This is a genomic window from Chloroflexota bacterium, from assembly GCA_016197225.1.
In the GTDB taxonomy this organism is placed as follows: domain Bacteria; phylum Chloroflexota; class Anaerolineae; order Anaerolineales; family VGOW01; genus VGOW01.
In genome coordinates this window covers 1-57,671 of sequence record JACPWC010000014.1, presented here as the reverse complement: position 1 = coordinate 57,671, position 57,671 = coordinate 1, and the positions used below count along the sequence as shown (strand labels likewise).

General features: G+C 59.1%; 50 protein-coding genes, 1 tRNA gene, 1 pseudogene and 1 riboswitch. Of the genes and pseudogenes, 12 read left to right on the top strand and 40 right to left on the bottom strand.

Features of this window, described 5'->3' with window-relative positions; translation table 11 throughout:
• Positions 1 to 803: 803 nt before the first annotated feature.
• A complete protein-coding gene (locus HYZ49_02745) occupies positions 804 to 1,838 on the bottom strand; it encodes a YeeE/YedE family protein (GenBank protein MBI3241194.1) in 1,035 nt (344 codons plus the stop codon).
• A gap of 167 nt (positions 1,839 to 2,005) precedes the next feature.
• Between HYZ49_02745 and HYZ49_02740 the strand changes: the two genes are divergently transcribed.
• Positions 2,006 to 2,692 carry a glycosyltransferase family 2 protein gene (locus HYZ49_02740; protein ID MBI3241193.1) on the top strand — a complete coding sequence of 229 codons (687 nt, stop codon included), beginning with the start codon at positions 2,006 to 2,008 and terminating at the stop codon, positions 2,690 to 2,692.
• A gap of 13 nt (positions 2,693 to 2,705) precedes the next feature.
• On the opposite strand, the gene HYZ49_02735 is transcribed toward HYZ49_02740, so the two are convergent.
• On the bottom strand, positions 2,706 to 3,083 hold the full coding sequence (locus HYZ49_02735; GenBank protein ID MBI3241192.1) for a clan AA aspartic protease: 378 nt from the start codon (positions 3,081 to 3,083) through the stop codon (positions 2,706 to 2,708).
• Position 3,084: 1 nt separating this feature from the next.
• The gene (locus HYZ49_02730) at positions 3,085 to 3,324 is read right to left on the bottom strand and encodes a hypothetical protein (protein ID MBI3241191.1); all 240 of its coding nucleotides are present in this window, start codon (positions 3,322 to 3,324) and stop codon (positions 3,085 to 3,087) included.
• A 197-nt stretch (positions 3,325 to 3,521) separates the two neighbouring features.
• On the opposite strand from HYZ49_02730, the gene HYZ49_02725 reads away from it, so the two are divergent.
• The 9 genes from HYZ49_02725 to glnA all read left to right on the top strand — a co-directional run bounded on the left by HYZ49_02725 (position 3,522) and on the right by glnA (position 15,767).
• Positions 3,522 to 4,790 (top strand): hypothetical protein, encoded by a 1,269-nt coding sequence (locus HYZ49_02725; GenBank protein ID MBI3241190.1) that lies wholly within the window; start codon positions 3,522 to 3,524, stop codon positions 4,788 to 4,790.
• 229 nt (positions 4,791 to 5,019) lie between these two features.
• Positions 5,020 to 6,537: a glutamate--tRNA ligase gene (locus HYZ49_02720; protein ID MBI3241189.1), complete on the top strand. Its 1,518-nt coding sequence runs from the start codon at positions 5,020 to 5,022 to the stop codon at positions 6,535 to 6,537.
• A gap of 27 nt (positions 6,538 to 6,564) precedes the next feature.
• On the top strand, positions 6,565 to 7,770 hold the full coding sequence (gene rocD / locus HYZ49_02715) for an ornithine--oxo-acid transaminase (GenBank protein MBI3241188.1): 1,206 nt from the start codon (positions 6,565 to 6,567) through the stop codon (positions 7,768 to 7,770).
• A gap of 99 nt (positions 7,771 to 7,869) precedes the next feature.
• Positions 7,870 to 7,940: transfer RNA gene (locus HYZ49_02710), tRNA-Gln, on the top strand.
• Between the two features lie 168 nt (positions 7,941 to 8,108).
• Entirely contained in the window at positions 8,109 to 8,687 is a 579-nt protein-coding gene (locus HYZ49_02705; GenBank protein ID MBI3241187.1) for a sigma-70 family RNA polymerase sigma factor, read from the top strand.
• Positions 8,684 to 9,886, top strand: coding sequence for a hypothetical protein (locus HYZ49_02700; protein MBI3241186.1), 1,203 nt, complete (start codon positions 8,684 to 8,686; stop codon positions 9,884 to 9,886). Before HYZ49_02705 ends, HYZ49_02700 begins: the two co-directional genes overlap by 4 nt.
• Positions 9,887 to 9,920: 34 nt before the next feature.
• Positions 9,921 to 10,030, top strand: a riboswitch (cyclic di-GMP riboswitch).
• Between the two features lie 433 nt (positions 10,031 to 10,463).
• Positions 10,464 to 13,448: a S8 family serine peptidase gene (locus tag HYZ49_02695; GenBank protein MBI3241185.1), complete on the top strand. Its 2,985-nt coding sequence runs from the start codon at positions 10,464 to 10,466 to the stop codon at positions 13,446 to 13,448.
• Between the two features lie 249 nt (positions 13,449 to 13,697).
• The gene (locus HYZ49_02690) at positions 13,698 to 14,327 is read left to right on the top strand and encodes a LysE family transporter (GenBank protein ID MBI3241184.1); all 630 of its coding nucleotides are present in this window, start codon (positions 13,698 to 13,700) and stop codon (positions 14,325 to 14,327) included.
• A 27-nt stretch (positions 14,328 to 14,354) separates the two neighbouring features.
• On the top strand, positions 14,355 to 15,767 hold the full coding sequence (glnA, locus tag HYZ49_02685; protein ID MBI3241183.1) for a type I glutamate--ammonia ligase: 1,413 nt from the start codon (positions 14,355 to 14,357) through the stop codon (positions 15,765 to 15,767).
• Between the two features lie 12 nt (positions 15,768 to 15,779).
• Here glnA and HYZ49_02680 read toward each other — a convergent pair whose 3' ends face one another.
• The 10 genes and pseudogenes from HYZ49_02680 to HYZ49_02635 all read right to left on the bottom strand — a co-directional run bounded on the left by HYZ49_02680 (position 15,780) and on the right by HYZ49_02635 (position 25,377).
• On the bottom strand, positions 15,780 to 16,883 hold the full coding sequence (locus HYZ49_02680; protein MBI3241182.1) for a [LysW]-lysine hydrolase: 1,104 nt from the start codon (positions 16,881 to 16,883) through the stop codon (positions 15,780 to 15,782).
• 6 nt (positions 16,884 to 16,889) lie between these two features.
• Positions 16,890 to 17,459 carry an rRNA pseudouridine synthase gene (locus HYZ49_02675; GenBank protein ID MBI3241181.1) on the bottom strand — a complete coding sequence of 190 codons (570 nt, stop codon included), beginning with the start codon at positions 17,457 to 17,459 and terminating at the stop codon, positions 16,890 to 16,892.
• A gap of 106 nt (positions 17,460 to 17,565) precedes the next feature.
• Entirely contained in the window at positions 17,566 to 18,750 is a 1,185-nt protein-coding gene (locus HYZ49_02670; GenBank protein MBI3241180.1) for an aspartate aminotransferase family protein, read from the bottom strand.
• A gap of 40 nt (positions 18,751 to 18,790) precedes the next feature.
• Positions 18,791 to 19,498: a class I SAM-dependent methyltransferase gene (locus tag HYZ49_02665; protein ID MBI3241179.1), complete on the bottom strand. Its 708-nt coding sequence runs from the start codon at positions 19,496 to 19,498 to the stop codon at positions 18,791 to 18,793.
• Positions 19,498 to 20,301, bottom strand: coding sequence for a [LysW]-aminoadipate kinase (locus HYZ49_02660; GenBank protein ID MBI3241178.1), 804 nt, complete (start codon positions 20,299 to 20,301; stop codon positions 19,498 to 19,500). Before HYZ49_02660 ends, HYZ49_02665 begins: the two co-directional genes overlap by 1 nt.
• Before the next feature lie 104 nt (positions 20,302 to 20,405).
• Positions 20,406 to 21,443 (bottom strand): N-acetyl-gamma-glutamyl-phosphate reductase, encoded by a 1,038-nt coding sequence (locus HYZ49_02655; GenBank protein ID MBI3241177.1) that lies wholly within the window; start codon positions 21,441 to 21,443, stop codon positions 20,406 to 20,408.
• Between the two features lie 22 nt (positions 21,444 to 21,465).
• Positions 21,466 to 22,120 (bottom strand): annotated as a pseudogene (locus HYZ49_02650) (RimK family alpha-L-glutamate ligase).
• A 59-nt stretch (positions 22,121 to 22,179) separates the two neighbouring features.
• The gene (gene lysW / locus HYZ49_02645) at positions 22,180 to 22,344 is read right to left on the bottom strand and encodes a lysine biosynthesis protein LysW (GenBank protein MBI3241176.1); all 165 of its coding nucleotides are present in this window, start codon (positions 22,342 to 22,344) and stop codon (positions 22,180 to 22,182) included.
• Positions 22,345 to 22,619: 275 nt separating this feature from the next.
• Positions 22,620 to 24,002 carry an argininosuccinate lyase gene (gene argH / locus HYZ49_02640; protein ID MBI3241175.1) on the bottom strand — a complete coding sequence of 461 codons (1,383 nt, stop codon included), beginning with the start codon at positions 24,000 to 24,002 and terminating at the stop codon, positions 22,620 to 22,622.
• A 109-nt stretch (positions 24,003 to 24,111) separates the two neighbouring features.
• Positions 24,112 to 25,377 (bottom strand): argininosuccinate synthase, encoded by a 1,266-nt coding sequence (locus tag HYZ49_02635; GenBank protein ID MBI3241174.1) that lies wholly within the window; start codon positions 25,375 to 25,377, stop codon positions 24,112 to 24,114.
• 327 nt (positions 25,378 to 25,704) lie between these two features.
• Here HYZ49_02635 and HYZ49_02630 point away from each other — a divergent pair, with 327 nt between their 5' ends.
• Positions 25,705 to 26,340 carry a lysophospholipid acyltransferase family protein gene (locus HYZ49_02630; GenBank protein MBI3241173.1) on the top strand — a complete coding sequence of 212 codons (636 nt, stop codon included), beginning with the start codon at positions 25,705 to 25,707 and terminating at the stop codon, positions 26,338 to 26,340.
• 221 nt (positions 26,341 to 26,561) lie between these two features.
• Here the strand turns inward: HYZ49_02630 and HYZ49_02625 are convergent, their stop codons facing one another.
• From HYZ49_02625 to panB, 7 genes are all read right to left on the bottom strand, one after another.
• Positions 26,562 to 27,722, bottom strand: a complete 1,161-nt coding sequence (locus HYZ49_02625) for a CoA transferase (protein ID MBI3241172.1) — start codon at positions 27,720 to 27,722, stop codon at positions 26,562 to 26,564.
• Positions 27,722 to 28,126, bottom strand: a complete 405-nt coding sequence (locus HYZ49_02620; protein ID MBI3241171.1) for a zf-TFIIB domain-containing protein — start codon at positions 28,124 to 28,126, stop codon at positions 27,722 to 27,724. Before HYZ49_02620 ends, HYZ49_02625 begins: the two co-directional genes overlap by 1 nt.
• Positions 28,127 to 28,201: 75 nt before the next feature.
• Positions 28,202 to 29,533 carry an aminotransferase class III-fold pyridoxal phosphate-dependent enzyme gene (locus HYZ49_02615; GenBank protein MBI3241170.1) on the bottom strand — a complete coding sequence of 444 codons (1,332 nt, stop codon included), beginning with the start codon at positions 29,531 to 29,533 and terminating at the stop codon, positions 28,202 to 28,204.
• Between the two features lie 191 nt (positions 29,534 to 29,724).
• Positions 29,725 to 30,699, bottom strand: coding sequence for a P1 family peptidase (locus HYZ49_02610; protein MBI3241169.1), 975 nt, complete (start codon positions 30,697 to 30,699; stop codon positions 29,725 to 29,727).
• A gap of 42 nt (positions 30,700 to 30,741) precedes the next feature.
• On the bottom strand, positions 30,742 to 31,578 hold the full coding sequence (locus HYZ49_02605; protein ID MBI3241168.1) for a pantoate--beta-alanine ligase: 837 nt from the start codon (positions 31,576 to 31,578) through the stop codon (positions 30,742 to 30,744).
• Positions 31,575 to 32,480, bottom strand: coding sequence for a ketopantoate reductase family protein (locus HYZ49_02600; GenBank protein ID MBI3241167.1), 906 nt, complete (start codon positions 32,478 to 32,480; stop codon positions 31,575 to 31,577). Before HYZ49_02600 ends, HYZ49_02605 begins: the two co-directional genes overlap by 4 nt.
• A 12-nt stretch (positions 32,481 to 32,492) precedes the next feature.
• Positions 32,493 to 33,398, bottom strand: a complete 906-nt coding sequence (gene panB / locus HYZ49_02595; GenBank protein MBI3241166.1) for a 3-methyl-2-oxobutanoate hydroxymethyltransferase — start codon at positions 33,396 to 33,398, stop codon at positions 32,493 to 32,495.
• 331 nt (positions 33,399 to 33,729) lie between these two features.
• Between panB and HYZ49_02590 the strand changes: the two genes are divergently transcribed.
• Positions 33,730 to 34,122: a hypothetical protein gene (locus tag HYZ49_02590; GenBank protein ID MBI3241165.1), complete on the top strand. Its 393-nt coding sequence runs from the start codon at positions 33,730 to 33,732 to the stop codon at positions 34,120 to 34,122.
• 49 nt (positions 34,123 to 34,171) lie between these two features.
• On the opposite strand, the gene HYZ49_02585 is transcribed toward HYZ49_02590, so the two are convergent.
• From HYZ49_02585 to rpoD, 20 genes are all read right to left on the bottom strand, one after another.
• The gene (locus HYZ49_02585; GenBank protein ID MBI3241164.1) at positions 34,172 to 36,046 is read right to left on the bottom strand and encodes a diguanylate cyclase; all 1,875 of its coding nucleotides are present in this window, start codon (positions 36,044 to 36,046) and stop codon (positions 34,172 to 34,174) included.
• A gap of 12 nt (positions 36,047 to 36,058) precedes the next feature.
• A complete protein-coding gene (hydA, locus tag HYZ49_02580; GenBank protein ID MBI3241163.1) occupies positions 36,059 to 37,480 on the bottom strand; it encodes a dihydropyrimidinase in 1,422 nt (473 codons plus the stop codon).
• An 82-nt stretch (positions 37,481 to 37,562) separates the two neighbouring features.
• Entirely contained in the window at positions 37,563 to 37,781 is a 219-nt protein-coding gene (locus HYZ49_02575) for a hypothetical protein (GenBank protein MBI3241162.1), read from the bottom strand.
• Between the two features lie 20 nt (positions 37,782 to 37,801).
• Entirely contained in the window at positions 37,802 to 39,223 is a 1,422-nt protein-coding gene (gene hydA / locus HYZ49_02570) for a dihydropyrimidinase (GenBank protein ID MBI3241161.1), read from the bottom strand.
• Complete coding sequence (locus HYZ49_02565) at positions 39,223 to 40,110, bottom strand: DUF2877 domain-containing protein (protein ID MBI3241160.1); 888 nt, start codon at positions 40,108 to 40,110, stop codon at positions 39,223 to 39,225. The genes hydA (HYZ49_02570) and HYZ49_02565 overlap by 1 nt, the downstream gene beginning before the upstream one ends.
• Positions 40,107 to 40,973, bottom strand: a complete 867-nt coding sequence (locus tag HYZ49_02560; protein ID MBI3241159.1) for an NmrA/HSCARG family protein — start codon at positions 40,971 to 40,973, stop codon at positions 40,107 to 40,109. Before HYZ49_02560 ends, HYZ49_02565 begins: the two co-directional genes overlap by 4 nt.
• Positions 40,970 to 43,309 carry a xanthine dehydrogenase family protein molybdopterin-binding subunit gene (locus HYZ49_02555; GenBank protein MBI3241158.1) on the bottom strand — a complete coding sequence of 780 codons (2,340 nt, stop codon included), beginning with the start codon at positions 43,307 to 43,309 and terminating at the stop codon, positions 40,970 to 40,972. Before HYZ49_02555 ends, HYZ49_02560 begins: the two co-directional genes overlap by 4 nt.
• A 64-nt stretch (positions 43,310 to 43,373) precedes the next feature.
• On the bottom strand, positions 43,374 to 44,213 hold the full coding sequence (locus tag HYZ49_02550) for a cyclase family protein (protein MBI3241157.1): 840 nt from the start codon (positions 44,211 to 44,213) through the stop codon (positions 43,374 to 43,376).
• A 43-nt stretch (positions 44,214 to 44,256) separates the two neighbouring features.
• Positions 44,257 to 44,739, bottom strand: coding sequence for a four helix bundle protein (locus tag HYZ49_02545; GenBank protein ID MBI3241156.1), 483 nt, complete (start codon positions 44,737 to 44,739; stop codon positions 44,257 to 44,259).
• A gap of 18 nt (positions 44,740 to 44,757) precedes the next feature.
• Positions 44,758 to 46,008, bottom strand: a complete 1,251-nt coding sequence (locus HYZ49_02540; protein MBI3241155.1) for a DUF1116 domain-containing protein — start codon at positions 46,006 to 46,008, stop codon at positions 44,758 to 44,760.
• Positions 46,009 to 46,076: 68 nt separating this feature from the next.
• Positions 46,077 to 47,774 carry an acyl-CoA synthetase FdrA gene (gene fdrA / locus HYZ49_02535; protein ID MBI3241154.1) on the bottom strand — a complete coding sequence of 566 codons (1,698 nt, stop codon included), beginning with the start codon at positions 47,772 to 47,774 and terminating at the stop codon, positions 46,077 to 46,079.
• Positions 47,761 to 49,086 (bottom strand): amidase, encoded by a 1,326-nt coding sequence (locus HYZ49_02530; GenBank protein ID MBI3241153.1) that lies wholly within the window; start codon positions 49,084 to 49,086, stop codon positions 47,761 to 47,763. Before HYZ49_02530 ends, fdrA begins: the two co-directional genes overlap by 14 nt.
• 5 nt (positions 49,087 to 49,091) lie before the next feature.
• Entirely contained in the window at positions 49,092 to 49,589 is a 498-nt protein-coding gene (locus HYZ49_02525; GenBank protein ID MBI3241152.1) for a (2Fe-2S)-binding protein, read from the bottom strand.
• On the bottom strand, positions 49,586 to 50,437 hold the full coding sequence (locus HYZ49_02520) for a xanthine dehydrogenase family protein subunit M (protein ID MBI3241151.1): 852 nt from the start codon (positions 50,435 to 50,437) through the stop codon (positions 49,586 to 49,588). Before HYZ49_02520 ends, HYZ49_02525 begins: the two co-directional genes overlap by 4 nt.
• 73 nt (positions 50,438 to 50,510) lie before the next feature.
• Positions 50,511 to 51,641, bottom strand: a complete 1,131-nt coding sequence (locus HYZ49_02515; protein MBI3241150.1) for an ABC transporter substrate-binding protein — start codon at positions 51,639 to 51,641, stop codon at positions 50,511 to 50,513.
• Positions 51,642 to 51,727: 86 nt separating this feature from the next.
• Complete coding sequence (locus HYZ49_02510) at positions 51,728 to 52,546, bottom strand: ABC transporter permease (protein MBI3241149.1); 819 nt, start codon at positions 52,544 to 52,546, stop codon at positions 51,728 to 51,730.
• Positions 52,536 to 53,309, bottom strand: coding sequence for an ABC transporter ATP-binding protein (locus HYZ49_02505; protein ID MBI3241148.1), 774 nt, complete (start codon positions 53,307 to 53,309; stop codon positions 52,536 to 52,538). The genes HYZ49_02510 and HYZ49_02505 overlap by 11 nt, the downstream gene beginning before the upstream one ends.
• A 20-nt stretch (positions 53,310 to 53,329) precedes the next feature.
• The gene (locus HYZ49_02500; protein ID MBI3241147.1) at positions 53,330 to 54,616 is read right to left on the bottom strand and encodes an ABC transporter permease; all 1,287 of its coding nucleotides are present in this window, start codon (positions 54,614 to 54,616) and stop codon (positions 53,330 to 53,332) included.
• 18 nt (positions 54,617 to 54,634) lie between these two features.
• Positions 54,635 to 56,494 carry an aldehyde ferredoxin oxidoreductase family protein gene (locus HYZ49_02495; protein ID MBI3241146.1) on the bottom strand — a complete coding sequence of 620 codons (1,860 nt, stop codon included), beginning with the start codon at positions 56,492 to 56,494 and terminating at the stop codon, positions 54,635 to 54,637.
• Positions 56,495 to 56,623: 129 nt separating this feature from the next.
• The coding region (rpoD, locus tag HYZ49_02490; protein ID MBI3241145.1) for an RNA polymerase sigma factor RpoD at positions 56,624 to 57,671 on the bottom strand (1,048 nt) is incomplete at its 5' end.

Here is a 57,671-nt window from a genome sequence, read left to right as displayed (position 1 = left end):
CCAATGTTCGCTTCCAACCCCAGCGCGGAATCAGAATTGGGAGCAGTAAGACCGGGATGGGTTTGACGAGGGTGGCGAGGGCGAGAAGGATGGGGCTGGCGTCAAACGTCAAACGCCAAACGTGAAGCGCAAGGGCGGTCACCATCAGCATCACCATCAGCGCGTCCACATGCGCGCCGTGGGCGAACTCGACGACGACGAGGGGATTCCACAGGTAAACGAGTGCCCACGCGGGCTGGCGGCCCAACCGGCGAAGCAGGATCGTGATCAGCAGGCCGGTGATCAAATCGAAGATCATGGTCGCGATCTGAAAGGCCGCCACCGACTCGGGCGCGAGGCGAACGACGACAGCGAAGAAGACTTGCGCAACCGGCAGGTACGGCGAAGCCATTTGCGGGTTGTTGACCAGGGCGCGGTTGGGCGTGGCGAGGTCGTCGAGGGCGGGCGCGTCCACGCGATGAGCGTAAGGGTTCACGCCGGCGTTCTGCACGTTGCCATCCCAAAGGTAACGATAGACATCATCGGAGAGCGTGGGAGGCGTGGTGAGGAGCGGGAGGCGGAAGAGGATGGCGAAGAGGAAGATGAGGGCCGGGGCGCGGGGGAGCGGCGGCGAAAGGGAGAGAACGAGGAGAGCGGCGAGGTAGAGGGCGAAGGTTGCGAAGTAGCGCGGGAGGTAGTCGAGGAGCGACGGGCCGCGCAGAGGCGCTAAAGCTGGCACGCTCGCCCAAATGGCAAGGCTGGCGAGGCCGAGGAGGGCGAGAGCCGCTGTTGATCCACGAGGGGCACGAAGGAACACGAAAGGGTTATATCTTTGTATCACTTCGTGTGACTTCGTGGAGTCGAATCGGCTGTGGCCTGATAAATCGCCAATAAACTCCAACCGTTGCGCCGAGAAAAGTGAAGAGCGTGGCGACGATGGACGACAGAGCCAGCGTGGGCAGGCCGCTGAAGCCATGACCGATGTTGCACCCGCCGGCAAACGTGGCGCTCACGCCCATGATCAACCCCGCTAGAGTCATACGAACGGTGCTGGGCAAGTTTGGCACTTGCCACTTGAACTCACGATATTGCAACGCGGCGACGAGCGCGCCGAAGGGCATGGCGGCGATCATGAAGCTTCCCCAGTTCAAGACGGCCAGCCCTTTGAACAAGGCCGACACCCAGGGGCCGGTCGCCCCAACCACGCCAACGCCGTAATGCCAGCCAGTCGGCCAGGCCACGAGCCAGGCCGCTGTGCCGATCAGTCCAAGCAAGAGTCCGCCTAATCGCCAGTTCCAACCGCCAAGATAGTTTGACGTTGACGAGCGCACGCGCCACAGCCACGCGGCGGCGAGGAGCGCAAGCGGGATCACGATGAGCCAGGGCGAGAGGCCGAGGAAGTTGGGAAGGGTGGCGATTGCTCCCGAGTCGGGTTTGAGTTCCGGGCCACGAATCGCCGCCAGCGGATCCCAGGTCTCTACGATCCATTCGCCAATCGCAAAGCCGATCAACGTCACCAGCGCGCCGAGGTTGCCGTTGCCCACGCGATACCAGACTGTGCTGGAGCAACCTTCGGCGAACGTCATGGCAATACCGAAGACAAAGCCGCCGAGGATGTTGGCAACGATGAAGAACGGCACGACGTTCACGCTCACCCCGCCGAGGCCGAACTGCGCCAGCGTGTACAGGCCGACCATTTGAATGAGGATGGCGAGCAGGATCATTCGCAGAAGCGTGAAGTCTTTCTGCAAAAGCGCGGTGCGGTAGGCCGAGTTGAAGCACAGGCGGGTGCGTTGCATGACGTAGCCGAGCGGCAGGCCGATGAGGGCGCCAAGAGCGAGAAGGGCGAACGTGTTCATGAAGTTAGTTTATCATAGCGGAAGAGTGGCCGGTAAGACTTTTGTTATGACTGGGTGGTCACTGTCAACGAATAGGCAACGAATAAACGAATAGATGACCGCGATACATTCGTTTATTCGTTATGCAATTCGTTGACAGGCTGAACCAGAACCCTCAATCAACTCTTATGAACATCGCCATCATCATCCCCGCCCTCAACGAAGCCGAGAACTTGCCCAGACTGATCGCAACGATTCCGCGAGACGCCGAGGATCGGGTGGAAGTAATTGTGGCCGACAACGGCTCGACGGACAACACGGTAGCAGTTGCCGGGGAAGCCGGGGCGCGCGTGGTAAGCGAACCGCGCCGGGGTTACGGCTTCGCCTGCGCCGCCGGAGTGCGCGCTGCCGAGTCCGCTGAGGTCATCGTCTTTCTCGACGGCGATTGGAGTTCTGACCCGGCGGAATTGCCCGCCCTGCTTGCGCCTCTGCGAAACGGCTCTGCCGATCTGGTGCTAGGCTCGCGCCTGCTGGAAGGCGAGCGCGAACGCGAGGCCATGTTGCCCCACCAGCGCTTTGGCAACTGGCTGACGGCCTGGTTGATGCGCCGACTCTACGGCGTGGCCGTCACCGACTTAGGCCCCTACCGCGCCATTCGCGCCGACCTGTTGGCGAATCTGGACATGCGCGAAATGACGTTTGGCTGGCCGACGGAGATGATGGTCAAGGCCGCCCGGCGCGGGGCCAGAATCGTGGAAGTGCCGGTGAGCCACCACCCGCGCCTGGCCGGGAAGTCGAAGGTGAGCGGCACGGTGCGTGGCTCACTGCTGGCGGCGTATTTTATTTTGAGGACGACGGTGAGGTATGCGAGATGAGAAGGTGAAGCATTTACGCCTCGTCCCAACTTAATCGTGGGCCATCAAGCACAAGGCGCACGGTATTGAGAACGTTTCGGCCAAGAATGCCGATGGGTTGGTCAATCAGAAGGAATTGCCCGCGAAAGGTTCGCCGCAAAAATTGCAGTTCAGCTTGAACAGCAACGGCTGAACTCAACCCGCCATTGAAGCTCGACAATTCATAGAGACCGTCATCTGCTGTAGCGAGGCCAAGTTGCTCGGCAACCGCTCGAGGAATGAGCGTCACATCAGCGCCAGTGTCAATCAGCATCGGCACGTTCAATGCGCTGGACTGCGTTTCGGGGTTGCGTATTACCACAATCGCAATCGGCGCGGGCGGATCAAATTGCTCAGAGTCGTATTGGGCCATATCACGACTCTACAGTTACTTTCAACGCAAAATCTTTTGCCTGCTTTCGATTGGCTAATTGCGGGCTGTAAATGCGAACTGGTTTGCGGCGTTGGGCAGGAGACTCAGCAGCCTGCCGGCCTTTTGGCCGGACGATGACATACTCTGCCGTTATCTCAACTTCCACCTCAGCGGCTTCGTGCAGATACACTTTCGGAATGAGTACGCCCTCGTCAGTGACTTGAATGGGAACAACGTTCATGTTAGCCTCCAGAGCCGATAATAGCACACTTCATCTGACACCGGAAAGCGAGATTGCGTTTCCCATGTATTTGAGGTAAATTGGATGGAGCTTCGTTCGACTTAAGATTATGCGGCAGCGGCCGACCTGAGCCGGAGACGATCTCGTACACACCGCGCCGCACCAATCCTTAATGGTTATGCCACCCAAGACATCCCATGACGTTGCTTGAACGCCTACGCGAGTGCGTAGAAGATGACCGCGAGATTGAACCGATTCTCTCACTGGCTGTTGGCGCGAGCGCGCAGATACTATCCGCTAGTATGGTTGAGTACCGCACTAGTTCAGCGAACGCTGAATTGTTCGCCCGCATACGATTCAAGAGTGGCCGGATAAGCAGCATAGAGCCAGGGCCAGCATTGCAATCCGTCAAAGCGCAAGAGGCACTATTGGAGCGCGCAAGAACTGAAGCTGCCCACACTCACGGAACGCTCGTAGCTAGCCGTGTTCTGTTTTCAGAGCGTCCGCTGGCCGGCACCTATATGTGGAATGACTCAGTCCGTATTGGCCCTTGCCCAGATACAACGGTAATCGGGAAGGGACTCGACTGGTTTGACCACGGGTTGCCCAACCAATTCATGGGCGGACACTTGGGGCCACCGTTTCCGTTTTTACTTGAAGTTCGAGTTCCGCGCAGTCCGAACCCGTTCCTGGAAAGCAATCGCACGCTCCGTGCCCTCGACCGTTACCAGTATCTTTTCACACTCTTGCTTGCCGGGCATATCCGCTTCGTGCATTGGCCATCCGGGCGGGTCTGGGCACTTCTCAAACCTAGCGGCGTCCCTCAAAACCACCTCGTTCATCCAAGCTTCTCTACTACAGAAGGTGGACAGCAAGATGACTTTCCGATTCGCGAGTTTGAGCCCGCCCCAATTCTCAAGGGTGACGACTACTACGAACGACTATGGCCTAAGGACTCGGAGTTACTCATCCCAAGTTCTCTGGCCGATGACCTTGAGCTTATTCAGTCACTCAACCGCGAAAAGATGGACTCCTTTGTACGCGCTAGTTACTGGTATGCGATCGGTATTCAATTCCACTCCGAACCGTCAATCGCAGGGGTCGCATTCTCAACGGCTATCGAGTGCTTGCTGCCACAAACAAAGACCGCGATATGCAAAGCGTGCGGAAAGCCAACTGGTACAGGGCCTACACAACTCTTCAAGCGGCACGTCAAGCGGTTTGGTACAGTTATCCCGGCTCTCGAAAGTCGGCGACAGACCCTATATGACGTCCGAAGTGCACTCGTTCATGGCAGCCATGCCAGTCGTGTCGATATTGACTTCTTGTCAGCACAACGCCATGCAGAGGACCACTTGCTGCTCCTTCAAATTGTTTCGCAGCGTAGCCTTGTCAACTGGCTCAGGGACCCACGGCGGGATGTTTGGCATATTGGTGAAGATTATTCGCATCAATGCGCGGCATAATCTCCATCGAGCCAACGGCCACCAACTCGCTAGTGCCCGCGGCTCATTCCGAGATAACGATTTCGCACGCTCGTCAGCATCGACTGGAAAATCTCTGCGATCTCTGCGGTGAATATTCTTGGTGAACTGTCTGCTTGCCACTCAACCCTCTTGATATAATTCCCCAGCCGGTTCAACCACCGGCTTTTCCTTCTTTCCCACTATTTCCCGCGAACCCTGAAAGGCTTGAATGTCCGACTTGAAACCCGCCCGCGTTCGTTTTGCGCCCTCGCCTACCGGAACCCTGCACGTGGCCGGGGCGCGCACCGCCCTCTACAACTACCTGCTCGCCAAACAAACCGGCGGCCAGTTCATCCTGCGCATCGAAGACACCGACCAGACGCGCTTTGTGCCCGGCGCGATGGAAGAGCAAATGGACGGCCTGCGCTGGCTGGGCGTGCACTGGGACGAGGGGCCGGACGTGGGCGGCCCGCACGCGCCTTACATTCAGAGCCAGCGGGCCGACATTTACCGCGCCCATGCCGAGCAGTTGGTGGAAAGCGGCAAAGCCTATTACTGCTTCTGCGCCAAAGAGCGGCTGGAGACCCTGCGCCGCGAACAGCAGGCCCTCAAGCGCCAGTCGCGTTACGACGGCCACTGCCGGGACATTCCGCTCGATGAAGCCAAAGCGCGCAAGGCTGGCGGCGAGTCTGGTGTCATCCGCTTCAAGGTTCCCGAAAGCGGCAAGACCACGGTTCACGATCTGATTCGCGGCGGCATCACCGTAGACAACAGCACCCTCGACGACTTCATTATCCTCAAGTCGGACGGACTCTCGCTCTATCATCTGGCGGCGATGGTGGACGATCATTTGATGGGCATCACCCACGTGTTGCGCGGCTCCGAGTGGATACCGTCTCTGCCCAAACACGCCCTCCTCCTTCGCGCCTTCGGCTGGGACGAGCCGCAGTGGGTGCATCTCTCGGTCTTCCTCAAGCCGAGCGGCAAGGGCAAGATGAGCAAACGCGAGAGCGCCAACCTCAAGGCCGAAGAGGGCCACTCGATCTTCGTCCGCGACATGCACGAGCTGGGCTACCTGCCGGAGGCCGTGCGCAACTGGATTGCCCTGATGGGCTGGAGTCTGGACGACAAGACCGACGTGATCTCGCTGGACGAGATGATCGCCGGTTTCAGCCTGGAGCGCCTCAACCCGGCCCCCGCCGGCGTGAACTTCGACAAGCTCGACTACTTCAACGGCCTGTACATTCGCAACCTGCCCCAGGCCGAGTTGGCGGCGCGCATCAAGCCCTATTTTGATCAGGCCGGATTGAAGACCGACGAGGCCGCCCTGAGCCGGATCGTGCCCCTCATCCAGGTTCGCATCGCCACCCTGGACGAGGCGGTGGACATGGCCGGGTTCTTTTTCCGGGAGACGGTGACACCGACGACCGAGTCGTTGATTCCTAAAGGCCTCACGGCGGCGGGCGCGCTGTCCGCTCTGCAAAAGTCCGTTGCTCTGCTTCAGTCACTGCCCGTTCTCGATCACGCCACCGCCGAGCAACCGATGCGGGCGCTGGCCGAAGAACTCAACCTCAAACCCGGCCAACTGTTCGGCATTCTGCGGGCCGCCGTCACCGGCCAAACCGTCAGCCCGCCGCTGTTTGAGACCATGGCCTTGTTGAACAGAGAAGTGGTGTTCAACCGTTTAGCGCAGGCAGAAGAACTGCTTCGTCAAACGTCAGGCGATAAACGTCAAGGAGACGTTTGACGCTTGTCGCTTGATGCGATTCACGACATGACAAATTCACAAACTTACATCAATCTCGAAAACCAATATGGCGCTCACAACTACAAGCCGTTGGATGTGGTGATCCGCGAAGCACACGGCGTGTGGGTCGAGGACGTGAACGGCAAGAAGTATCTGGATTGTCTGGCCGCCTACTCGGCGGTGAACCAGGGCCACTGCCACCCCAAAATCATCGAAGCCCTCATCGAGCAGGCCGGCAAAGTGACTCTGACCTCGCGCGCCTTCCGCAACGATCAGCTTGGCCCGTTCATGAAAGAGCTATGCGAACTGACCGGCTTCGAGATGAGCCTGCCCATGAACTCGGGCGCTGAAGCGGTGGAGACGGCGCTGAAGCTGGCCCGCAAGTGGGGCCACACGGTGAAAGGCATTCCGCAGAACAGGGCCGAGATCGTCACCGTCGCCGGAAACTTTCACGGGCGCACCATCACCATCGTCTCGTTCTCCAGCGAACCCTCGTACAAAGATTCGTTTGGCCCCTTCACGCCCGGCTTCGTCACCGTTTCTTACGGCGACTCTGCCGCCGTCGAAAACGCCATCACCCCGGACACCGCCGCCGTGCTGGTCGAGCCGATCCAGGGGGAAGCCGGCGTCATCATCCCGCCTGAGGGTTACCTCAAACGCCTGCGCGAAATTTGCGACAAGCACAACGCCCTGCTGATCGCCGACGAGATTCAAACCGGCCTGGGCCGCACCGGCAAGCTCTTTGCCTTTGAACACGAAAACACCCGGCCCGACGTGGTGATTATTGGCAAGGCCCTGAGCGGCGGAGTCTACCCGGTGTCGGCAGTGTTGTCGTCGCGTGAGATCATGGGCCTGTTCAAGCCGGGCGAGCATGGCTCGACGTTTGGCGGCAACCCGCTGGCCTGCGCCGTAGGCCGGGCCGCGCTCAAAGTGATCGTCGAAGAAAAGCTGGTACAGAACTCGGCGGTGCTGGGCGAATATTTTTTGGAACAGTTGGCCGAGATTCCCAGCCCCCACGTGAAAGAAGTGCGCGGCAAGGGACTCTTCATCGGCGTGGAATTAAAGGTTGAGGCCGGCGGCGCGCGCCGCTTCTGCGAAGCCCTCAAGGAGCGCGGTATCCTGTGCAAAGAGACGCACGACAACGTCATCCGTTTTGCCCCGCCGTTGATCATTGACCGGGACACCATTGACGGGGCGCTGCCGGCGATTCGCGAGGTGTTGAATATGAAGTAGAGGTTGGAGATTGGAGATTGGAAGTTGGAGATCGAAGCCGTCATCCAACCTCCAACTTCAAACTTCCAACCTCCAAATGTGGTAAAATTTCCGGCGCACTGGGGGATAGTTTAGTGGCAGAACAGCGGATTCTGGATCCGTGAGCCGTGGTTCGACTCCACGTCCCCCAGCCTGACTTGAACAGGCGCTCGGCAAGCCCTGGCTTGCCCGCTTCGGCGAAAGCACCCAACTCAAAACGAGTTGGGTGTTTTGTTTTGCGGCAGTCACTTTCCCCCCATGACTTTCGTCATTATTTACTGACCAAAGAGTATCCAAACTCTCACCCGGCGCGGTTTATAATGCAAGGCACAAACCGGAGCCTCAAGAAGCCCCACGTGCCCACGATTGATCATTCTGAAGAGTCCACTCTCATCAGGCGCGCCCAGGAGGGCGATGCAGATGCCGCCGCCGAACTTTACAACCGGCACGTGTCGGCCATCTACCGCTATTTCTATTTCCGCGTCAACGAATCAGCGGTGGCCGAAGACCTGACCGGCGAAGTGTTTCTGAAAATGACAGAGGGCCTGCCGCGTTTCAACGACCGGGGCGTGCCGCTGGCGGCCTGGCTCTTCCGAATCGCCCACGACCGGTTGATTGACTATCGGCGCGCAACACGACGGCCAATTGAAGAACTCTCTGAAGCCATTGTGGATAACGGAGCCGACCCGGAAACGTGGGCCGGGCTTCGAATGGACTCCAACCAGTTGAGCCAGGAGATTGCCTCGCTCACCGACGAACAGAAGACCGTGATTCAGTTGCGGTTTATTGAAGGGTACAGTTTGGAAGACACAGCGCGCCTCATGGGTAAAACTGTGGGCGCTGTCAAAGCCATGCAACACCGGGCCTTGCAAACCCTGGCCCGCAAACTCGACCTATGACACCCGAAGAAGCGCTTGCTTATTGCTTGACCGAGATCGAAGCCGGGCGAAAAACGGCGGCGGAATGTCTGGCCCTCTTTCCAGACATGCCCGGCCTCAAAGCCCAGCTTCAAGCCGCCCAGGCCTTGCGGGCCTGGCGAGCGCCCGCCATCTCACCCGAAGCCGCCCGTCGCCTGGAGGCCCGGGTGCGCCAGCGCACTCGCGCCCCGCGGCCTAACAGAGCCGGCTTGTTCGGCTTGCCGCTCAAATGGGTTGTTGCCCTTGCCACCCTGATCTTCTTCTTCATCAGCGCCGGAGCTGTGACCGCCTCTGCAGACAGCTTGCCCGGCGATGCGTTGTATCCGGTTAAACGAACCGGCGAGTCGGTGCAACTGCTCCTCACTCCGGCCTCCAACAAAGCCGCGCTCCACACCCTGTTTGCCGAGCGCCGACTGAATGAACTGGCCGCCCTGGCCGAACGCGGCTTCGCCAATTCAGAAGCCATAGCTGTGTTGGCCGCCGAAATCACCGCCGAAACCGGGGCCGCTCTGGACGCCCTTCAATTCGCGCCCAAAGACAGCCAACCGGCCCTTATCCAAAACATCGTTACCGAAACCCAGCAACAGCAGGCCATCCTGGAACAGGTAAAAGCAACAGCGCCCTCGCATCTCCAGGTGGAACTTGATCGGGCCTTGCAGGAGTCGATTCAACAAGCCACCGCCGCGATTCAAAAGGACGGCGGCTTCCCCGGTGAAACCGCCTCACCCACCTCAACCCCGACTCTCACCCTCACCGCCGTCGAGGCCACCACAACGTCGGTCACAACCGAGGCGGCACAAACCTCATCCAACCCAACGGCCACTACTATCGCCATTGTGCTTCAGCCGCCTACCGGCACACTCGCGCCTCCCCAACAGCCCACAGAGCCTCAACAAGCTCATACCCCGCCCGGCCAGGCCAGGAAGATAGAAACTACGAGCGCGCAACAGGCCGGCGCCTCAACGCCTGCGCCAACTTCCCACAATGGCAATGCGGACGGCAATAATGGCAACAACGGGGCTAACCCGGCAACAGCCCCAAACTGTAACGCCAATAATCCCAACTCGCCCAACTATTGCACGCCCGCCCCCTCATCGGCCACCGCTACCCCGCCAGCCGAAAGCAACCCCGCCCCAACCGCCTGCCCCACCAACGCCAGCGGCAAACCCAAGTGTAAATAGCCGGTTGGCGTATCTTTTTTTGTTCAACTTCGGTTATATCGTAGGATGCGATGAACCGGAGACCTCATTTGGTCGCTTGCCGATGAGACAAGTTGGATCGGCGGGCCTTCGGGGAGCTTAGTAGCGAAACCGGCCGTTGAGGGCTGGCTTTTTTTGTTCATCAATCTGAGAGCGTTTGTATCGAGGGATGTCACCTATGGCGGAGCTTGCCCCTTTTCAGGGGCGTCTCTGTTGTCTTGGCGGCCCTCTCCCTTCAACTCCCGACTACCAGTAAACATTCCCCTCCTCGGCGAGGCCAGCAGCCCCACCCTCCCTGCTGGCCTCGCCATCCACCAAACCGTTTGTTGTCAGCCACCATCATTAATAACCGCACTCGGGCCTGTCCAGGGGGAACGGCTCGAACCTATTTCATCACGAAACGCATCTGTCAGTATCTCAGCCACAACTGAGTCGTTCTTAAACCCAAAACCCGGGAGGTGATGCCGCAAATCATAGGGCCTTTGACCAGACTTCTGAACGTAGCTTACCAAATCAACACCTACCTATCTTCGTCAATTTGCTATGAGGAGAAACTGAAATGAATCTGAGAGGGAAATTACTCACCGTTGTCGCTGTCCTGGCGCTCCTGCTGGCCGCCTCCACCGGCGGCTTGTTTGCCGCCGGCGATCCAGATGTAAAAGGAAATGGCAAAGGGGTCTCAAACGGCGTCTATATTGTTCAAATGCTCGAAGACCCTGTCGCCGCTTACAAGGGCGGCATTAGCGGGCTGAAGGCCACCAAACCCAACAAGGGCCAGAAGATCGATCCCAACAGCCCCGATGTCATCAACTACGTAAGCTATTTGGACAATCGCCACAACGACGTACTCAACGGCGTTGGCGGCGGACGCAAGCTCTACGACTTCCGTTACACGTTCAACGGTTTTGCCGCCGAACTGTCCGACGCGCAAGTGGCCAGCCTCAAAGCGACTGCCGGCGTGGCCGCAGTGACCAAAGACACGTTGAGCCACATGGATACTTCATCCACTCCCGCTTTCCTGGGGCTGACGGCCCCAGGCGGCCTGTGGGATCAACTCGGCGGCGTGGGGAACGCCGGCGAGGGTGTGATTGTCGGCGTGGTAGACACCGGCATCTGGCCCGAGAACCCCAGCTTCAGTGATCGCACCGGCACAAACGGCAACGGCACGCAGGATGGCAAGCTGGACTTTCACCAGATCCCCGGCTGGCACGGCAAGTGCACGCCCGGCGAAGAATTCCCCGCTTCGAACTGCAACCAAAAGATGATCGGCGCGCAATGGTTCAATGCCGGCTTCGGCGGAGACGAGGCCGTGAAAGCCTCCTTCCCGTTCGAGTACGCCTCTGCCCGCGACGCCGACGGCCACGGGTCTCACACCGCCAGCACAGCCGCCGGCAACTCCGGTGTGACGGCTATCGTTGACGGCATCAACCTGGGCGCAATCAGCGGCATGGCCCCGCGCGCGCGCATTGCGGCTTACAAAGTTTGCTGGGGCCGCGATCAGGGCGGCTGTTTCAGCTCAGACAGTGTTGCCGCCATTGATCAGGCGGTGGCCGACGGCGTAGACGTGATCAACTTCTCGATCAGCGGCTCGACCACCAGCTTCCGCGACCCGGTCGAAATCGCTTTCCTGTTCGCCGCCGACGCTGGTGTGTTTGTGGCCGCCTCGGCTGGCAATAGCGGCCCCGGAGCCAGCACCGTGGCCCACAACAGCCCGTGGCTGACCACTGTTGCCGCCGGCACGCACGACCGCCTCTACCAGGCAACCGTAACTCTGGGCAATGGCGCTACCTACACCGGCGTCGGTCTCGGAGCGGCGGTTCCATCTTCTTCGCTTATCCTTTCGACTGTGGCCGGCCTGCCCGGCGCTAACCCAACGCAGGTTCAACTGTGCTTCTCTGGCACGCTTGACCCGGCTGTTGTGACCGGCAAGATTGTCGTCTGTGATCGTGGCACCAACGCCCGCGTGGATAAGAGCCTGGCCGTTCAAATGGCCGGTGGTGTGGGCATGATTCTGACCAACACCAACGTGAACTCGCTCAACGCCGACCTGCACTTCGTGCCGACTGTGCACCTGCAAGTTACAGACCGCGCCGCCGTCCGCGTTTACGCGGCGACCGCCGGCGCCACAGCCTCATTGAGCCAGGGCCAACAAGTGGCCGGTGCAGTAGCACCTGATGTCGCCGCTTTCTCTTCTCGTGGCCCGGCTCTGGCTGGCGATGGCGACCTACTCAAGCCCGACATCATGGCTCCCGGCGTTGATGTGCTGGCGGCGGTGTCCCCGGCGGCAGGCGGCCGCAACTGGGATTTCCTGAGCGGCACGTCCATGTCCAGCCCGCACATGGCTGGTCTGGGCGCTCTGCTGAAGCAGGCTCACCCTGATTGGACGCCGGCGATGATTAAGTCGGCCTTCATGACCACAGCCAGCCAGACCCGCAACAACGGCTCCGCCATCCCCGGCAACTCCTTTGGTTACGGCGCCGGTCAGGTAGTTCCGAACAGTGCGGTGAATCCCGGCCTGGTCTACAACGCAGGCTTCCTCGACTATCTCGGCTTCATGTGCGGCACGGGCCAACTGCCGTCGGCTACCTGCGCCGCCTTTGGCGCAACCGTGATTGATCCGAGCAACTTAAACTACCCCTCCATCGCCGTTGGCGCGCTGGCGGGCGCGCAGACTGTCACCCGCACCGTGACCAACGTCAGCAACCAGAAAGAAACTTACACAGCTTCCTTCACCGGGCTGACGGGCATCACTGTGGTTCTGCCTGCTTCATTTACCGTGAACCCGGGTCAGTCCTTCACCTACAATGTCAGTTTCACGAGAACGACTGCCCCGTTGAATAGTTACACCTTCGGCGCCCTCGTGCTGACCGGCAACAAGGGCCACGTGGTGAAGAGCCAGATCGCCCTGCGCCCGGTGGCTCTGTCGGCTCCGGTTTCCATCTCCGGCAATGGCGGCCCGCTCAGCTACAACGTGACCTTCGGCTACACCGGCGCGTTCACGGCAACGGCGCGCGGCCTGATCCCGGCGACCTCATTCACCGGCAACGTGGTTGATGACCCGGCCAATGACATCAACACGGCTTTAGGGAGTGGCGTCGGCATTACGCTGCACTCGGTCGCCATCCCGGCTGGCGCCACCTATGCCCGGTTCTCGCTGTTTGACGACTTCACCGACGGCGCAGACGACATTGACCTCTACGTGTTCAACAGTGGCGGCGCGCTCGTCGGGTCAAGCGGCGGCGGCACTTCGGCAGAAGAGGTCAACCTGCTCAACCCGGCCGCGGGCAACTACACCGTAGTCGTCCACGGCTGGCAGACTGACGGGCCGGATGCGAACTACACACTGTTCACCTGGGCGCTGGGTAGCGCCGCGGCCGGTAACATGACGGTGAGCGCGCCTGCTTCTGCCACTCTTGGCAGCACTGGCGCAATCAACCTTGCCTTCAGCGGCCTGGCCCCGGCCACCAAGTATCTCGGCAGTGTGGCCTACAGCGGCTCGACAGGCATGCCTAACCCAACCATCGTCCGCGTAGACACGCCGTAGCCTGAAATCTCTTTGCAAAGTTTGGGTCTTAGAGACCCTAAGGGTTTGGCGGACGGATTCTTAGTCATCCTGCCCTATCCTTCCATCCAAATTTTTGTTATTGACGCTCATGACCTTCCCATGATATAGTTTGCGGCGTTGCCAGACACTACGCGGCAACCTAACTGTATAAATTTAGGCCACGACGCCTCCAAACACACCAAAGTGTGATGCTGGAGGCGTCTCTGTTTTAACCGACCAGGAGACAATATGCTTTCAACCGCCATTGCCGGCGCTATCATCGCCATTTCGTTTAGCGCCCCGCCCGGCCCGGTTGCCCTGGAAACTATCCGGCGCGGCCTGCGCGGCGGCTTTGGCCCGGCTCTGCGGGTGCAGCTTGGTTCCATCATTGGCGACCTGACGTGGTGCATCGCCGCCCTGATCGGCTTGGCCCCACTGGCGCAGATTGATTTCTTTCGTAATGGGCTGGGCATTGCCGGCGTGGGCCTGCTGGTGTATCTGGGCGCGATGGGGATGCGCGACGCCCTAAAACAAACAGCCATTCAGGCAACCGCCGATGCCAGGGACAGGCAGGGCGCGTTCCGAACCGGCGCGGCGATTTCAATGGCGAATCCGATGGCCGTGGGTTACTGGCTCTCGGTTGGCGGGGCGCTGGTGGCTGGCGGCGTGGTGGGCGGCAATGCCGGCCAGACAACGGCCTTTATCACCGGCTTCCTCAGCGGTGTGTTCCTGTGGGCTTTCATCATGGCCCTGGCCGTGCGCTTTGGCAAGCAAATGCTCAACCCGCTGGCGTTCCGCATCATTACCTTCGCCTGCGGCGCAACCATGATCATTTTCGGTTTCACGTTGGCGTCACAAATGTTTGGCGCTTTGCTCTAACACAACACTCAATTTGCTGGAGAAACTATGACGACTACACCCAAAGAAGTTATCGCCTTTGCCCAAGCCAACGGCCTGAAGTTCGTGGATTACAAGTTCGTGGACTTAATCGGCTTGTGGCAGCATTTTTCCTCGCCCATCGAGGAACTCGAAGAGGCCGTCTTCACCGAAGGAGTCGGCTTCGACGGATCATCCATTCGCGGCTTTCAGTCCATCCACGAATCGGATATGATCCTGATCCCCGACCCGACGACCGCCGTCGTTGATCCGGCTTGCGCCGTGCCTACCCTGTCGCTGGTGTGCAACGTCAAAGACCCGCTGACGGGCGAACCCTACACCCGCGACTCGCGCTACATTGCCCAAAAGGCCGAAGCTTATCTCAAAAGCACGGGCGTTGCCGACGAATCCTATTGGGGGCCGGAGGCCGAGTTCTTCGTCTTCGACAGCGTGAGCTATGCGCAGGATCAGCACAGCGCCCATTACGCCATTGACAGCGGCGAGGGCATCTGGAATTCCGACAAGCCGGGCCTGGGTCACATTCCGCGCTGGAAGGAAGGCTACTTCCCGGTTTCGCCGATGGACACCCTGCAGGACTTCCGCTCGGAGGTGGTGCTGGAACTGATGAAGGCCGGGGTCCCGGTGGAAGTTCACCACCACGAAGTGGCGACCGCCGGCCAGTGCGAAATTGACATGCGCTTCTCGCCGCTAGTGAAGATGGGCGATCATTTGATGATGTACAAATACGTCATCAAGAACTACGCCAAGTCCAAAGGCAAGACCGTGACCTTCATGCCCAAGCCGATCTGGGGCGACAACGGCTCCGGCATGCACGTTCACCAGAGTCTGTGGAAAGAGGGCAAGACCTTGATGGCCGACACCAAAGGCTACGCCGGACTGTCGCAGTTGTCCAGGTATTACATCGGCGGGCTACTCAAGCACGCCCCGGCTCTGCTGGCCCTCGTGGCTCCGACCGTGAACTCCTATCATCGTCTGGTGCCCGGCTTTGAAGCGCCTGTCAATCTCGTATACTCACGCCGCAACCGCTCCGCCGCTGTCCGCATTCCCATGTATTCTGAAAATCCGAAGGCCAAACGCATCGAGTTCCGTTGCCCCGACCCGGCGGCCAATCCTTACCTGGCCTTCGCCGCCATGCTTATGGCCGGCCTCGACGGCATCAAGAATCAGATCGATCCCGGCGAGCCTGCCGACTACGACCTGTTTGAATTGCACGGCGAAGAGGCCAGAAAGATCAAGCAAGTGCCCGGCTCACTGCCCGAAGCCCTGGCCGCGCTCGAAGCCGACCACGCCTTCCTGCTTGAGGGCGGCGTGTTCACTCAGGATGTGATTGATGTCTGGTTGCAGTTCAAGCGCTCGCGCGAAATAGACCCGATCCGCTTGCGCCCGCATCCGTATGAATTTTATTTGTATTACGAAGTCTAGAGCAATCTGAGGTCAGACTTCCGAAGCGCCAAACACCGGCGAGACTTCGGAAGTCTGTCGATCATCGCCCAACACTCTCGCCAGCACTCTCACCGCCCGCCGATACTCCGGAATCAAAATGTGCTCGTCCGGCGTGTGGTCAAGCGACGAGTCGCCCGGCCCGTAAGCCACTGTCGGGCAATTCCAAACAGGGGCCACAAGATTCATATCCGACGTGCCGGATTTGACGGTGAAGCCAGGCTCCCCGCCTTCCCCGCGAATGGCGGCCAGAAATGATCGCACCAGCGGCGTGTTCTTTTCTGCTCGATAGGCCGGGACGCCGTCGAGCAATTCAATTTGATCCGGTGACGCCACCTCTGAAACAATGGCCGTCAACGCCTCCACGCCCAACCCCGGCGGCAGGCGCAAACCAAGTTTCAGTTTAGCCGTCTCTACAAACCCGTCCGACTCTGACACCATCCCGCGCAACGTCGGCAAAAGCTGATCGAACATCCTGGGCTTGTCGGCATTCATCGCCGCCGCCTGCGCCGTCAGCCGGTTCCAAAAACTCACCGCCGCTTCGCAGGCGCTCTCGCTTTGCGCCGAAGTGTGCGCCAGCGTCCGCTTCGCCGTAAACTCGTACCACGCGCTCCCCTTGTAGCCCAGCGTCACCCGCTCCCAGCCGCTCGGCTCGCCGATGATGATCATCGTAGGAGCGCGCGAAGCGTGTAGCCGCGATTGCAGTAGATGTTTCGCTCCCCGCGAGTCGCCTTCCTCGCCAACCGCCCCAATCACCGTAATCCGCCGCCCGGCCACTTGACCTGCAAGCGCCCCTGCTGCCACAAAACAGGCCAGCGGCCCTTTCGCGTCCACCGCCCCCCGCCCGCGCAGAACGTCGCCGTCGCGAGCCACCTCAATGAAGCCCGGCACGGTGTCAATGTGGCCGAGCAACATGATCTCGGCTGGCCCGTCGCCCATCACTCCAATTGCATTGCCTGCCCCGTCAGCTATCGCCTCGTAGCCCAGCACCTTCATCTGCGCCACAAGGTAATTCACTGCCTCAGCCTCGTCACGGGAGGGGCTATAAATTTTCAGAAGACCTTCCAGAAAACCTATTTCATCAAAATCCGCGTTCATCTGCGTTTATCTGCGTCCTAACCTGAGCGACTTCAATAGAAGATGCTCTTCTTCAGCCGTCAACCACCGCCACTGCCCCGGTTGAAGATCGCCCAACGTCAGCGGCCCAATCGCCACTCGCACCAGCCGCAAGCACGGCAAGCCCACCGCCGCCGTCATCCGCCGCAGTTGCCGCTTCTTGCCCTCGCGCAAAACCACCTTCATCCACGTTGCAGGGTGATAATCGCGCACCGGGCGCGGCGGCACAAGCGGGTCAGTCACGATCTCGGCCTCAGCCGCCTTGGTCCTCTCGCCGCGCAAAATCACACCCTCGCGCAACCGTCGCACGGCTTCTTCCGTCGCCACGCCTTCCACTTGCGCCAGATAAGTCTTTGGGTGATCAAACTCCGGGTCGGTCAACCGATGAATGACTTCGCCATCGTCGGTCAACAGCAACAACCCTTCACTGTCGTAATCCAGCCGCCCTGCCGAATACACATTCTTCACCTCGATAAAGTCGCCGAGCGTCTTTCGCCCTTCCGGGTCGGTGAAGGCTGACATCACCTCGAACGGCTTGTAAAACAGCAGGTAGCGCATCTCGCCATTTTAGCAAGGTGACTGTCACCGGGCAATGCTATGCGGTGAAATTCAGGCATTTCTCTCCCCGGTGACAGTCACCTAACACCAGTTTAGAGACAGGTTCTTATTCTTCAACAACGCCCGCTTTGACCGGCTCTGCCAGTACTTCCCTCACCGCTTCCACCACCCGCACCAAGTCGGCCTCTTCAATCACCAGCGGCGGCAGGAACCGCAAGACGGTCAACCCGGCAGGCAGGGCCAGCACACCTTTAGCCATCAACGCCTGCAAAAACGGCGTCACCTTTTGCTTGAGTTCAATCCCCACCATCAACCCCAGCCCGCGCACTTCACGAATCAGCGGCGATTCAATTCTCTTCAATTCTCCAATCCACCAATCTCCCATCTCCGCAACTCTCTCAGGTAAACGGTTCGCCTGCAAATACTCAATCGCCGCCAGCGAGGCCGCGCACGCCAGCGGGTTGCCGCCGAACGTCGAGCCATGCACCTGCGGCGGCAGTTGCCCCACCCGTTCGCCAATCAACGCCGCGCCCATCGGCAGGCCGCCGGCGATGGACTTTGCCAGCGCCATCAAGTCCGGCTCCAGGCCGTAATGCTCGCAAGCAAACATCTTGCCCGTGCGCCCGAATCCGGTCTGCACTTCGTCAACGATTAACATCGCCCCGCGCTCGCGGCACAGCTTTTGCGCGCCGCGCAAAAATTCTAGCGTGCCGGGCCGCACCCCGCCCTCGCCCTGCACCACTTCCAGAATCACGCCCGCCGTCTGGTCGGTGACGGCGGCCTCGAGGGCGGCCAGGTCGTTGTAGGCCACGTGTTTGAAACCGGGCCACAACGGCTCGAACGGCTCGCGGTATTTCTTCTCCCACGTCGCCGAGAGCGCCCCAATCGTCCGGCCATGAAAGCCGCGCATCGTCGCCACAACTTCTTTGCGGCCCGTCGCAATCCGCGCGAACTTGAGGCACGCTTCCACGGCCTCCGTGCCGGAACTGCACAGGTAAGCGCGCTGGATGCCCTTCGGCGCAATGCCGATCAATTTCTGGATCAACTCGGCCCGACGATCGTTGTAAAACATCTCCGGGCAACTGATGAGCGTCTGGGCCTGAGCGACAATGGCCGCCGTCACTGCCGGGTTGGCGTGGCCCAGGTTGCCTGCCCCCTGCCCGCCCACGCAGTCAATGTATTCGTTCTCGTCGCTGTCCCACAAATGCGCCCCACTGCCGCGAACGATGGCGATGGGGCGTTTGGTGTACAGGCCGGAAGTGTATTGGGATTCGAGGTCTTGAATAGTCATGTGGTCAGGTAGTCGGGTAGTCAAATGGTCAGATAGCCAGTCAGACGTTGAGGCTGAGATACAGGCCACGTTCGTCTAGACCTTTAACGTCGTGGATCGCCTCTAGTCCGCAGGCGTGGAAGGCAGACAAATATTCGTCGTGTGTGAACAGGCCAAGCGCGTGATGCTCGACAAAATGCTCCACGCCGTTCGGCGTAGCAACAAGATAATGAAAGTCGAACGAAGAAACCTTGTCGGCGATTACGGTAACACTCATACGGGCGATCTTGAGGTCAGGTTGATCGACAAACACGCCGTGGACGTAGCCGGAGCGCATGTCGTCAGGCGCGAACCACGGCTCGACAACTAACAGGCCGTCAGGTTGCAAATGCCGCTTCATGGTCGCAATGGCCCTCCCAAGTCCCTCCACTGTTTTGACATAGCCGATTGAACTGAATAAGCAGGTGACTACATCGAACTGGTGGTCAAGCTGAAAATCGGCCATGTCGGCCTGATAGAAGTTCACATCTGGACAACGCTGGCGGGCAACCTTCAAGATGCTTGGGTCGAGGTCGAGGCCGGAGACGTCGTAGTGTTGCCTTAGATGAAGAATGTGGCTTCCCGTACCGCAAGCAACGTCCAACAAGCTGTTGCCGGCGGAACGTTTATGCTCTTGAATAAGCGCGTGCAAAATTTCAACTTCACGCCCGTAGTCCTTGCCGACGGCGGCGTAAATTGCATCATAGAAAGCCGCTGACTTTGAGAACATTACGAGATCACTGTTCCTTTGCCCGCCAGCGCATTCACCACCGGAGTCTCTACGCGGCCATCGGCGAACACCACCTTCGCCACGCCCAGGCCCAGCGCCTCACTCGCGCCCAGCACCTTCTTCTTCATCCGCCCCTCGGCAAATTCAAGGGATTGTTCTACCTTCGCCTTGTCAATGTGTGCGATGAGCGAACTCTCGTCGGGAAAATTGCGGAGCAGGCCCGGCACGTTGGAGAGGATGATCAACTGTTCAGCCGCCACGGCCCCGGCCACCATCGCTGCCGCCCGATCGGCGTCCACGTTCAGCGCGTCGCCTTCGGGCGAGATCGCTAGCGGCGCAATCACCGGCGTGTAACCGTTATCCAATAACATCAATAACAAATAACTATTTACTTCTTCGATCTTCCCTGTGTAATCATCCCGTAAAATCCGCTGTTTGCTGTTCTCGACGATACGAATAGCATCTTTGCGTTTTGCTACCATCAACCGCCCGTCCACGCCCGACAGACCGAAAGCGTTGACGCACAGCTTCTGCAATTTCTCTACTAGCAACGTATTTATTTTGCCCGCCGTCACCATCGCAAAAATTTCGAGCGTCGCCCGATCGGTGTAGCGTGAGGTGAAACCTGACGGCGAAGTGACAAATCGCGGCGGGTGGCCGAGTTGCTCCGAAATAGCGTTCGTCTCACCCGAACCGCCGTGCACTACTACCATCTTCTGCCCGGCGCGCACTTGCACGGCAATGTCGGCCATCACCGCTTCCACATTCACGCCGGTTGTACCGCCCATTTTCACAACAATCATCAGTGTATTGGACACAGATTTACACAGACACTTGCACCGGAACGCAAGTGCAGGTGTGAACACAGATAAAAAATCTGTGTGTATCTGCGTTTATCTGCGTCCCATTAAATCGGGTGCAGGCCCGGAAATTCCAGCCCCACCGTTTCCTCAAATCCGCACATGATGTTCATGGCCTGCACGGCACTGCCCGCCGCACCCTTCATCAGGTTGTCAATCGCCGCCAGTGCCACGCACCGCCCGGTTTCAGAATCAAGCTCAAAGCCCACGTCGGCGTAATTTGACCCGGCGAGAATTTTGGGGTCGGGCACGCGGTGGATGCCGCCCCGGTCTTTCACGATCCGCACAAACGGCTCGTTGCTGTACGCCGCCCGGTACGCCCGCCACAAATCCTTTTCAGTCACGCCTGGCTTGAGAAAGGCATGGGCCGTAGCCAACACCCCGCGCACCAAGTCCACGGCTGTCATGCTCAAATGCACATCATGCAAACCAAGTTCCTGGATAATTTCGGCGGTGTGGCGGTGGCCGATTGGGGCGTACGAACGCACCGAGTGACTCTTTTCAGGGTGATGTGAGCCGGGGTTGACCGTCGCGCCACCCTCGGACGATCCGGTTTTGACATCCACAACAATGGGTTGGGTCGGGTGGAGCAGATCAGCCTTTACTAGAGGCAGGAGGGCTAAATTGGACGCCGTCGCGTTGCACCCCACCCCACTGATGTAATTCGCCGTCTTTATGGCCTCGCGCTGAAGTTCCGGCAGGCCGTACACAAACTTTCCCAGCCAGTCGGGCGCGGCGTGCTTCTCGCCGTACCAGCGTTCGTACAGCGCCGCGTCGCGCAAGCGAAAGTCCGCCGAGAGGTCAACGATCTTCGGCGCAAACTTTGCCCAGCGCTCAATCTGCTTCTGTGACTCGCCGTGCGGCGTCGCCAGAAACAGCACATCGCACTCCTTCAGCGCATCGCGGCTGGTGAATTGTAACTGCGTTCGCTTGCGCAAATTGGGATGCTGGCTGTGGATGAACTCGCCGGCGGCGCTGTTAGAGATGGCTTGATAGACTTCCACCTGCGGGTGAAACAGCAACAGCCGCAGTAACTCGCCGCCGGTGTACCCCGACGCCCCAACTATCGAAACCCGAATCGCCATCAACCCTTTTCCCCCATTTCCTTCATTTCCTTGCCTTCCCAACTTGCACTGTGTAATCAATAATCTTGCCCGGAATGTCCACGCCAGTCGTCGGCACAGTCGTGTGGAACTCCATGGTGTGATTGACTTCGTTGACCAGCAAGCCCCGGTCGGGGTCTTCCAGCAGGTCAATGGCCAGAACCCCGCCGCCCACCGCCTCGGCGGCGGCCCGACAGATTTCATTCAACTCAGGCGTTACCGGACACACGCTCCCTTTACCGCCGCGCGCCGTGTTGGTGATCCAATGCTCCGAGGTGCGATAAATCGCCGTCATCGTTTCGTCGCCGGCCACAAAGGCCCGGATGTCTCGGCCCGGCTTGCGAATGAGTTCTTGAATATAAAAAATCTGGTGCTGATAGTTGCCCAGCACTTCACGATGCTCAAGGACGGCCTCCGCCGCCTCGCGGTCGTTGATCTTCGACACCATCCGCCCCCACGAGCCGATCACCGGTTTGAGCACCACCGCGTTCCAGCACCACGTCGTAGTTCAACCACTCGCCGGGCGCGTCCAAATTGAATTTGGCCTCGCGGTCGTCAATCCTGTCATAGCTGACCCCATCCGGCCCACGCTTGTCCAGCGCCTCAAACAACCACTTCTCTTCGACTCGCACACGCGAGTATAAAACGCCAATCTTCATAAGTTCTCAGCAATAACAAATAACCAGTAACCGATTCTCGGTTACTGGTTATTTGCTATTTATTCCCCCCAGTCTTCCGCTTCCTGGGGAGCCAGCGACAGCGAAAGGGGCGCAAGGCTGATCACTTCAAGATCAACCCCGCAATCGCCGCAGACGACGATCTCACCGCTCTGCACGTCGCCGCCGAGAGTCAAAGCGCCTTCGCATTCAGGACAAGTAGCCATTATCATAGTCTCCTTTTCAGTAGACCTGTCAGGTTTCCAACAAACCTGACAGGTCTGGAAAAATAAAAAACCCCTCAAAGTGAGGGGTCTCCGTTCGCGTGGCCTAAAACTTCAAAGTGCTTACCCAAGCCAAACTAACCGAGACCCCATTTGGGACGGCTCGGCAGACGGAACTCACGCTTGGGTAGAGCAACTGTAAACATTAGGCCAAATTTATCATGACTTGAAGCAAGGGTCATGAGCAATCCTGCATAACATCTCGCGCCTTCGTTTGTTCAAGTTGATGAGCCGGTTTCGATTAACGATTTGGCCGCCTCGAGTTGATCCCGAACCGACTCCGGGGCGGTGCCGCCGATCACGTTTCGGGCCGCCACCGCCGTGGCGGCGTTGAAGGCGGCCCGAACGTCCTCGTCGAACGCCGGGCTGATCTCACGCAAATCATCCAATTTCAATTCTCCAATCTCCAATCCTCTCTCGATCCCCATTCGCACCATCTTACCGACAACGCCGTGCGCCGCCCGAAATGGCACGCCCTTCCTGACTAAATAATCTGCCAACTCGGTCGCCAGCAGGCTCGAGTCCACCGCCGCCCGCATCCGCTCCCGGTTCACCGCCATCGTCGCCACTGTTCCGGCCACCACCGGCAGTAACACGTCCAACATATCAAAGGCGGCAAAGACCGGGGCTTTGTCCTCCTGCAAGTCTTTGTCGTAAGCCGACGGCAATCCCTTCAAAACCGAAAGCAAGCCGGTCAACAACCCGATCAACGTTCCGGCCTTGCCCCGCGCCAGTTCAAGCATATCCGGGTTCTTCTTCTGAGGCATGATGCTGGAGCCGGTTGAGTAAGCGTCGGCCATCTCCACAAACCCGAACTCTGTTGTCGAATACAAAATCAGCGCGTCGGCCAGGCGGCTAAGATGCGAGCCAATGAGGGCGCAATCGAAAAGAAACTCGGCGGCGAAGTCGCGGTCGGCCACCGCATCAAGGCTGTTCGGGGCCACGATGGCAAACCCTAAGTCGGCGGCCAACGCGGCCCGATCAATTGGAAACCCGGTCCCGGCCAGCGCCGCCGATCCGAGCGGCATCACGTCCGCTCGCCCTCGAGTCTGAGCCAGCCGCTCTTTGTCTCGCTCCAACGCCCAGAAGTGACTCAGCAACCAGTGGCTGAACAGGATTGGCTGGGCGCGTTGGGTGTGCGTGTAGCCCGGCAGAATCGTTTCGAGTTCAGCCTCGGCTTTGGCGACGAGAGTGGACTGCAAAGTGCCTACGCGATTCACCAGAACACCAATTGCCTCCATCGTCCATAATCGAAAGTCGGTCGCCACCTGATCGTTGCGACTGCGCCCGGTGTGCAGTTTGCCGGCCACCTCGCCGACGATCTCGCCCAACCGCCGTTCCACGGCTGTGTGAATGTCCTCATCGCTCGCCGCAAATGCAAACGAACCGTCGTTGAATTCGGCCCACACCGTTTGCAAACCGGCGCACAGTTTGTCGGCCTCTGCCGCTGTGATTACGCCCGCTCGCGCTAGCGCCCTCGCCCAGGCCACGCTCCCGCAAATGTCGGCATCCCACAACCGCTTGTCCACCGCCAGCGACGCATTCAACTGCATCGCCAGCGGATCGATCTTGCCTTCAAACCGCCCGCCCCAAAGAGTCATAGCCGCCTTCCGTCCTCACCCCTACCCCCGTCCCCTCCCCCTCTCCTGAGCGATGTTGCTTCGCTCAGGAGAGGGGGAGGGGTGGCCGAAGGCCGGGGAGGGGGTAAGGCTAATCCCGTTTGAACTTCGAGTAGTCCGGCTCGCGATAGCGCGTCTGCCCTTTGGCCGCAATGTCCAGCATCGCGTTCACCTTCATCTGCAAGCCGAAGAGGGTGATAAAGCCTTCGGCGTCCGACTGATCATACACGTCCTCCTTGCCGAAGGTGGCGAAGTCCTCACGGTAGAGCGAGTTCTCGCTCCAGCGCCCGGCGGTGATGATGTTGCCCTTGTACAGCTTGAGCTTCACCGTGCCGCTCACGTGCCGCTGGGTCACTTCGATGAAAGCATCAATTGCTTCACGAATGGGTGTGTACCACTGGCCGTTATAAACCAGATCGGCGTACTTGAGGCCGACCTGTTGCTTGTAATGCAAGGTTTCTTTGTCGAGGCAGATCGCCTCCAACTCGCGATGCGCGGCTACCAGCAGAGAGCCGCCCGGCGTTTCGTACACGCCGTGCGACTTGATCCCGACCAGGCGGTTCTCCACCAGATCGACCCGGCCCACGCCGTGCCTGCCGCCGACTTCGTTTAACTTGGCGATCAGTTTGTAAGCTGACAACGACTCGCCATTCACCGCCACCGGCTCGCCCTTCTCGAACGTGACCTCAACATATTCGGGCGTGTCGGGCGCATTCTCAGGGGAAACCGACCGCTGGAACATGGCCTCTTCCGGCTCATTGGCCGGGTTCTCCAACAAACCGCCCTCGTGCGAGAGATGCCACAAATTATCGTCGCGACTGTAAATGGATTTGGTCGTCGCCGTCACCGGCACGTTGTGTTTCTTGCAGTAGGCAATCGCGTCCTCCCGTGAGCGGATGTCCCACTCGCGCCAGGGGACGATGACTTTGAGACGGGGATTGAGGGCAGTGAATGTCAGTTCAAACCGCACCTGATCGTTGCCTTTGCCGGTGCAACCGTGTGAGACGGCGTCCGCCCCTTCCTCCTCAGCCACCTTCACCTGATGGGTGGCGATCAGAGGCCGGGCAATCGAAGTGCCAAGCAGATATTTATGCTCGTACACTGCGCCGGACTTGAGCAATTTGAAGAGATAGTCTTTGGCAAATTCCTCTTTCAAATCCTTCACCACACACTTGATTGCGCCCGAGGCGATGGCTTTGGCCGGCACGCCCAATAGGTCTTCATTCTGGCCGATGTCAGCGCAGAAGCACACCACTTCCGAACTGGGGTAATTCTCCTTCAGCCACGGCACAATGGTGGACGTATCCAGCCCGCCCGAATACGCCAACACTATTTTCTTGACATCCTTCTTTGACATGCTAATTGTCTCCTCTTTCCTTGCCACGAATTACACGGATTATCACGAACAAAAAATCAATTCGTGCAAATTGGCGCGAAGCGATTCGTGGCTAAAATAAAAAGCCCTCCGGGACTCGGAGGGCTTTATGCGCGAAAGAAAATCAGATTCAGCTTAAGCGCGGACAGCCGCCTGGCCCGGAACGGGGTTGCAGGAAAAACGACGGCTGGAACGACGCGAAAAACTGAACATTGGCCCAATCTTATCCGGGCCGGGGCGGGCTGTCCATTGTGGATTGTGCCTGAAAGATGGCGCAACTCTGTAGTATGATTGGCAAAACTCGACACCATGACTCTACAAAACACCAATCACAAAATATCAACATTGGGCTACGGCAGTGGCGCTCTACAACGCCTCGGCCAGTTCCTGCTCCGGCTCATCGGCTGGAAAGTGGATGCCCAACTACCAGCCGACTCGAAGGTCGTGCTCATTGTGGCCCCGCACACCTCCAACTGGGATTTGCCCATCGGCCTGATTTGCGCCTTTGCTATCGGTCTGATGCGGAACTGGCACATCGGCTATATGGTGAAAGACTCGGCGACGCGCTGGCCGGTGATCGGGCAAGTCATTCGCTGGTTCGGCGCCATCCCCATCAACCGGAGCGCGGCCCAAAACGTGGTTGACCAGATGGTGGCCGCCTTCAAGCAGTATGACCGCCTGCTGTTGGGCATTACGCCCGAGGGGACGCGAAAGAAGGTTGCTTACTGGAAATCCGGCTTCTATCAAATCGCTCTTAAGGCCCAGGTTCCGATTGCGTTGGCTTATTTGGATTACGGGCGCAAGGTTGGGGGCGTCGGCCCGACGATTGTGCCGACCGGCAACATGGAAGCTGATCTGGAGATCATCCGCCAGTTTTACGCCGGCATCGCCGGCAAGTTCCCGCACCAGTTCGGTGAAATCCAATTCAGGCCAAATGGCCTCTGAGCGCAAACTGCCCCGGCTGACAGCCGGGGCAGTTTTTTTTTACGCACCTGCTCACGAGTAGCGTCCTGAGCGGAGGGTCGGTGCAGTCCCGACCCGCAGTCGAAGGACGCGGGTTTCGCGCATGTGCCGCACGCGAAGCGTTCGACTACGGCCCACGAACAGCACGTGGGCCTCCGCTCAGGATGCTTGTCTCCCAAGGGCTACGGGCAGCTATTTTTTTGTTAACCCAGTAGCCTCCCGATCTCGCTTTCAGAGTAGCCCAGCGACTTCAGAATTTCCCGCGAGTGTTCGCCCAACCTCGGCGGCGGCAGGCGATAGCTGGGCGGTGTGCCTGCAAGCTTCATCGGGTTGGCAAGCATGGTGAGGCCGCCAAACGCGACCAGGTTTTCGCGGGCGAGATAGTGCGGGTCGTTCAACAAATCGGGGATGGCGTTGATGGGGCCGCACGGAATCTCGGCGGTGCGCAGGCGTGGAAGCCAGTAGTCGGCAGACTGAGTCGAAAGTTGAGACTGGAGAATGGGGATTAGTGATTGACGATTGGCAACGCGGGCCGGATTGTCGGCAAAGCGCGGGTCGTCACGGACTTCCGACCCCAAACTCAGGACTTCACAAAAAGCCGCCCACAGCTTGTCGGTGCCAACGGCGATGATGATCGGTTTGTCGGCGGTGTGAAAGACCTGATAAGGCACGATGCTGGGATGATCGTTGCCAATGGGTTTGGGCGGGCCGCCGGTGGCAAAGTAGTCGGCGGCCACAATCGTCGTCCACGCCGCCTGGCTTTCGAGCAGGCTCATGTCAATGAATTGGCCCTGTCCCGTCGCCTGTCTGGTAATCACCGCCGCCAGAATGGCCAGCGCCGAATACATGCCGGTTGTCATGTCGGCCAATGGAATGGGATAGCGAATGGGCGCGGACTCGGGCGTGCCGGTGATTGACATCAGGCCCGCCTCACCCTGGGCGACGAGGTCGTAGCCCCCCAGCCCGGCGTTCGGCCCGCTGTGGCCGTAACCGGAGATGGCGCAATAGATGAGCTTTGGGTAGGCGGCGCGCACGTCATCAGGATGCAGGCCGAGGCGCTTGAGGCTGTCGAGGCGCGGCACGTTGCACACCAACACGTCGGCAGTGACGAGCAGGCGGCGCATGACATCTTGCGCGGCGGGCTGTTTGAGATCGAGCGTAAGACTGCGTTTGTTGCGATTAGTGGAGCAGAAGTAGGCGCTCTCGCCGTCCGGTCGTTTCGCCCCCCACTTGCGCGATTGGTCGCCTGCGCCGGGGCGCTCGATCTTGATCACGTCTGCGCCGAGATCGCCGAGCATCATAGTGCAGTAGGGGCCGGCGAGGGCTTCGGTCAGATCAATTATTCTGAGATTAGAGATTGGCATCAGCCGCGCCCGACGAGTTTGCGGAGAAGCTGGCCGACGCGGCCTGCCAGATTGGGGTGGTCGAAAGCGTCGAGTTCGTGGGCGTCGAGAAAGACGCCGTAGCAGATCGTGCACGAGTCGGTGGTGACGTTGGCCCGCAAGTTGGTGAGCTTGATCAAGATGCCGCCACACCGGGGACACCGCCCCTTCTTGCCCGACTTGTTGAGGCCGGGGTCGGTGCTGGCGCGCTTCTGTTTGAGGGCGCTGTGGTCAATCGCCAGGATACGCTCCAGCTCGTGTTCGTCGAGCCACAGTCCGCTACATTTCGCGCAACGGTCAATGACGTAAGGCCCGACGCGAACCGACTCGAATGCGCCGCCGCAGTTGGGGCAGGAGCCAAGATTTTCGGTATCGTTTTCTGCCATTCGCACGAGTAATCAGTTATCAGTGAACAGTGATCAGTGAAGTCCCACTGATTACTGATCACTGTTCACCGACTACTACTCAGCAACCGCCTTGTCCGTAATCTCCAGCGCCTTGTTGATCACCTCAAACGCCTCACGCAGTTCGGATTCGTTAATGGAGAGCGGCGGGTTGGTGTGAAGCATGTTGCGCCAGGTGAAATTATAGATGCCGTTTTCTTTGAGATACGCGCCCAGCTTCGCCATCTCCGGGCTGGCGCCGACGTAAGGCCCCATCGGCTCTTTCGTCTTCCGGTTCTTCACCAGCTCAATCACGCCGAACAAACCAATCGAGCGCGCGTCGCCCACCGACGGATGTTCGGCCTTGAGGTCGTCGAGCATTCCAGCCATGACTTTGCCCATGCGCTTCGAGTTGCCCACGATGTCATCTTCCTTCATCACCTTCAGGTTGGCGACGGCGGCGGCTAAACTCATCGGGTGGGCGCTGTAGGTCAGGCCGCCGTAGAAGACTTTGTCTTTGTAGTAGTCGGCGATTTTTTCGTTGATGGCGATTGCCCCCAGCGGCATGTAAGCCGAAGTCAAACCTTTGGCCATGGTGATCAGGTCTGGCACAACTTTCCAATGGTCAACGGCAAACCACTCGCCGGTGCGCCCCAGGCCGCACATCACTTCGTCGCAGATCAACAGAATACCGTGCTTGTCGCAAATCTGGCGCAGGCCCTGCAAGTAGCCGTCGGGCGGGATGATGATGCCGTTGGTGCCGGTGACGGTTTCGATGAAGATGGCGGCGATGGTGTGCGGCCCTTCGTACATGATCACTTCTTCCATCTGATCCAGGCACTTGCGGGCAAAGACTTCGTCGCTGTCGCCTTCCTGATACAACTGACTGCGATATTTGTAAGGATCGAAAACGTGGATGACGCCAGGGATGCCGGGTTCGTTGGCCCAGCGGCGGTGGTCGCCGGTGAGGGTGATGGCGGCGGCGGTGGAGCCGTGATAGGAACGGTAGCGGGCGATGATCTTCTGCCGCCCGGTGAAGCCGCGCGCCATTTTGATCGCGTTCTCGTTGGCTTCCGCGCCGCCGAGGGTGAAGAAGAACTTCTTGAGGCCATCGGGAGTCACTTCGGCCAGCAGTTGGCCGATCTCGGCGCGGACGCGGGTAGCCATGCTCGGCCCGGCGTAAACCAGTTCTTCAGCCTGAGCCTTGATGGCGTCAATCACCCGCCGGTCGCCGTGGCCGATGTTGACGCACATCAACTGCGAGTTCAAGTCCAGGTAGCGCTTGCCGTAGGCATCCCAGAAATAAACGCCTTTGGCTTTTTCCATCGGAATCGGGTTGACGGCGTCCTGCGCCGACCAGGAAAAGAATGAGTGCTTTTTGGTAAGAGCAACGATTTCTTCGGGGGTCATGGGAGTCTCCTTAGTTGCCGCCAATTATACACAGGCCGCATTCCTCAACAGGCTTTGGAATAGAAAGCCCGCCAAATCATCAGAGCCTGTTTGATAAATCGAGTTTGGCCGATTTTTGTAGGGCGAATTGACAATTCGCCCTACAATTCCGAATTTCAAATTGAAGCTTGCAGGGTGGTTGAAATTGAAGATCAGCCTGCTTTGAGATCGCGCGCCGCCGGGATGTTGGCCAGGGACTCGGCGGCGTTGGCGGCTGAAATCACGGCCTTCGCCAGCACATCAGCCGCCAGCGCGCCGATCAAACTCAAGTCGGCTTGTTTGTCGCCGAGGGAAAGGGCAAAGATCGTGTCGCCATCAAACATAGTGTGTACCGGGCGGATGACACGAGCCAGACCGTCGTGAGCCATCTGGGCCATCTTTGTCGCTCCGCTTTTTGTCAACGCCACATTGGTGGCGACGACTGCCAGGGTGGTGTTCCGGCCCGGGGCGAACTTGGAAATATTTTGGCCGATCATGCTCTCGGCAAATTCCATCGAGTCGGCAAAGCCGCCGCCGATAATTTTGCGCGCTCCGGCAATTATTCGGCGAGTCTCAGGATCGTAGACATCGCCAAACGCATTCACGGCGGTCAGCGCGGCCACGGTGATGCCGCCGCTGATTTGTTTGCTGGCAGTGCCCAAACCGGCTTTTGTGGCTTGTTTGAATCCAAGCATCTTACCGACGGTTGCGCCGGTACCGGCGCCGACGTTGCCCTGCGCAACCGGCCCCTCGGTGGCGGCTTCACAGGCGGCGTAGCCGGCGGCAGAATCTGGTCGAACGTCCGACCGGCCAATGCTCAGGTCAAACAAGATGGCGGCTGGCACGATGGGCACTTTGGCAACGCCCGTGTCGTAGCCATAACCGCGCTCTTCAAGCCAGCGCATCACGCCATCGGCGGCGGCCAGCCCGAAGGCACTGCCGCCGCCCAGCACGACGGCATGAACTTTCTGGATCAGGGAAACCGGATCCAGCAGGGCCGTCTCGCGAGTGCCGGGAGCCGAGCCGCGCACATCCACTCCGGCGACTGCGCCAACGGGGCACAGCACCACCGTGCAACCCGTTGCGGCTTCGAGATTTGTCCAATGCCCAACCTTCAAACCGGGCACGTCAGTGAGAGCGTTGTGCATAAAGCGAATTCTTTTCGGAGCGTTCGGTCAGCGAGCCGCTCATTATTCCAGCAAGAAGTTATCAATCAACCGCGTTGCCCCAATCCTCACCGCCAGCGAAAGCAAAACACCGTTGTCAGGAATTCGGTCCAATTCCGTCAGTGTGCGGTGGTCAGCCACAGAAACATAATCTATCCGAGCCAGCGGCTCGCCGGCAATTGTCGAAGAAAGGATGGCGCGCAACGTATCACCTCCCCGCTCGCCTTTGTCGAAAGCATTTCTAGCGGCGGAAAGAGCGCGATATAAAACAGTGGCGGCCTTGCGCTCGTCTGGGCTAAGGTAAGCATTACGACTGCTCATTGCCAAACCGTCCGGCTCGCGCACAGTTGGGCAGGCGACAATCTCAAGTGGAAAATTGAGATCATCGGCCATGCGTTTGATGACGGCCACTTGTTGAGCGTCTTTCTGGCCGAAGTAAGCGCGATCGGGCGTGAAGACATTGAAGAGTTTGGCGACGACAGTCGCCACACCGCGAAAATGGCCGGGGCGGGCCTGCCCTTCAAGCGGCAAAGCGACTTGTTCGACGGCGACAAAGGTTTGGAAACCGGGCGGGTACACGATTTCAGGAGTCGGCGTCCACACCAGATCAGCCCCGGCTTCAGCCAGCAGGCTCAAGTCACGATCCAGATCGCGCGGATAGCGGCTAAGGTCTTCATTTGGCCCAAACTGAGCCGGGTTGACAAAGATGCTCACGCCCACATGATCGTTTTCGGCTTTGGCCCGGCGAACCAGCGAGAGGTGGCCTTCGTGGAGAGCGCCCATCGTCGGCGCCAGGCCGAGTGTGCCGGCGAGGGCAAGGCGGGCGCGACGGAGATCGGAAATCGTGGCAAAAGTATTCATGTTGAGTGTTCTTGGGCAAGGGCCGTCACCAGCCGCCATAACATTTCATTGACAGGCGTACTCACATTCAAAACATGCGCCTCACGAACCACCGCGCCATTAATCGCCTCCACTTCGGTTGGCGCGTTACGCAACACATCCTGAAGCATCGAGGAGCGGTTGTGAGCGGTCAGGCGCATCACTTCATGAGCGCGCAAGACAGGATCAGAAAAAGGCAAGGTGATGTTTTTAGCGGCGGCTACGGCGGCAACTTCGCGGGCGGCTTCGTCGGCCAGGGCTAGCGCCGAGGGCCGGTTGAGCAACTCGCCGTTTGTGACGCGAAGCAAGGCAGTGAGGGCGTTGATGGCCGCGTTGACGACGAGCTTACCCCAGATCAGCGGCGTAACGTCAGGCGCAAGATGAACTTCAAAACCGCCATCGCGAAGAAGCGCAACAACTGAGCCAAGTCGAGGGTGATCGGCCAGGTGAATTGGGCCGCGCCCGCCTTCTCGCACGCGGCCCGGGCCAAGCAAAGTTGCGCCCTGCATCGTAATACCAAGCGCTGTCCGCTCCACGCCCAGTTCTGCGCCGAGCGTCTCCAGATTACCCAGGCCGTTTTGCAACGTGAGGGCCACACCCGACGGAGCGAGAAACGAGGTGATCTGTCTGGCCGCTCGTCCTGTTTGCCATGACTTTACCAGCACGATGGCGGCTTCCGCGCCGGAACACTGATCAGGGTCAGCCGTCGCTTTTACACGAACGGTTTCCGCGCCCGACCCGGTTTCCACTACGATCCCCGTGGTGTTGATAGCCGCGACGGCTTCCGCCCAAGTGCCCAGCATCCACAGCGGGCCTGAGGTGCAGCGGGCCAGCCGCGCCGCAAACAACGAAGCGAGCGCACCCGTGCCGACGATGACGAACATGTTTGCTATCGTTTACGCCAGGTGCAGGTGATGAGGATACTCGATCGGCTCTGATTCGAGATCGGTCAACAAAGCGCGCCATTCGTCGTCGGGGATTGAGTAAGCGTGTTCTTCAGCCGGGAAAACATGAGTCGCCACGTCCTTTTTGTATTCCGCAAAGGCGCGCAACATTTCAGCATTCAGGTCGGCGTACCGCTTGACGAACTTGGGCGTGAAACGGTCGAACAGGCCAAGCAAATCGTGGGTGACGAGCACCTGTCCGTCACACCCGGCCCCGGCTCCAATGCCAATGGTAGGAATAGTGAGCTTTTGTGAGATCAACTCTGCCAGGCGGTCGGGCACCGCTTCGAACACCACCGCAAAACACCCCGAGTCTTCCAGAATGAGGGCGTCCTCAAGCAAATGACGGGCGGCGCGGGCGGTGCGGCCCTGTGCGCGGTAGCCGCCGAGTTTGTGAATGGACTGCGGTGTAAGGCCGATGTGGCCGACCACTGGAATGCCGGCGTTGATAATTGCTTCGATGGTGGACGCGACTTCGCGCCCGCCCTCCAGCTTGACGGCATCCATCCCGGCTTCGGCCAAAAAACGGCCAGCATTACGCACCGCCTCGGTTGCCGAAACCTGATACGACATGAAGGGCATGTCGCCAATGAGCAACGATTTCCTGGCGCCACGCGACACGGCTTTGGCATGATGAAGCATGTCCTCCATCGTGACCTGAAGCGTGTTCTCATAGCCCAGCACCACCATGCCCAGCGAATCGCCGACCAGCAGAGAGTCGATCCCGGCCTGGTCGGCGGCCAATGCAGTGGCGTAATCATATGCCGTCAGCATAGAGATCGCCTCGCCGTGCTCTTTGCGCTGGCGAAAGGTGAGGGTGGTTATTTTTTTGCGATCGGAGGAAGGTTGAGCGGACATTGGCTATCTCCTTTGAATAAAGTGAGACGCCCGGGGATAAGATGAGGGTTGCATTTGTTCAGCCGTCTCGTTCCGGGGATACAAGCGGCGCTCAAAGTATAGCACGATTCCCTCAGATACTAATACAAGATGTTTGATAGAATTGCCTTGCTCCAAACTCTATGACGAAAGGCTAGACTCAGTGGAAAGCAAACTCAACGTCGGCGACCGCGCGCCGGAAAGTATTGTGTTGGATGTGAACGGCCAGCCAGTGGCGCTGGCCGAAACCTGGCGTGACGGGCCGGTCCTGCTCACCTTCCTGCGGCACTTTGGCTGACTACACTGCCGCCACATGCTTGCTCAGTTGGAGCAGAACAAAGATGAAATCAGGGCCGCCGGTTTGAAAATTGTGGCGGTCGGTATTGGCAAGCCAAAACACGCCGCGAGGTACGGCGGCAAACTTGCGCCCAGCGTCACCTGCCTGGCAAATGAGACGAACGACGTTCATTTCGCCTGGGGCCTCAAGCGCCGCGGGCTGGGTCAGCTGCTGGAGCCTAAGTTATACGTTGCCAGCATTCGCGCCACTCAAGCCGGTTTCACCCAAGGCCGGGCAACCGGAGACACGGCTATGCTCGGCGGCCTGTTCGTCGTCGCTCAGACGGGCATCATTCGCTATGTTTACGTCAACGATTATGCTGGAGATTACCCGGAAATCGCCGACGTACTCAAGGCGGTGAAAACCTGAGGGCCTATTTCCAAACCCTAAAGGTCTTGAAGACTTTTAGGGTTTCAGGTCAGGCCGGCGGCTCGTAGACCTTCACCTGATTCCGGCCCGCCCGTTTGGCGGCGTACATGGCCTGGTCGGCGCGGTCGAGCAGTGTTTCCACATCGGCGCAGGTAGAGTCCATCGTTGCCACGCCCAGGCTGATGGTGACGGTGAGAGGCCCGACGTCAGTGGAAATAAACAACTGGGCAATACACCGGCTCAAGCGTTCCGCGCCGATCAGGGCGTTGTGACGATCGGTAACCGGCAACAGGACGACAAATTCTTCGCCGCCGTAGCGGCCCAGCAGGTCTGTCTCGCGCATACAACCCTGGCACTGCTCGGCAATCAGGTGCAACACCTGATCGCCGACGGCGTGACCGTAGGTGTCGTTGATGCGCTTGAAGTAATCAATATCAAACATGATGGCCGACAAAGGCTCGTGGTAGCGCCGGGAACGCTCAAACTCGCGCACAGCCAGGGCGAAAAACTGGCGGCGGTTGTAGAGGCCGGTGAGAGAATCAATGACGGCTAATCGTTGGACTTTATTGAACAGGCGGGCGTTATCAATGGCAATGGCCGCGTGATAAGCCAGTAGCTCCAACATCTCTCGATCGTCAATCGTATAAGCGTTTGTCTGGTAGCTTTGAGCCGACAACATTCCAATCGCCTGCCCTTTTAGCAACAGCGGCACGGCCAACAACGATCGGGTTTGTCCCACATCGTAATAGGCCAGTTGAATGTCCGGCATATCCAGGGCCATGTTTCCCAATTGCACTGATTTTCCGGCGGCGACAATATGGCCGCCCAAGCCGCGATTCGCCGGGTATCGAATGGAAGGCAGGCGCTCGCCCTGCTCGACAAAATAGACGTTTTCCAGTTCTGTTCGTTGTTCGTCCAACAGGGCAATGACGATGTCTTCGCCCGGCATCAGTTGAACAATGGCCTGATGGATAGCTGAATAAACCTGTTCCAAATCCAGGCTGGCGCTGATTGCCTCGGTGGCCCGATAAACAACAGCCCGGCGCTCGGCCACTCGAGCAGCGTCCTGGTAGAGTCGCAACTTCTCAATGGCAACCGCCAACTGCCCGGCAATCGTCGTCAGCAATTGCTCGTCGGCTTCGGTGAAAGCGCCCTCCTGGGCGTTGTCGGCGCCGATCACGCCCACAATCCGCTCGCCCAATTTGAGTGGCACACACAGCCGCGACAGAAGGCCCGGAAGCAGGCCAGTGTCCACTTTGCGAGTTACTCTGGATAATCGGATCGGCTGGCCGGTTGCCAACACCTTGCCAGTGAGGCCCTGGTTAAGCGGCGAGGTGCGCTTCTGATGTCCGCCCTGATAAAAGCAGTGGATGCGTAAAACATTGGCGGCTTCATCCACCAGCCCGACGCCTAAACTGCCGGAAGGATAAAGCCGCTCGCCGATCATCTGAATCGTCTGTTCGATCAACGCCTCCACGTCTGTGGCCGCCGCCCCGGCCACCGCCGCCGTGTGCAACACCTCCAGCTCGTCCAACTGGCGGCGCAACATATCCTCGGCCCGCTTGCGCCGGCTGATGTCCTGTTTGACGGCAATGAAATTGGTGATTTCGCCGTGCCCGTTCCGAACCGGGGTGATCGTTTGCTCTTCGGTATACAAGCTGCCGTCTTTGCGGCGATTGACCATTTCGCCATGCCAGGCCTGCCCGGAAAGAACTGTCTGCCACAAAGTCTGATAGAAGGTCTGATCGTGAAAACCCGATCTCAGCAAGCGTGTTGTCTGCCCCACGGCTTCTTCAGCGGTATAGCCGGTAAGGCGAGTGAAGGCTGAATTCACCCAGATAATTCGGCCCAGGCTATCGGTGATTACAATTCCGTTCGCCGCCGCTTCTAAGGCGGCGTTTTGCAGAAGATATTGGGTGTCCACGAATGAATGCGCTTATACGATCGGCGCGTGCGTTGAGCGCGGCACCCACTTGCCCGTGCCTGGCTTGCCATGCCATTTGTCGCCGTCCACCAGCAGTTCGCCGCGCCGGTAAACTTTCTCCGGCGCGCCCGTGATCTCCCATCCTTCATACAAGTTGTAGTCTGTTCGCTGGTGCGAGTTGGCGGCGCTCATCGTTCTCTTCTTATTTGGATCCCAGATCGCAACATCGGCGTCACAACCAACTGCCAATGTCCCTTTCTTTGGATACAGCCCAAAAATCTTGGCCGGGTTGGTGCTGGTCAACTCCACCAGGCGGTTCATGCTGAAGTGGCCCTGCCCCACGCCGTAGCTCCACAAAATCAACATCCGGTCTTCAATGCACGGCAGGCCATTCGGAATCTTAGAGAAGTCGCCCTTGCCCAACTCCTTGCCCGCGATCTGGAACGGCTGGCCTTCGTATTCGATCCCCTTCGTGCCATCATACAAGAACGGGCAGTGATCGGTGGAGACGACTTGCAGGGCGTTGGTCTTCACCGCGTTCCACAAGTAAGCATTGTCGGCTTTGGTGCGCACCGGCGGCGAGCACACCCACTTGGCGCCGTCCGGCTTGCGCAGGTCGTCAACCGTAAAGTGGAAATACTGGACGCACGTCTCGCCCATCACGTTGAGACCGCGCGCGCGGCCATAAGCGAGTTGATCAACCGCTTTGGCACAGGTGACGTGAACGACGTACAACGGGGCGCCGGCCACCCCGGCCAGGGCCACCGCCCGCCCCGTCGCTTCCCCTTCCACCCAGTCGGGCCGGGTGAGGGCGTGCCATTCCGGCGCGGTATGGCCTTCGGCCAGCGCCTTTTTCACCAGCACGTCAATCGCGTCGCCGTTCTCGGCGTGAACCATCACCAGCATCCCGGCCTCGGCGGCCTTCATCAGCGTCTTGAACAGAGTCGTGTCGTCAACTTGCAAGATGCCTTTGTAGGCCATGAACAGTTTGAGGGACGGAATGCCCTCCGGCCCCATCTTCGGAATTTCATTCAGCACATCGTCGGTCAGGTCGGCAATCGCCATGTGATAGCCGAAGTCCAGCACGGCCTTGTGGTCGGACTTTTTGTGCCAGCGTTCGACGGTCTGGTGTAAAGTTTCGCCTTTGGCCTGAATGGCAAAGTCAATGTGGAAGGTCGTGCCGCCGAAGGCCGCCGCCTTGTGGCCGCTGTAAAAATCGTCGGACGACACCGTGCCGCCAAAGGGCAGTTCGAGGTGCGTGTGGACATCAATCGCCCCCGGCAGAACATACTTGCCAGTTGCATCCACCACCTGAGCATCGCCAGCAGGCAAGCTCGCGCCGATAAGGGCGATCTTGCCATCGTCCATCAACAGGTCAGCCTTGAAGCTTTCGGCAGCGGTGACAAGGGTTCCATTTTTGATAAGGGTTTTCATAAGTGAGCCTCCTAAGAGCCTGCTCGCCAAACCCTTAGGGTCTTGGAGACCCTAAGGGTTTGGCGAGCTATTCAGATAGGCACTAATTGTTTATCGCCGTTGGCCCGTTCTCCGGCCAGGTCATGTGTTTGGGATCGAGCACGCGGCTTAACTCACGAAAGTAGAAGCATCGCTCTTGGTCATCGCGCCTCACACATTCTTCGCGGACAAAAAACGCGCCAACATACCACTCGTAAACTTTGCCGACTTGAAACGCATCCGGCTTCCAGGGTTTGGGGTAAATAGCGTGTTCGTCTTGCATCTGGTTCACTCCTCAATCTCTCATAGCACCAACGCGTGCGCCTTGCGCGCCAGATACGCACCCGTGCCCGCTTTGCCGTGCCACCTGTCGCCATCCACCAGCAGGCGGCCACGCGAAAACACCTTCTCCGGCCAGCCGGTCACTTCCTTGCCTTCGTACAAATTATAGTCGGTGCGCTGGTGTGATGTAGCAACCCCCATCGTCTTCCTGAGTTTCGGATCCCATACCACCAGGTCGGCATCCGAGCCAACCGCAACCGTGCCTTTGCGCGGATAGAGGCCGAAAATCTTGGCCGGTTGGGTGCAACACAGTTCCACCAGTTGGTTCACGGTGAGACGGCCAGCCCCGACACCACACGTCCACAACACGGGCATCCGGTCTTGAATCCCCGGCGCGCCATTTGGAATCTTGGTGAAGTCGTCGCGCCCCAACTCTTTGCCCGCCCGAGAGAACGGCTGGCCTTCGTAAGTCATCGGCTTGTCCCCGTCAAACGGGAAAGGGCAATGATCGGTGCCGATGGTTTGCAGTTCGCCACGCGCCAACGCCCGCCACAAATACTCGTTGTCGGTCTTGGTACGAACCGGCGGCGAGAACACCCATTTCGCGCCATCCTCCTGCCGCAAATTATCGGCGGTGAAAAAGAGATATTGCGGGCAGGTCTCGCCCATCACCTTCAGGCCGCGCTCGCGCCCGTAAGTCAACTGCTCCACCGCCGCCTGACACGTCATGTGAACCACGTACAACGGCGCTTCGGCGACGGCGGCCAGCGCAATCGCCCGCAAAGTGGCTTCGGCTTCACACCAGTGTGGGCGGGTGAGGGCGTGGTGAACAGGAGAAAGGTTGCCGCGAGCCAGCGCATCCTGGATCAACACCTCAATCGCATCGCCGTTCTCGGCATGAACCATCAGCAACATCCCGGCCTCGGCGGTTTTGATCAGCGACTTGAAGAGTCCGGTGTCGTCCACTTGCAGGCGGCCCTTGTAGGCCATGAGAATTTTGATGGTGGTGACGCCGTAGTTGACCATGCTCGGAATTTCATTCAGCGCCGCCTCGGTTGGGTCGGTAATCGTCATGTGGAAGCCGTAATCAATCACCGCCCTCTCGCGCGCTTTGGCGTGCCATGCTTCGAGCGCCTGATACAAAGTTTCGCCTTTGGACTGAATGGCAAAATCAATGTGGCTCGTCGTGCCGCCAAAGGCCGCCGCTTTGTGGCCGGTGTAAAAATCGTCCGACGAGCAAGTGCCCATCATGGGCAGATCGAGGTGGGTGTGAACGTCAATCGCCCCCGGCAGAATAAATTTTCCGGACGCGTCCACAACGACGGCTTCATCTTCAGGCAAACTCTGTCCCAGCAAGACGACGGTTTCCCCGTCAATCAACACGTCCGCTTGAATCGTGTCTGAGGCGGTGACCACTGTCCCACCTTTGAGCAATGTCTTCATTACGAAAGTTCCTTCACGCCAACAAAAAGAAATCCGGCCAACGCATCCGCGCCAGAAGTGTGGCCCACAGAAGTCAATGCTCGAAGGGCCTCACGCACAGCAGACTCATTTGAGGCCAACAACGCCGCAAAGAGATCGTGCCAGTGGATCATACACTCACCCCGCGCCGCCGCATGCAGATACGCCGCCGACAACGTCGTCGTCAACGGGGCCGCCGTCTGTGCGATGGCTTGCCCCATCTGCTCCCTGCCCTCGCTTCGCTCGCCGAAGAGTCCGGCCCACGCCGCAAGCAACACGCCGACGATGAAATCATCGCCCGCTGGAGTCAGCCCGCCACCGGCCCCGGCCAGCATTTTTGCGCCCGCAACACACTGTTCAAGTGAGCCGGCATGCAAGCCGGCGACAAGTTTGTTGGCCCCTTGCGCCGCCCGGTCAAGCATCGGCGCGCTGGCGGTTCGCCTCTCAGGACTCAGAAACAACTCAAGCAGACTACCGGCGGGAGAAACTTCCAGCGCCGTTGCCGGCAAAGCTTCAGGCAGTTCAAAGTGATCGGCAAACATCTGCCGCACTGCCGCCCAATCCGGAATCGGGTTCCACAGGCGCGGCGTATCAATCGTGATTTGCAAAGGCCCAACGCTGAAGCGCCGGCTTTCAATCCTCACTATGCTCGACTCCGTCACCGCCCGAAAAGGAAACCGCTCTTCCGAAGCCACGACCATCGCAAACGGAGTCAGGCCGCGCTCAGAGGCCACCAGGGCCAGGATGTCGTTGTTTTGATTGATGAGATTGCAGGCGCGGTCAAAAGAGTTGAGGACGCGAGCGGTCGTGGTTGCCGAGAGCCATTCGCGAGCTGAGGGCGTGAGAGAAATGGCGGCGAGAGAGATCATGCTTGCGACCGTTCACGCACCATTCTTTCCACAAAGGCCTCAAACGTCGTCGGCGGGCGGCGGAGCAACCAGCCCAGCACGTTGGAGTTACCCATCAGGCCGTGACGCTTGTAATAACGAAACATCTGGATCAGCGTTTCGCGCTGATAATCGCCCATGCCCGACGTCCGCGCCCGCTCCTCCCACGCTTCGACAGATTCGGTTTCAACGCGAACGGGGCGCCCAAGATTCCTGCTCAACACATCGGCAACTTCGATTTGAGTCAGCACCGGAGTGCCCACCAATTCATAAGTTGCCCCGGCGTGACCCGGCTCGGTCAGCATGGCGGCGGCGGCTTCGGCTACGTCTTCCAAATCCACCAAGCTCAATTTTGTTTCGACGGGATACGGAACACGAAATACGCCATCTTCGAAAATGCTCTGCCAGCCTGCCAGAATATTTTGCATGTAGGTCGTCGGCTGAAGAATGGTGAACGGCAGGCCCGACTCAAATAGCATCTCCTCGACGCGCAGTTTGTTCCAGTGATGCGGCATCGCCTCGGCCTGTGGGTGCAGAACCGAGTGATAGACGAAGTGTTCAGTCCCAGTGGCTTGGGCGACGGTAATGGCATTGCGGCCAATCGCTACTTCATCAGGGTTCACGTTTGGGCAAATGTGGTAAATCGCCCGCGCCCCTTCCATGGCTTTTCGGATCGCGCCTCCGTCATGAAAGTCGCCTACCGCCACATCGCGCACGCCCAACACTTGCACTGCTGATGCCTGCTCGCTTCGGTGAACAAACGCGCGGACAGCTTCCCCTTTGGCCGCCAATGCTTTGATAACTGCCTTTCCGGTTTTGCCGCCCGCACCTGTGATCAGAATCATGGATACCTGTTCTGGGCCAACTCCCACAACCGCTTCGGGCTGACCGGGCACTCCAAAATTTCAATACGGTTTTGCAAAGCATCTTCCACCGCCTGCACAAACAACGGCCCCACTGGAATCGCCCCGGCCTCGCCCGCGCCTTTCGTGCCCATCGGATTCAACGGGGACGGCGTCACCGTGTGACCCGACTCAATTGGCGGCACTTCCAACGCCGTCGGGAGCAGATAATCCATGAATGTGCCGTTGAGGAGTTGCCCATTCTCGTCGAAGATAAGTTGCTCATAGAAAGCGTTGCCGATGCCTTGCGCCACGCCGCCCTGCACCTGGCCTTCAAGAATAAGCGGATTGATCACTGTGCCGCAGTCGTGAACGACGACGTATTTTTTGATTTCCACGTTCATTGTCTCCGGGTCAACTTCGACGATCATCGCATGGACTCCGGCGGCGGTTGCGCCGCTGGCCGGGCCGAAGTAGTTGGTAGCCTCCAGGCCGGGGATGGTTCCCGGTTTGACCGCCCCACGCATGGGATTGGCCTTCACCGCCAACTCGCCCAGTTTGATTGTCTTCTGGGGAACGCCTTTCACTCGCACCACGCCATTCGTTAGTTCCAAATCTTCTTCGGCGCATTCAAACTGCTCAGCGGCCAGCCGCAAAATTTTCTGGCGCACATCTTTGGCCGCCTCATTGATGGCATTGCCAGCCACGACCGCGCCCCGGCTGGCGAACGTGCCCGCGCCCCAATAAAACTGATCCGTGTCGCCCGTCACCACTTCCACATCTTTCACATCCACGCCCAACTGCTCGGCAGCGACTTGAGCGAACACCGTAAAGTGCCCCTGTCCCTGCGTGCCCACGCCGGTGGCAACCGACACTTTGCCGCTGGCCTGCACCTTCACTCGCGCCCCTTCGTACGGCCCGATACCTGTTCCCTCAACGTAAGCCACCACGCCGATGCCAACGTGTTTGCCCTCAGCCCGCAGTTTGGGTTGCTCCTCTTTGATGAACTTTTCGTAGCCGATCATTTCCAGCGCCCTGTCCATGATCGGTTGATAGTTGCCACTGTCGTAAGTCAGCGGCGCGAAGTCTTGGTAGATCACTTCGTTGTTGTAGGGGAACTTATCGGGCGGGATGTAGTTGCGGCGGCGAATTTCGGTGCGATCAAGGCCCAACTGCCTGGCGGCGATGTCCAGCAGGCGCTCGATGACAAACACGCCGTGTTGCCGCCCCGCGCCGCGATACGGGGTGACGATGGGTTTGTTGGTGAACAAGGCCGTGAATTCAGAATAATAGTTGGGGATGTGATACGGCCCGAGCAGAGTACACTGGCTATTCAAAGGGACGGTCAACCCGTAGGGATCGTACGCGCCCGCGTCGTGCAGAAAGACATCGTGAACGCCAAGGATGAGGCCGTCTTTTGTCAACGCAATCTCGGCGTCATGAATCTGGTTGCGCTCCTGGGTGGTAGCATAAAAGTTTTCGGAGCGATCTTCGATCCACTTCACAGGCCGGTTGAGTTTCATCGCCGCCCAGGGGATGACGGCTTCTTCCTGATACCACATCATGATCTTCGGCCCAAAGCCGCCGCCGATGAACGGCGCGATCACCCGCACCTGATTCTCCGAAAGGCCCAACATGGCGGAGTAGAAAGCGCGCATGACAACCGGGGCCTGGGTGGTCTCCCACACGGTCAACTTTCCGGCGCGGGCCTCCCACTGGGCCACGATGCCCCGGTTCTCCATCGCCGCCGCCGCGCCGTGATCGTAATGAAAGCGGCGCTTGATGACGACGTCGGCTTTGGCTCTGGCCGTTTGATAGTCGCTCCCTTTGCGTTGGACGATGTGGGCGGCCACATTCGAATCCAAATCATCATGCACTCGCGCCGAGTCAGGTTGGGCCGCCTTTTCAAGATCAGCCACCACTGGCAGGGCTTCAAAGTCAACGTGAATGTCGGTCAGCGCATCTTCGGCAATGTAGCGGCTCTCGGCGATGACGACGGCAATCGGCTCGCCCACAAATCGCACCTTGTCTTTCGCCAGTGGGACTTGCGTCCGTTCGTGGAAGATGCGGCCCGGCACGGGCGGCGGCGACACCAACAGCGGCCCCGGCTTCCAGTAATCGCCCAGGTCGTGGGCGGTGTAAACCGCGATCACGCCCGGCCTCTGCAAGGCGGCTGAAACGTCAATCCCCTTGATTCGCGCGTGAGCATACGAGCTTCGCAGAAAGGCGGCGTGCAACATTCCCGGCAGTTGAACGTCATCCACAAACAAAGCCTGGCCGGTGAGCAGGCGGGCGTCTTCGTTGCGTTTGATCCGTTCGCCGAAATATCGAGTTGCCATGCAAATTCTCCACTTCTCTAATTCTCCAATCTCAAATTAGAGAATTGGAGAATTAGAGGATTGATCACTTGCGCTTCTTCGCCGCCGTTTTCCTGGCTGCCGGTTTAGCCGCCTTCGGCGCGTCATCCACAATGGCAAACGCCCGGCAGAACGCGGCCTCGCCGCCCTTGAACTTCCACGGCATCGCGCCCAGGGTGAGGCGGCGGTTGTGGAGAGCCGGGTTGCCCATCTCGCCGCCGAGGTTTTCGACATGGACGCAATCGTGCGGAAACAGCGCATTGTGCGTGAGTTGATAGGCCGAGTCGGGGAAGAGCTTGTCCATATTCTCTTTGCCGAATTTGGCTTCGCTCTTGGCCCGCACTTTCTGCCAGTGTTCGAGGCCACCCTTGCCCAGAAAGCGGCCAATGGGTAGGTTCATCGGGTGGTCGGTGGAGATCATGTCCACGCCCCAGACGTGAATCTTCTTCTTCAACAGCCAGTCGCAAATGCTGAAGTGCGGGCCGGGGTGGCGCTGGATGTATCGTTCTTCGTCGGCGTCGGGGCTGAAGAACGAATACCTGTGCCAGCCGGTGTGGATGAAGAGAATGTCGCGCTCGCGGATGTCGGCCCGGTCTTCCAAATCCTTTGGCGTGAAGAGCGCCAGGTCGTCACAAATGTCGCTCACGTCCACGATCACGCCCGGGCCGTACAGCCACTCGATGGGCAGTTGGTCAATCGTCTTGCCCTTTGTCACAAAGTGGCGCGGCGCGTCCAGGTGCGTGCCCATGTGATTGGAAGTCATGATGTATTGGGCATTCACCCCATGCTCGGCCTTGCGTTTGATGTACTTCACTTCAAACGGCGGGTAGAACGGCCAGAAGGAACAGTCTTGGTTTAGGTCTTGAGAGAGGTCGTAGATTTTCATGGTTGGTTTCCTTTTGGGAATAGAGAATTGGAGGATTGGAGAATTAGGATTCCAGCCAGGCCAAGTCGCTTTCGTCAAAGAGGATGTTGGGGAAATCGTCTGGCAGGCCGGAGGCGTATTCAACAGGGTTTTCGCGGAGGGTTTTGGCGACGGTGATTTCGCCGGAACGCTGGCCCTTCAGGCTGGCAATAAAGAGATTAAGCTGGCGGGCGATGTCAGTCAGTTGGCTCGCGTATTTCTGCGACTCGGTGGAGACCATCAAGTTTCGCGCGGCAACCCGATTGAGCCAGTATTTGGTCTCGAACACACTGCCGCGGGCGTAATATAGAAACTGAACTTTCTCGCCAAAGTGGAAACGGCCAAATGACTCGGCAATGTTTGCGCCAACGGAATCGGCGGCGCGGGCAATCTGCTTACCTACCACATCGCGCGCAAACTCATTCCATTGTTCCGCGCTCTTGTAAACGGAGTCGGCAATCGCCTCGGCTGATTTCAATACTTTCAAATCTTCAAAGGAAGTGGGCATCCCAAATCCTCCAATCCTCTAATTCTCCAGTCCGTACTTCTCCGCATATGCGATCAACGCCTCCTCAAAAATCGCCATCGGCGGCCTCACCAGCCCCGCGCCCACTTGCCCAATGCCCGGCAGGCGGTGGGCCACACCGGTGTTGATGCGCGGCAGGATGCTTTTCTCAATCACCTTGCGGATGTCAATGCCGGTCGGTGTGCCGCGAAAATCCAGCACGGGCATGGTGAAATGCTTGTGCTCGGCGACGGTGATTTCGTACATTTCGAGCGTGGCGTTCACGGCTTCTCTAGGTGTGCTACCCACAAAGGTGACAATGGCCGGGGCCGTCGCCATAGCGAACCCGCCGATGCCTGCCGTTTCGGTGATGGCACTGTCGCCGATGTCGGGGTTGGCGTCGGCGGCGGTGAAACCGGGGAACCATAAACCCTGCGGCACTTCGGCGGGCGCAGTGAACCAGCGGTCGCCCAGCCCGCTCACCCGGATGCCAAAGTCGGTGCCATTGCGGGCCATGGTGCTGACGAGGGTGCTACCCTCGATACCGTGCGCCGCGTCGGTCATCGCCTTGCAAGCCGCCATCACCGGGTTCAGCACGCTCAAGGCGTTGTCGCAGATAAACTTCAACACTTCACTTTCGACGTTGTTATCCTTTGCCACTTTGGCGATGAAGGGGGCCAGCCACTTGAGGAACAGCAACGACCCGGCCTTATTGCGATTGTGGCCTTCATCGCCCATGTGCAAGGCCTCGGCCAGCAAGGCGCGAATATCCAGGCCCTCGCCGCTGGCTTCAATCGCCTCGCCGACGATGGGCGCAAACGTGTCGTTGATCCACCGCAGTTTGGTGATCACCTCATCGCTGAACGCGCCCATTCGCAAAACTTTGCCGTAACCTTCATTGAAATTACAGTAAGCTTTATTGCCGTGAGTGACATTCTCGACAATGTAAACCTTCATCGAGGGCGAAGTCACGCCCGCCATCGGCCCGACAGCGCCGTGCTCGTGGTTGGGTGCAAACTCCACCGCGCCTTTCTCGGCCAGGGCAATTGCCTCGGCTTCTGTCTTCGCCATGCCCTCAAGCATCATGGCTCCGATCACCGCGCCCCGCATCGGGCCAGACATCCGTTGCCACGTAATCGGCGGCCCGGCGTGCAGAAACAGGTTGTCTTTCATGCCGGGAATCACGTCACGCGCTGTTGCCACCCCTTTCAGAATCGGTCGGGCGTCCATCATGCGCGTTACAGCAGTTAAGTTTGCGTGTTCTATGTCCATAGTTTCATCCATAGAGAATTGGAGAATTTGAGGATTGGAGAATTCTCTGACGTGAAGCGTCCAATCCTCTATTTCTTCTTCTTCATCTTCGCCAAAATCGCGGCCAGCTTTTCGTTGCCGCCCGCCGGAGGCTTCCAGTCTACTTGCACAGCCTGCGCCCCCTGCCCGACCAGACTTTCGTAAAACGACTCCAGGCCAACGTTGATGGCGGCTAAAGGTTGATTGAACGAATCGAGCGACACGGGGAGGCCGACACTGTCGGGTGGCTGACTCATGCGCCGAGCCACATACTCAATCGCCCCAGTCGCCGTGCGGAACACAATCGCCCCTGCCGCCTTCAACCGTTCCACCTGCGACTCCACGTTTTGCGGATCGGAGTCGGTGCCGATCACCATCGTCACCACTTCAATTCTCCGATTCTCTGATCTCGTAATCTCGGCAATCGCAGGCGCAAGCTCGCTCGCCGGGTCTGGGTGCGCGCCTTCGCCGAGAACAACGTCCAGCAGGATCAGGCCTGTCTCGGGGTCGGCGGCTTCTTGTTTGAGGCGGCGCAACCGGAGATCGTTGTCAATCATCGGATGCAGGCGGCCAACCATAAATACCTCGTCGCCTAAATCCACGATGGTGTGAGCCTGGCTCTTCAGCGGGTCGGGGAGAATTTGAGAATCAGAGATTGGAGAATTGGAATAAAGCGGCGAGAGAACTGCTTGCAAACCGAGCATGGTTTCGTAGGCAAGCGTGCCGCCAGAAAATAAACCCCGCAAATAGAGATCGGACGCGAAGCGTGGACGCTTCGCGTTAGAGAATTCTCTAATTCTCCAATCCTCTAATAGCTTCACCGCGATCTCCGCCGCCTCACTCAAACCCGCCGAAAAATGGAGATTGTCCAGCTTTCGGGCCGGGGGCGGGTAACCGATGAAGTCCACGACGACCGGCTTGCCGGAAGCCTGGGCGGCGGCCAGCAACTTTGTGGCCACGTTCGCGGCGGGCGGTTTTGAGATCAGCACGATGACTTTAGTTTCAGGATCGCAAGCCAGCACATCCAACGCCTGGTGCGCGGTGATCGCGCCCACTTCCGATTTGAGGTCGCGCCCGCCGGTGCCGATGGCGTGCGACACGCCCGACCCCAGATTGTGAATGCGGGCCGTCACTGCTTGAGTCCCCGTGCCAGACGCGCCCACCACGCCGATTGGCCCACGCCGAACCCGGTTGGCAAAACCGAGGCCGACGCCATTGATGATGGCCGTGCCGCAATCCGGCCCCATCACTAACAAGCCTTTCGCCTGCGCTGTTTTCTTCAAGGCAATTTCGTCTTCAAGCGAAACGTTGTCGCTGTAGAGAAAAACATGCTTGCCAAGATTGAGCGCCTCACGGGCCACGCCGGCGGCGAACCGGCCCGGAACCGACACCAGCACCCAGTTCGCTTCCGGCAATTGCTGAACCGCCGTCTCCAAACTCTTGGGGCGGAATTCTTGAGCAACTGCCGAGCGGCGTCGGGCCAACAATGAATCAACCTGTCCCAACGCCTCGGCGACGACCCCGTCCGATTCGGCCTTGACGACGATCAGCAGATCGTTGACGCCGGCTTTCTTGGCGTCGTCGGTGAGCAGGCCGCTCTGCTCTAGTAGTTCAAGGTTGGCGGGCGTGCCCATCACCGCGCCCGAGTCGAGCACGCCGGGCAGGCCGAGCAGGCCGCGTTGCAATTGCATGAGCACTGCCGAGTCGTAGTAGGCGCCGGAGCGTGTTTCACTTTTAATGAAAGGCATTTTCGTTATTCGTTATTGCCAATAGCTTTTCAAAATCTATCGCCCACTCAAACAACTCCTCATCGTCCTGCCAGCGGGCAGTCAGTTGCAGACCCAGAGGCAAGCCGTCTGAACTGCGGCCAGAGGGCAGGTTGATGGACGGCAGGCCGGCCTGACTCCAGGGCAGGTTCATCACCGGGTCGCCGGTGCTGTCGAGGCCTTTGGGTGCCGGCCCGACCGCAGAAGGTGAAATCCAGAGATCGATCTGGTGTTCGTCCATCAGGCGAGTTATTGTGTCTGAAAACTTCTCGCGTTCGCCCAGTGCCTGCGCCAGCGCCTCATCCGAAACCGCCCGCCCCGCTTCAAGCTTTTCAACTGTTTTGAAATGGTAGAGATCGCGAAAGCGCGGAAACCACTCTTGATGAACTCGCGCCGCTTCGGCATTTGTGATCAGAAAATGTCGTTCGTAGATCGCATCAAAATCCGGCATGGCATTCACTGGCCTGAGTTCGTAGCCAGCCTTAGCCAACTTGCGACAGGTGGCGCGGAAGTGTTCCAGCATTTCGGTTGAGGCGCGGTTAAGATACGGTCCTTCGGGGATGCCGAGCACAGGCTTCTTCAAATCTCTAATCTCTGCGCTTCGCGTCCAATCTCGACAAAGCAAACTGGCCGCCAACTGCGCCCCGGCCACGTCAACGGTGAAAAGGCCAATGTGATCGAGTGACGGCGAGAGAGGGATGACACCCGCTCGTGAGATTCGATCATAAGTTGGTTTGTAACCGACGACGCCACAAAAAGAAGCCGGTCGAACGATGGAGCCGATAGTTTGAGTCCCAAGCGTGAGTGGACACATGCCCGCCGCCACCGCCGCCGCCGAGCCGCTGCTGGAGCCGCCGGGAGTATGTTCAATGTTATGCGGGTTGCACGTCGGGCCGGGGCCGAAGTAGGCGAACTCCGTCGTCACCGTGTTGCCCAAGATCAACGCGCCCACTTTTTTGAGCAAGGTTACGCTTTCAGCTTCCGGGCCTTGCAGAATCTCCGGCGGCAGTTTGCTCCCGGCGCGGGTAGTGAAACCGGCGACGTGAAAAATGTCCTTGACGCCGATCGGTATCCCGAACAGAGGCGGTCGAACTTCAGGATCGGGATATTGCGCCAGCAGAGTCTCGGCCTCGCCGCGCAATCGCTCAAACCGTCCTTCTTCAGCCACGAAGGCCGACACTGAAGGCTCGCGCGCCAAGAATTGCGCTTCCAGTAGAGACAAGTATTCAGCAATCGGTAGTTCGCCGGAGCGAAGCGCGCGCGCAAGAGCAGGAAGACCAGATGACAAGTTCACACTGTTCACTGACTGCTGACCACTGTTGACTTCATTTTCTCCGCCGCCAGCTTCACCGCATCCACAATATGCTGGTAGCCGGTGCAACGGCAGAGGTTGCCGGAGATGGCCTCACGAATTTCTGCCTCAGTCGGGCTTGGGTTCTCTTGCAGGAACGGAACGAGGGTCATTAGAAAGCCCGGCGTGCAGAAGCCGCATTGCAGGCCGTGCGCTTCGTGGAATGCTTGCTGAAGCGGATGCAGTTCATTCTGGTTCTTGGCTAAACTTTCCACGGTCGCCAGTTCGTGGCCGTCCGCCTGCACGGCAAACATGATGCACGAGCGCACCGCCGCCCCGTCGAACAAAATTGTGCAAGCGCCGCATACGCCGTGCTCACAACCCACATGCGTTCCGCTCAGGCCCAGTTCGTGCCGGAGAAAATCGCTGAGCAATAAACGAGCCTCAACCTGCCGCTCGTAGGTGTTTCCGTTGATTATTACTTTGATAGGATGAAGTTCGCTCATTGGCTGGCTCGGGCGAATGCCTGCTTGAGGGCGCGTCCGGTGAGAACACGCGCCAGATGCCGTTGATAATCTGGCGAAGCGTGAATACTGCCCATCGGGTTGATTTCCTGTTCGGCGGCGAGACTGGCCGCCGCCGCAAAAACTTCGGCAGATGGTTTCTGCCCCTTCAGCAAATCGGCGGCTTGCTTTGCGTCCACCGGGCCGTCGCCGGCGTTCAAGTAAACCAGCCGCGCCTTTTCGCAAGCGCCGCTCTCGTTCAACGTTACGATAGCGGCCAGGCCCAGCATGGCGTAATCGCCGCGCCGCCGCGAAAATTCGATGAAGGCCGCGCCGGTTCGGGGTGGCAGAGGCGGCAGAACCACCTCCACCAGCATTTCGTCAGAAGCCAGATCGGTTGTAAAGAGTCCGCGAAAAAAATCGTCAACGGTGATCCAACGCTCATCACGCGCGGTTTGCGCTCTGAGACGCGCGCCAAGCGCCAGGGCAATGACCGGCAACTCCGCCGCCGGGTCGGCGTGAGCCAGGCTGCCGCCCAGCGTGCCGCGATTGCGAATTTGCGGATGGGCGACCCAGGGCATCGCCTCGTGCAACAAAGGCGCGTATTGCTTCACCAGCGGATCACGTTCCAGCCGCCTCTGCCGGGTGAGCGCGCCAAGATGCAAATCGCCGTTGGCGTCGCGGCGGATGTAATCGAGTTCTTTCAGATTGTTGACATCAATGAGGAGCGCGGTCTGGGCCAAGCGGAAGTTCATGGCCGGGATCAGGCTTTGGCCGCCGGCCAGAAATTTAGCGTCGTCGCCGTGTTCGGTTTTGAGGGCCAGCGCACCTTCCAGCGAGTCGGGGGCCATGTAATCAAACGAGGCTGGTTCAGGGTGAATTGACTCACCCTGTCACCCATTCACTTTGTCACCGTGTCACAGCTTATTCGCCGCCCGGTTTTAGTTCAACCGTAATTGGCGCGAAGTTTGCGCCCTTGGTGTCGCCCGAGATTCCTTCGAGCGCCTTCTGGGCCAGGTCGGTGCGGTACGCGCCCGCATCCGGGTCTTTGCTGAGAACCTTGCCTTCCTTGGCCACCCGAACAGTCTGATCCCACTGGGCCTTGTCCATCAGGCCAATGCCGTTTGGCGACGGCCAAATGAGTTTGTTGATTTCGTTCAACTGCCAGCGCATGTGGCTCTCGCCCAGGGTCGGGCCGGCGGCCAACACGTGATTCACGCAGGCGTCAAAATTGTCGCGGCAGAAAATCCAGCCCCGGTAAGAAGCGCGCAGGAATTTCACCGCTACGTCTTCATTTCCAGGGGTGCTGAGGTAGCTTTCCGTTGCCCAGACTGCGTCCTGCAACATCGCCGTGCCGACCTCATTGAAATTAATCACGCTCAGGTCTTCCGGCTTGTAGAGTTCGCCAGTGGCCGGGTTCACCTGCTCCAGCACCTGAGCATACTCGTTGTAGGTCATGGCTTCGGCGGAGTCAATTTCGTCGGTCAACAGCAGGGTCATGTCGAACGGCTGAATCTTGATCGTCACGTCGCCCGCGTCCTCGGGGTCAATGCCCTCGGCCCGCAAAGCGGCAAACACTTCGTGCTCATTGCCAAAGTCCCAAACGCCCACGCGCTTGCCGTCGAGATCGGCAACGCTCTTGATGCCCTTGCTGGCAAACGACACTTCCAGCGTGCCACTGCGTTGAAAGACCTGGCCGATGTTGACCAGGGGAGCGCCGCCTTCCCGCGACTCCAATGCCTTGGGCACCCACGAGAGGCAGAATTCCGCCCCGCCGTTGGCGCACACCTGCTGGGGAACAATATCCGGCGCGCCTTCGAGAATGGTCACATCCAGGCCTTCTTCCTTGTAGTACCCTTCGGCGACTGCGGCGTAGTAACCGGCGAACTGCGACTGGGCCACCCACTGCAATTGCAGGCGGACGGGGACCATCGCTGCCGGTGGTTCAGTGGCCGCCGGCGGCGCTTCGGTGGTAGCCGCCGGCCCGCCGCAGGCGGTGAGCAACAGGCCAGCGATCAGCAACAGGCTGGCGACATGCAAAACTTTGTGTTTCATCTTTCATCTCCTCCTAAAGTGTGTAAATCGTGTCAATTGTTGTACGTGGTTGGACTCGTTCTTGACTAGCCAGGCATCCCCCCCTTCTATTCACTTTTTCGAACTGACACATGCCAGGGCATGATGGCGCGCTCGGCCAGGGCAACGATCAGGTAAAAGACAATGCCGATCACGCTTACCAGCAAAATGGCGGCCCAGGTGTTTTCAAATTTGAAGCTGGCCGACTCCTGGGTGATGTATTTGCCGATCGTCGCCCGCTCGACGCCAAAGAAGTCGGCCACCACCGCGCCGATCATGCTCAACACCGTCGCCACTCGCAAGGCGCTGAACAGAAACGGCAGGGCGTTGGGAATACGCAGGGCAAACAGGGTCTTGAAATCGCTGGCGGCGTAGGAGCGCATCAACTCCAGCGCGCGCGGATCAACCTGGGTCAGGCCGCGCACCATGTTGATCATCACCGGAAAGAAAACAATCACGGCTACAATCGCCATCCACGAGAAGGGATTGCTGGGGCCGAACCAGTTGAACAGGATCGGCGAGAAAGCAACGATGGGCACCGAGTTGGCGGCGATGGCGAACGGCATCATGGCCTGGCTCAAGATCGCCCAGCGGGCGGTGATCAACGCGACCAGGATTCCGGCGATACTGCCCAGGACGAAACCGCCGACCGCGCTTCGCAAGGTGTTAAACACCTTGCCAGCCAAAATGCCGCGCTGGTCAACAAAAGCGGCCACGATGCTGGACGGCTTTGGGACGAGGAACTGCTGGATGTTGAAGACGCGGACGATCAGTTCCCAGGCCAGCAACACCGCCACGGCGGTGATAATCGTCGGCGCATAATACCGAACGCGTTCGGCCAGGCGGCGCGCGAGCGGCTGTTCCGAGGAGGCCAATTCATGCGCCATAGGCTTCTCGCAGGCTTTCACGCACTTCAGTCACGGCGGCAAAAAAACGCTCGTCCTCGCGCGTCTCAAAGGTTCGCGGGCGCGGCAGGTCAATCTCCAAGACTTTGGTGATGCGGCCCGGTCGGGACGACATGACGACCACCCGGCTCGATAAAAACACGGCTTCGGCAATGCTGTGAGTCACGAAAACTACCGTGCCGCCGGTCTGGCCCCAAATCTTGAGCAGTTCCATGTTCATGCGCTCGCGGGTAAATTCGTCCAGGGCACCGAACGGCTCGTCCATGAGCAACAGCGCCGGTTGAAAGGCCAGGGCGCGGGCAATAGCCACCCGCTGTTGCATGCCGCCCGACAACTGCCAGGGATAGTGGCGGCCAAACTTTTCCAGTTCCACCAGCTTCAGCATTTCGCCGGCCCGCTCGGCCCGCTTCTGCGGCGGGATGCCCATGATCTCCAACGGCAGTTGCACGTTCTGGCTCACGCTTCGCCACTCGTAAAGCGTCGGCGCTTGAAAGACAAAGCCGTAATCACGATCCAGCCGGGCCTGGTGAGGCGGCTTGCCGTTGACCGACACCTGCCCGGACGTGGGCGAGAGCAAATCGGCAATCAATCTCAACAACGTAGACTTGCCACAGCCTGAGGGGCCGATGAAAGACACAAATTCATTCGCGCCAATTTCCAGATTAATATCCTGAAGGGCCACAACCTGTTCACTGCTGTTAGCGCCAAATACTTTATTGACGTTCTGGACCGAAACCACGCTCATAAAATCTAGCTCCTGAGTTCTTATTCAGCAACCGGGCGGCGGCGCATTACCCAACTCTCAATCAGAGACACAGCCACAAAAAAGAGAATGCCAACCAGCGAAGCGATCACGATGGCGGCCCATAATTTCTCCGGCTCGGAGGCATAGTTGCCGCTGGCGCGCAAAATGGCGGCGGCCAAACCGTCACTGCGGCTGGAGGGCAGTTCGCCGACAATGGCTCCCACCACGCTGGCCGTGGCCGATACTTTGAGCGCCGTAAAAATATAAGGCAGGGCCGCCGGCACGCGCAGTTTCCACAACACCGCCCACTGCGGCGCCGCGTACGAACGCATCAGTTCAACTGCCGTCGGGTCAGGCGAGAGCAGGCCGCGCAAGGTGTTGACCGTCACCGGGAAAAAAGTGAGGTAAGCCGAAATGACCGCCACCGGCAACCAGCCTGCGCCCAGCCCGCTCACGATCATGGGCGCAATTGCCAGGATCGGCACCGTCTGCGAAGCAATGGCGTAAGGTAACAAAGCCCGCTCCAGCAGTTTTGAGTGCGCGAAGATCACGCCTAAAACGAACCCCAAGACACTGCCGGCCACAAAACCGGCAAACGCTTCGCGCCAGGTGAACAACGCCGCCTCGGCCAGAATGCCGACCAGCAACGTCGGCCCGTTGCGCCGCGCCGGTTGCAACAACTGCTCGGCGATGTTCTGCCAGTGCGGCATCTTCCACGGGAAATCGGTGAGCGGCAAAACGTTGCCGGTGGCATTGCCCAACGCAATATAAACTTCCCAGAACCACAGCAGGGCCGAAATCACCACCATCACCCCCAGCGCCCGCGAGACATGGCCCGGCGCTATAAACAGGGCCACCAGCGCCAGGGCAATGCCCGCCAGCATCAGGGGATATAAAGCCGACCCGAACTCGGCCGGAATGTTCAAGAGCAATAGATCAAAACCGAGCAAGGCCCACAACAGGGCCACCCGACTCTTGCCTGGGCGGCGTGTCAGAACGTAGAGGCTGAACGCAGAGAGCGCGGCGGCCAGAACGCCCATTGCCGCCAGCGCCAGCCGCGCCGCGCCCAACACCGACACCTCGTCAAGCTTGTTGCGCGCCGCGACCCAAATGGCAAGCTGGCCGGGCGTAGACTCGACCAACGTTGGGTCAGCCAGCGGCATGACAAGATGGGCCACGGTGATGATCACCCCGATCACGATCATGCCAACCGCCAGCGCCGTCGGCAACCCGCGCTGGAGGCGAACACTGCCAAATGGCCGGGAGACGGCCACCCCCGGCGGCTCAAGAGTTTCAGTTTCAAGCATATTCAGGGCTTATCAGATTCAAACCGGCATCAACGCCTCAGCCATGGGCACGCCGTTCTCGTCCCACTTGCGAAGCCGGTAATAGTCGGGCAGGATACGGTTCATATCCGGCAGAACGCCCGCCGCCGTGCCGGTGGGTCGCGCTTCGTGTTCCAGACGATACGGCAAAACGTCGTCTTTGCGGCTGACGCCAAGTTTGACATTGATCGCCCGTTTGAGGTTGAAGAGACGGGCGCCCGTCTCCAGCAAATCGGCCCCGGTCCAATTCCAGCCGATGGCCTTGTTCACCAGTTCAGCCGTCTGCGCCGGAGTGTAGCCGCCTTTGGTGATGAACTTACACAGGCCGAGCGGGTTATAAGTGGACATGAAGTTTTGGAAGTCAATTGCCACTTCGGCGGCAATCGTCGAGTCGAAACGTTTGCTGTCAATCCATTCCTGTTTGTCGCCCTCCTGCCAGCCCTTCCACTCAATGCCCACGCCGCGCCAGTAAGAAATTGCCTCGAGGTGGCACGCGCCGCGATTGGCGGTGGCGTAGTTGGCGGCCATGCTCACAAAGCCGCGCGGGTCGTGGTAAGGCATCTCCAGGCCTTTGACGTGCATGGCATACTTCTCACTGCCCTTGCCAAACTTCTGTGCGGCGGCGCGCACACCCTCAGCCAGCACATCGCCCACGTCCTGGCGCAGGGCAATCTTGTGAATCATCGCCATCACGGCTTCGTCATCGCCCCACTTGAGTTCGAGGCCGCCGGTGTCAGCCGCAGTGATCACGCCCTTTTCAAATGCTTCCCAGGCCCAGGCCAGCACGCTTGAGACCGAGATCACATCCATGCCGTAGCGATTGCACATATCATGGAAAGCGGCGATGGCCTTGACATCGTCAATCTGCAAATTCGAGCCGAAGCCGCACAGGGTTTCGTATTCCGGCCCTTCGCCCCACACGCCCGCATACTTGCCATCTTTCACTTCCACCGCCTTGCCGCAACCGATCGGACAGGCGTGACAATACGTATGCTTGGTAAAAATTGTTTTGGCAATCTCCTGGCCGGACGTTTTGATCGTTCCTTCCGTCCAGTTGCCGCCGCGCCAGTTCATAATGGCGTTGTCGCCAAACTTGTCGGTGGTCGGGTGGCCGCCTGCCGTGCCAACAAGATGCAGGGACTCGCACGCCGCCGCGTCCCCGATGAACTTATTCGATTCTTTGACGTAGGTGTGAAAGCCTTTGGCATCGGCATAGGTCGGCTTATCCTTGCCACGCACGACAATGGCCTTGAGATTCTTCGACCCCATCAACGCGCCCATGCCGCCGCGCGCCGCCATGCGCGAGTGCGAGTGGCCGCCCTGCACCACCCCGGCCAGCTTCACCAGGTTCTCGCCCGCCTGGCCAATTGTGGCCGCCCGCGCCTTCTCGTCAGTCTCGGCCAGAAGCGCATCGTAAGTATCATAGTGATCTTTGCCCCACAGATGAGAGGCGTCACGGAATTCCACCGTCTCACCCGTCACCCAAAGATAAACAGGCCTGTCGGCCCGGCCGGTGACGATGATGCCGTCCCAGCCAGAGAAGCGAAGTTCTGCGCCCCAGTGGCCGCCCAGGTTGGCCTCGTTCCAAATACCGGTGGCCGGCGAACGGCCACACCACGACGACCGGCAACCGGTGGGGCTGAAAGTGCCGGAGAGTAAGCCGTTGAGGATGATGAGAGGGTTGCGCGGATCGAGCGCGTCAACAACGCCGTTGGCTTCTATCCAATCGAGATAAATTTTGGCCGCCAGCCCACTGCCAAGAAGATAAGTATGAACTTCGGAGTCTGTGATTGGGCGAACTGAGTGCGTTCTGGCGCTGAGATCAACCTGTAGGATTTTGCCTGCGTACACGTACCGCATCGTTGTCCACCTCCCCGGCTCGATTTGTAAGACAATAGTATAACCAGAGAACGGCTTGAGTCAATTGTATGTTTTTGAAATTAAAAGGGGCGCGGCCTGACGACCGCGCCCCTCTCTGGAAAACGCAAGCTATTCTTTGAGATAGTCTCGCAATTTGCGCCGATGTGATGGATGCCGCAGGCGGCTGAGAGCCTGGGCTTCGATCTGGCGAACCCGTTCGCGAGTGACGCCCATCTTCTTGCCCACTTCCTCAAGCGTGTAACTTTCACCGTCAAGCAGGCCATAACGCAATTGCAGAATGCGAACTTCGCGCGGCGGCAACGTGCCCAACACTTCCTGAATTTGCTCGCGGAGCAAGTTGCGGGTGGCAACTTCCACCGGGGCCGGACTGTCTTCGTCCTGAATAAAGTCGCCCAACACCGAATCTTCCTCTTCGTCCGTCGGCGTTTCCAGCGAGAGCGGGCGGCGGGCGATCTGGATCATCGACTCCACTTTCTTCGGAGTGACGTTGAGGGCTTCGGCCAGTTCGTCAACCGTCGGGTCACGGCCCAGTTCCTGAGTGAGCGAATGTGAGACGCGCAGAAGCTTGTTGATCTGGTCGCCCATGTGAACCGGCACCCGGATGGTGCGGCCCTGATCGGCAATGGCGCGGGTGACGGCCTGACGGATCCACCAGGTGGCATAGGTGCTGAACTTGTGGCCGCGCTTGTAGTCGAACTTCTTAGCGGCTCTTATCAGGCCAATGTTGCCTTCCTGAATCAGATCGAGAAACGGGACGCCCCGGCCCATGTATTTTTTGGCGACGCTGATCACCAGGCGCGAGTTGGCGGTGATGAGGTGTTCGCGGGCGGCCCAACCGTCGTCAATGTCGTACTGAAGACCGGCGCGTCTGCGGGGCGTGATCTTGCCGCCCTTGGCCAGCCGCTCGCGGGCGAACTTCATCTTCTCCATGCGCTTCGCCAGCGCCACTTCCTCGGCGGCCACCAGCAGGGGCACGCGGCCAATCTCTTTCAGGTACAGGCCAATGGTGTCGTCGGCATCAATGGCCGAAAGATAGGTGTCGTCCTGAGACAAGTCGCGCAGGCTGTTCTCTTCCTCTTCAGCCTCTTCAATATCCTCGTCGGAAGGCTCGTCGTCCACCGAGGTAATATCCACCAATTCAATGCCTGCCGACTGT

Coding starts and splice junctions, on each gene's coding strand:
- HYZ49_02745 (MBI3241194.1), bottom strand. CDS start 1,838: ATGAACACGTTCGCCCTTCTCGCTCTTGGCGCCCTCATCGGCCTGCCG.
- HYZ49_02740 (MBI3241193.1), top strand. CDS start 2,006: ATGAACATCGCCATCATCATCCCCGCCCTCAACGAAGCCGAGAACTTG.
- HYZ49_02735 (MBI3241192.1), bottom strand. CDS start 3,083: ATGGCCCAATACGACTCTGAGCAATTTGATCCGCCCGCGCCGATTGCG.
- HYZ49_02730 (MBI3241191.1), bottom strand. CDS start 3,324: ATGAACGTTGTTCCCATTCAAGTCACTGACGAGGGCGTACTCATTCCG.
- HYZ49_02725 (MBI3241190.1), top strand. CDS start 3,522: ATGACGTTGCTTGAACGCCTACGCGAGTGCGTAGAAGATGACCGCGAG.
- HYZ49_02720 (MBI3241189.1), top strand. CDS start 5,020: ATGTCCGACTTGAAACCCGCCCGCGTTCGTTTTGCGCCCTCGCCTACC.
- rocD (MBI3241188.1), top strand. CDS start 6,565: ATGACAAATTCACAAACTTACATCAATCTCGAAAACCAATATGGCGCT.
- HYZ49_02705 (MBI3241187.1), top strand. CDS start 8,109: ATGCAAGGCACAAACCGGAGCCTCAAGAAGCCCCACGTGCCCACGATT.
- HYZ49_02700 (MBI3241186.1), top strand. CDS start 8,684: ATGACACCCGAAGAAGCGCTTGCTTATTGCTTGACCGAGATCGAAGCC.
- HYZ49_02695 (MBI3241185.1), top strand. CDS start 10,464: ATGAATCTGAGAGGGAAATTACTCACCGTTGTCGCTGTCCTGGCGCTC.
- HYZ49_02690 (MBI3241184.1), top strand. CDS start 13,698: ATGCTTTCAACCGCCATTGCCGGCGCTATCATCGCCATTTCGTTTAGC.
- glnA (MBI3241183.1), top strand. CDS start 14,355: ATGACGACTACACCCAAAGAAGTTATCGCCTTTGCCCAAGCCAACGGC.
- HYZ49_02680 (MBI3241182.1), bottom strand. CDS start 16,883: ATGAACGCGGATTTTGATGAAATAGGTTTTCTGGAAGGTCTTCTGAAA.
- HYZ49_02675 (MBI3241181.1), bottom strand. CDS start 17,459: ATGCGCTACCTGCTGTTTTACAAGCCGTTCGAGGTGATGTCAGCCTTC.
- HYZ49_02670 (MBI3241180.1), bottom strand. CDS start 18,750: ATGACTATTCAAGACCTCGAATCCCAATACACTTCCGGCCTGTACACC.
- HYZ49_02665 (MBI3241179.1), bottom strand. CDS start 19,498: ATGTTCTCAAAGTCAGCGGCTTTCTATGATGCAATTTACGCCGCCGTC.
- HYZ49_02660 (MBI3241178.1), bottom strand. CDS start 20,301: ATGATTGTTGTGAAAATGGGCGGTACAACCGGCGTGAATGTGGAAGCG.
- HYZ49_02655 (MBI3241177.1), bottom strand. CDS start 21,443: ATGGCGATTCGGGTTTCGATAGTTGGGGCGTCGGGGTACACCGGCGGC.
- lysW (MBI3241176.1), bottom strand. CDS start 22,344: ATGGCTACTTGTCCTGAATGCGAAGGCGCTTTGACTCTCGGCGGCGAC.
- argH (MBI3241175.1), bottom strand. CDS start 24,002: ATGACTCTTTGGGGCGGGCGGTTTGAAGGCAAGATCGATCCGCTGGCG.
- HYZ49_02635 (MBI3241174.1), bottom strand. CDS start 25,377: ATGTCAAAGAAGGATGTCAAGAAAATAGTGTTGGCGTATTCGGGCGGG.
- HYZ49_02630 (MBI3241173.1), top strand. CDS start 25,705: ATGACTCTACAAAACACCAATCACAAAATATCAACATTGGGCTACGGC.
- HYZ49_02625 (MBI3241172.1), bottom strand. CDS start 27,722: ATGCCAATCTCTAATCTCAGAATAATTGATCTGACCGAAGCCCTCGCC.
- HYZ49_02620 (MBI3241171.1), bottom strand. CDS start 28,126: ATGGCAGAAAACGATACCGAAAATCTTGGCTCCTGCCCCAACTGCGGC.
- HYZ49_02615 (MBI3241170.1), bottom strand. CDS start 29,533: ATGACCCCCGAAGAAATCGTTGCTCTTACCAAAAAGCACTCATTCTTT.
- HYZ49_02610 (MBI3241169.1), bottom strand. CDS start 30,699: ATGCACAACGCTCTCACTGACGTGCCCGGTTTGAAGGTTGGGCATTGG.
- HYZ49_02605 (MBI3241168.1), bottom strand. CDS start 31,578: ATGAATACTTTTGCCACGATTTCCGATCTCCGTCGCGCCCGCCTTGCC.
- HYZ49_02600 (MBI3241167.1), bottom strand. CDS start 32,480: ATGTTCGTCATCGTCGGCACGGGTGCGCTCGCTTCGTTGTTTGCGGCG.
- panB (MBI3241166.1), bottom strand. CDS start 33,398: ATGTCCGCTCAACCTTCCTCCGATCGCAAAAAAATAACCACCCTCACC.
- HYZ49_02590 (MBI3241165.1), top strand. CDS start 33,730: ATGCTTGCTCAGTTGGAGCAGAACAAAGATGAAATCAGGGCCGCCGGT.
- hydA (MBI3241163.1), bottom strand. CDS start 37,480: ATGAAAACCCTTATCAAAAATGGAACCCTTGTCACCGCTGCCGAAAGC.
- HYZ49_02575 (MBI3241162.1), bottom strand. CDS start 37,781: ATGCAAGACGAACACGCTATTTACCCCAAACCCTGGAAGCCGGATGCG.
- hydA (MBI3241161.1), bottom strand. CDS start 39,223: ATGAAGACATTGCTCAAAGGTGGGACAGTGGTCACCGCCTCAGACACG.
- HYZ49_02565 (MBI3241160.1), bottom strand. CDS start 40,110: ATGATCTCTCTCGCCGCCATTTCTCTCACGCCCTCAGCTCGCGAATGG.
- HYZ49_02560 (MBI3241159.1), bottom strand. CDS start 40,973: ATGATTCTGATCACAGGTGCGGGCGGCAAAACCGGAAAGGCAGTTATC.
- HYZ49_02555 (MBI3241158.1), bottom strand. CDS start 43,309: ATGGCAACTCGATATTTCGGCGAACGGATCAAACGCAACGAAGACGCC.
- HYZ49_02550 (MBI3241157.1), bottom strand. CDS start 44,213: ATGAAAATCTACGACCTCTCTCAAGACCTAAACCAAGACTGTTCCTTC.
- HYZ49_02545 (MBI3241156.1), bottom strand. CDS start 44,739: ATGCCCACTTCCTTTGAAGATTTGAAAGTATTGAAATCAGCCGAGGCG.
- HYZ49_02540 (MBI3241155.1), bottom strand. CDS start 46,008: ATGGACATAGAACACGCAAACTTAACTGCTGTAACGCGCATGATGGAC.
- fdrA (MBI3241154.1), bottom strand. CDS start 47,774: ATGCCTTTCATTAAAAGTGAAACACGCTCCGGCGCCTACTACGACTCG.
- HYZ49_02525 (MBI3241152.1), bottom strand. CDS start 49,589: ATGAGCGAACTTCATCCTATCAAAGTAATAATCAACGGAAACACCTAC.
- HYZ49_02520 (MBI3241151.1), bottom strand. CDS start 50,437: ATGGCCCCCGACTCGCTGGAAGGTGCGCTGGCCCTCAAAACCGAACAC.
- HYZ49_02515 (MBI3241150.1), bottom strand. CDS start 51,641: ATGAAACACAAAGTTTTGCATGTCGCCAGCCTGTTGCTGATCGCTGGC.
- HYZ49_02510 (MBI3241149.1), bottom strand. CDS start 52,546: ATGGCGCATGAATTGGCCTCCTCGGAACAGCCGCTCGCGCGCCGCCTG.
- HYZ49_02505 (MBI3241148.1), bottom strand. CDS start 53,309: ATGAGCGTGGTTTCGGTCCAGAACGTCAATAAAGTATTTGGCGCTAAC.
- HYZ49_02500 (MBI3241147.1), bottom strand. CDS start 54,616: ATGCTTGAAACTGAAACTCTTGAGCCGCCGGGGGTGGCCGTCTCCCGG.
- HYZ49_02495 (MBI3241146.1), bottom strand. CDS start 56,494: ATGCGGTACGTGTACGCAGGCAAAATCCTACAGGTTGATCTCAGCGCC.